A 56,876-nucleotide genomic window follows, 5' to 3' on the forward strand; every position below is an offset into this window, starting at 1 on the left:
TAGCGCAGCCCCATCGCCTGCACCGACTCCGCGACCTTGCGCGGCTCGGTGCGATCCAGCTCCGCAGGCCTGCCCGTGTCGATCTGACAGAAATCGCAACGCCGGGTGCACTGATCCCCACCGATCAGGAACGTGGCCTCACGGTCTTCCCAGCACTCGTAGATGTTGGGACACCCGGCCTCCTCACAGACCGTGTGCAAACCCTCACGACGGACAAGACCCTTGAGTTCAGTGAACTCCGGCCCCATCTTCGCCCGCGTCTTGATCCACGAAGGCTTCTTCTCAATCGGCGTCTGGCTATTGCGGACCTCCAGCCGCAACAGCTTCCGACCCTCCGGCGCCGCGGTCATCGCGCGAGGTCGGCGTAGAGGGGGTGCTTCTTGGCGAGCAGCTCGACACGGGCACGCAGCGTCTGCCGCACGTCGTCGTCGAAGTCCGGTTTGAGTGCCTCGGCGATGATGTCGGCGACCTCGGTGAAGTCCTCGGCGCCGAAGCCGCGGGTGGCCAGCGCCGGGGTGCCGATGCGCAGCCCCGAGGTCACCATCGGCGGGCGCGGGTCGAACGGGACCGCGTTGCGGTTGACCGTGATCCCGACCGAGTGCAGCCGGTCCTCGGCCTGCTGACCGTCCAAAGCGGACTGGACGAGGTCGACGAGCACGAGGTGCACGTCGGTACCGCCGGTGAGCACCCGGACGCCCGCCTCCGCGGTGTCCGAACGCGACAGCCGGTCGGCGAGGATCTTCGCGCCTTCCAGCACACGCTGCTGACGCTCGCGGAACTCCTCGCTCGCGGCGATCTTCAGCGCGACGGCCTTGGCGGCGATGACGTGCTCCAGCGGCCCGCCCTGCTGACCGGGGAACACCGCCGAGTTGATCTTCTTCGCCAGCTCCTGACGGCACAGGATCAAGCCGCCGCGCGGGCCGCCGAGGGTCTTGTGCGTGGTCGTGGTGACGATGTCGGCGTGCGGCACCGGCGAGGGGTGCAGCCCGGCCGCGACCAGGCCGGCGAAGTGGGCCATGTCGACCATGAGCTTGGCGTCCACCGCGTCGGCGATGCGCCGGAACTCGGCGAAGTCGAGCTGACGCGGATAGGCGGACCAGCCGGCGATGATCAGCTTCGGCTTGTGCTCGACGGCCAGGCGTTCGATCTCGGCGAGGTCGACGATGCCGGTCTCTTTGTCGACATGGTAGGCGACGACGTTGTAGAGCTTGCCGGAGAAGTTGATCTTCATCCCGTGCGTCAGGTGGCCGCCATGCGCCAGGTCGAGGCCGAGAATGGTGTCGCCCGGCTTCAACACGGCGAACATCGCGGCCGCGTTGGCCTGCGCGCCCGAATGCGGCTGGACGTTGACGTGCTCTGCGCCGAAGAGCGCCTTCGCGCGCTCGATCGCGAGCTGCTCGACGACGTCGACGTGCTCGCAGCCGCCGTAGTAGCGGCGGCCGGGGTACCCCTCGGCGTACTTGTTGGTCAGCACCGAACCCTGCGCCTCGAGTACGCCCTGCGGGGCGAAGTTCTCCGAGGCGATCATCTCCAGGGTGGTCTGCTGGCGGGTCAGCTCGTCGGCGACCGCGGCGGCGACCTCCGGGTCCACTTCGGACAGCGGCGCGTCGAACGTGGTCATGGGTCAGGCCTCCTGGGTCAAAACCGCGTAGGCGGCGGCGTCGAGCAACTCCGGCAGGTCACCGCTGGTGCGTACCCGCAGCAGCCAACCCTGGCCGAACGCGTCGTCGTTGATGACCTCGGGGGTGTCCGAAGTGGCCTCGTTCACCTCGACGACCTCACCGCTGACCGGCGAGTACAGCTCGCTGACCGACTTGGTCGACTCGACCTCGCCGAACACCTCGCCCGCGGTGACCTTGTCGCCGACCGACGGGAGCTGGACGAAGACGATGTCGCCGAGCGACTCGGCGGCGAAGGCGGTGATCCCGACCGTGGCGACGCCGTCGGCGACGCTCAGCCACTCGTGATCCTTGGTGTAGGACAGGTCCTGGGGAATGCTGGTCATGAGAAAGCCTTTCGATGTGCCCGGCTGGTCAGGGCGGTCAGGAACGCTTGTAGAACGGGAGGGCGACGACCTCGACGGGCTCGATCCGCCCGCGGATGTCGACGGAAAGCCCGGTGCCGGGCTCGCTGTGTTCCCGGTCGACGTAGGCCATGGCGATCGGGTAACCCAGCGTCGGCGACAGCGCACCACTGGTGACCTCGCCGATCTCGGTCTCGCCCGCCAGCACTCGGTACCCGTGCCGCGGCGCGCGGCGCCCGGTGCCCTTGAGGCCGACGCGCACGCGCGGGACGTCGGCCTTGGCCAGCTCTTCGAGTGCGGCCTTCCCGACGAAGTCGCCGGGCTTCTCGAACTTCACGACCCGGCCCAGCCCGGCCGCGAACGGGTTCAGCGCACGGGTGAGTTCGTTGCCGTACAACGGCATTCCCGCTTCGAGCCGCAGTGTGTCGCGGCAGGCGAGGCCGGCCGGGAGCAGCCCGTGCTCCTGTCCCGCCTCGGTCAGCAGGCGCCACAACGCCGGTGCCTCGGCGGCGGGGACGAACAACTCGAAGCCGTCCTCGCCGGTGTAACCGGTGCGGGCGAGAAGGACCTCATGCCCCTTCACCGTGGCCGGGACGCTCGCGTAGTACTTCAGCGAGTCCAGATCCGCGTCGGTGACGGAGCGGAGGATCGCCACCGCGTTCGGGCCCTGGACGGCGATCAGTGCGACGCTCTCGGAGCGGTTGTCGACCACGGCGTCGAACCCGGCGACCCGCTCGGCCAGCGCCTCGGCGACGACGTCCGCGTTGCCCGCGTTCGCCACCACCAGGAACTTCTCGTCGGCGAGCCGGTAGACGACCAGGTCGTCGAGCACGCCGCCGTCGGCGTCGCAGATCATCGTGTAGCGGGCGCGGCCCGGCTTGACCCCGGACAGGTTGCCCACCAGCGCGTAGTCCAGCGTCGCCGCGGCCTGCGGGCCGGTGACCTCGATCTCCGCCATGTGCGAGAGGTCGAACAGCCCGGCCGCGGTGCGCACGGCTTTATGCTCGGCCAGTTCGCTGCTGTACCGGACCGGCATCGACCAGCCCGCGAAATCGGTGAACAGCGCACCGAGTCCTTTGTGGACTTCGTGCAGGGAGGTTTCCTTCGACACGGGTTCAGCCTTCGTAAGCGTTGAGGGGCGGGCAGGAGCAGACGAGGTTGCGGTCGCCGTGGGCACCGTCGATCCGGCGCACCGGCGGCCAGTACTTCGTCTTGCGCGAAACCCCGGCGGGGAACACGGCGAGCTCGCGGTCGTACGGTTTGTCCCACTCGCCGACCAGCGCGCCGGCGGTGTGCGGGGCGTTGCGCAGCGGACTGTTCTCCGCGGTCCAGCGGCCCTGCGCCACGCCATCGATCTCCTCGCGGATGGCGATCATCGCGTCGCAGAACCGGTCGATCTCGGTGAGGTCCTCGCTCTCGGTCGGCTCGACCATGAGCGTGCCTGCCACCGGGAACGACATCGTCGGCGCGTGGAAACCGTAGTCGATCAGGCGCTTCGCGACGTCGTCGACGGTGACGCCGGTTTCCTTCGTGATACCGCGAAGATCGAGGATGCACTCGTGGGCGACGAGGCCGTCCTGCCCGGTGTAGAGAACCGGGTAGTGCGGGCCGAGCCGCGAGGCGACGTAGTTCGCGGCGAGCACCGCGACCTCGGTGGCCGCGGTGAGGCCGGGCGCGCCCATCATCCGGACGTAGGCCCACGAGATCGGCAGGATCGAGGCCGAGCCGTAGGGCGCGGCGCTGATCGGGCCGACGCCGGTGTCCGGCCCCGCGACGTCCAGCAGCGGGTGGTTGGGCAGGTACGGCGCGAGGTGCGCGCGCACCGCGACCGGGCCGACGCCGGGGCCACCGCCGCCGTGCGGGATGCAGAACGTCTTGTGCAGGTTCAGATGCGAGACGTCGCCGCCGAACTCGCCCGGCTTGGCCAGCCCCAGCAGAGCGTTGAGGTTCGCACCGTCCACATAGACCTGTCCGCCGCCGTCGTGCACGATCTTGGCGAGCCGCTCGATGCCGTGCTCGTAGACCCCATGCGTGGACGGGTAGGTGACCATGATCGCGGCCAGCGTGTCCTTGTGCGCGTCCACTTTGGACTGGAGGTCGTCGAGGTCGACGTTGCCCTCGGCGGTGCACTTGACCACGACCACGCGCATCCCGGCGAGCACCGCCGAGGCGGCGTTGGTGCCGTGCGCGGACGACGGGATCAGGCACACGTCGCGGGCGTCGTCGCCGTTGGCGCGGTGGTAGGCGCGGATGGCCAGTAGCCCGGCGAGTTCGCCCTGGCTGCCCGCGTTCGGCTGGAGCGACACCTTGTCGTAGCCGGTGACCTCGGCCAGCCAGCCCGACAGCTGCTCGACGAGCACGTGGTAGCCCTCGGCGTCGCCGGCGGGCGCGAACGGGTGGATACCCGCGAACTCGCGCCAGCTGATCGGCTCCATCTCGGTGGTGGCGTTGAGCTTCATGGTGCACGAGCCAAGCGGGATCATGCCGCGGTCGAGCGCGTAGTCCTGATCGGACAGACGACGCAGGTACCGCAGCATCGCCGTCTCGGACCGGTGCGAGCCGAAGACCTCGTGGCTCAGGTAGCCGCTCTCGCGGGCAAGCCCGTTCGGCAGCGCCTTCTTGCTCTCCTCCGGCGCGGCTTCGACGCCGAACGCACGCAGCACCTTCGCGAGGACGTCCGGGCGGGTGACCTCGTCGCAGGCGACGCGGACGTGGTCGGCGTCGACGTGGCCGAGGTTGATGCCGCTTTCCCTCGCCGCGGCGTGGATTTCGGCCGCCTTGCCGGGCACGCGCGCGACGACGGTGTCGAAGAAGCCCTCGTGCACGACCTCGACGCCGCCCTGCCGCAACGCCTCGGCGAACCCGGCGGCCAGGCCGTGCACCCGGGCGGCGATGCGCTGCAGGCCGTCCGGACCGTGGTAGACCGCGTACATCGCGGCGAGCACGGCGGGCAGCACCTGCGCGGTACAGATGTTGGACGTCGCCTTCTCGCGGCGGATGTGCTGCTCGCGGGTCTGCAACGCGAGGCGGTACGCCGGATTGCCGTCCGTGTCGACGGAGACCCCGACGAGACGGCCGGGCAGCGAACGCTCCAGTCCACTTCGGACGGACATGTACCCGGCGTGCGGGCCGCCGTAGCCGAGCGGGACACCGAAGCGCTGCGTCGAGCCGGCCGCGACGTCGGCGCCGAACTCACCCGGCGAGGTGATGAGGGTCAGGGCCAGCAGGTCGGCGGCGACGGTGAACAGCGCGCCCGCGGCCTTCGCCGAACCGGAGATCGCGTGGTAGAAGCCGGGACCGCGCAGCACTCCGGACGCGCCGGGATACTGGACGACGACGCCGAAGAACTCCTCGGGCAGCCCGGTCAGCAGGTCGCGGACCTGGACCTCGATGCCCAGCGCCTCGGCGCGGGTGCGGACCACGGCGATGGTCTGCGGCAGGCATTCGGCGTCGAGGACGACGACGTTCGACTTGGACTTCGAGGCGCGCCGCATGAGCGTGACCGCCTCGGCGACGGCGGTGGCCTCGTCGAGCAGGGAGGCGTTCGCGGTGGCCAGGCCGGTGAGGTCGGCGACCATGGTCTGGAAGTTGAGCAGGGCTTCGAGACGGCCCTGCGAGATCTCCGGCTGGTAGGGCGTGTACGCGGTGTACCAGGCCGGGTTCTCCAGCACGTTGCGGCGGATCACCGGCGGGGTCACGGTGTCGTGGTAGCCGAGGCCGATCATCTGCGTCATCGGACGGTTACGCGCGGCGAGCGCGCGCAGTTCGGCGGTGGCGTCCTCTTCGGACGCGGCGGCGGGGAGATCGAGGCCGTGAGCACTGCGGATGGCGGACGGGACCGCGGCGGCGACGAGCGCGTCGAGGCTGCCGTAACCGCATTCGGCCAGCATCTTGGCCTGTTCGGCCACCGATGGGCCGATATGCCGGGTGTCGAACGGTGTCGATGTGATGGGGAGCTCCTCGGGCCGGGCACTGGGTAGACCGGTGCGCTGGAACTCCCCCTCTGTCATGGCACCTGAGAGTTTCACCGTGCGTTCCTGATCGAACACAGCACGGCTTTCACCTTGGGTGAGGCGTGGGTACGCCTGCTTTCCAGAGTGGCCTCGCACGAAGCGGTAGTGGATACCTGAGAGATTCCGGGGAGTTTGCTCCTTCGGTGCCCCACCACGTTCGTGAGGACTCTCCCGCTCCGGCTCGACGGCCCGATCTGTAGTTGTCGCGCATACCGTACCCGGCGGCTTCACCCCCCGTCCACTTCTCCCCGCCCACACCACACCGGCGATCTCACGTGATTGAACGGCGACCTCACGTGACTGAACGGAGATCTCGCGTGTTTGGCCGGGGTCCCCGTCCGATCACGCGAGATCTCCGTCTGATCACGCCAGGTCGCCGTCGGATCACGCGAGATTGCCGTTACAGCGGGGTCACGTAGGCGCCGGAGATGCCGCCGTCCACGAGGAACTGGGAGGCGGTGATGAAGCTGGCGTCGTCGCTGGCGAGGAAGGCGACGGCGGCGGCGATCTCCTCCGGCTCGGCGAACCGGCCGACCGGGACGTGCACGAGGCGCCGCGCGGCCCGTTCGGGGTCCTTCGCGAACAGCTCCTTGAGCAGCGGGGTGTTCACCGGCCCGGGGCACAGCGCGTTGACCCGGATGTTCTCGCGGGCGAACTGGACGCCCAGTTCGCGGCTCATCGCGAGCACGCCGCCCTTGGACGCGGTGTAGGAGATCTGCGAGGTCGCCGCGCCCAGCACCGCCACGAACGACGCCGTGTTGATGATCGAGCCCTTCCCCTGCCGCTGCATATGCGGCAGGACGGCCTTGCAGCACAGGTACACCGAGGTCAGGTTGACCTGCTGGACCTTCTGCCACGCGTCGATGCCGGTGGTGAGGATCGAGTCGTCGTCCGGCGGCGAGATCCCGGCGTTGTTGAACGCGACGTCGACCGAGCCGAACTGGTCCACTGTGGACTGGAACAGGGCCTCGACCTGCTCGGCGTCGGTGACGTCGGTCTGCACGAACACGCCGCCGACCTCGTCCGCCGCGGCCTTGCCCGGCTCCGGCGCGACGTCGGCGATGACGATCTTCGCGCCTTCGCTCGCCAGGCGCCGCGCGGACGCCAGACCGATCCCGCTGGCCCCGCCGGTGATCACCGCGACGCGGCCCTCGAAACGCTGCACCATCCCTATTCCTCCGTGCTCAGAAAGACGTTCTTGGTCTCGGTGAACGCCGTCGCGGCGTCCGGCCCGAGCTCACGGCCGAGACCGGACTGCTTGAACCCGCCGAACGGGGTCCAGTACCGCACCGACGAATGCGAGTTGACCGAGAGGTTCCCCGACTCGACGCCGCGGGAGACCCGGAACGCTCGGCCGACGTCGCGGGTCCAGATCGACCCGGACAGTCCGTACTCGGTGTAGTTGGCCATGTCGACCGCGTCGGCCTCCTCTGCGAACGGGACGACGGCGACGACCGGGCCGAAGATCTCGTCCGTGGCCAGGGGGTCTTGGAGATTCGGCGGGGTGACGACGGTCGGCGCGAACCAGAACCCCGGCCCGTCCGGCGCGCTCCCCCGGAAGGCCACCGGCGTCCCGGCACCGACGTAGGACGCCACCTTCGCGTGATGCGCGGCCGAGATGAGCGGTCCCATCTCGGTCTTCTCCGACCCCGGATCGCCGACGACCACGCCACGCACGGCGGGTTCGAGCAGCTCCATGAACCGGTCGTACACGCTCGACTGCACGAGGATCAGCGAACGCGCGCAGCAGTCCTGACCCGCGTTGTCGAAGACCCCGTACGGCGCGGTCGCGGCAGCTTTTTCGACGTCGGCGTCGGCGAAGACGATGTTCGCGTTCTTCCCGCCCAGCTCCAGCGTCACGCGCTTCACCCGCGCCGCGCAGCCCGCCATGATCCGCTTGCCGACCTCGGTCGACCCGGTGAAGACGACCTTGCGTACTGCCGGATGCTCGACGAACCGTTGTCCCACAACGGATCCCTTGCCCGGCAGTACCTGGAAGACGTCCTCGGGGATACCCGCCTCGCGCGCCAGTTCGGCGAGCCGGATCGCGGTCAACGGCGTCAGCTCGGCGGGCTTGAGGACCACGGTGTTCCCGGCCGCGAGAGCGGGCGCGAAACCCCAGCCCGCGATCGGCATCGGGAAGTTCCACGGCACGATGACGCCGACGACGCCGAGCGGCTCGTGGAACGTGACGTTCACCCCGCCTGGCACCGGGATCTGCTGGCCGATCAGGCGTTCCGGCGCGGCGGCGTAGTAGTTCAGGACGTCACGGACGTTGCCTGCCTCCCAGCGCGCGTTGCCGATCGTGTGCCCGGAGTTCGTGACCTCCAACCGCGCGAGGTTCTCGATGTCGTTCTCGACGGCGTCGGCGAAACGACGCAGGATCCGGGCACGGTCGCCCGGAGCGACGTCACGCCAGGCGGGGAACGCGGCCTGCGCGCGGGCGATCGCCGCGTCGGTCTCCTCGGCGCTGGTCAGCGCGACCGACCGCACCACCTCTTCGGTGGCGGGGTTGATGACATCGAACGTCATTCGTTCTCCTTACCGGCGGCCGCCACGAGGGCCGCGAAGAGCCGGAGGTCGTCGGTGTCCTGTTCGGGATGCCATTGCACCCCGAGGACGAAGTTCCCGCCGGGCAGCTCGGCGGCCTCGACGGTGCCGTCGGCGGCCCAGCCGACCGGGACCAGCCCGTCGCCGAGCCGGTCGATGGCCTGGTGGTGGTAACACATCGCCTTGGTTTCCGCGCCGAGGATCGCCGCCGCGCGGGACCCCTCGGCCAAGGTGATCGTGCTGGTCCCGAACGTGGCGGGCGCGGGCTGGTGCTCGCGGCTCCCGGTCGCCTCCGGCATGTCCTGGGTCAGCGTGCCGCCGAGCGCGACGCTGATCACCTGGAGGCCGCGGCAGACGCCGAGCACCGGAACCCCGGCCTCGATCGCCGCGCCGAGCAGGCCGAACTCGAAGGCGTCGCGATCGGGCCTGGTGTAGGTCTTCTCGTGCGGCTCCTGGCCGTACCGCGCCGGATCGACGTCGGCGCCGCCGACAAGCACGATCCCGTCCACAGTGGACACCAGCCGATCGTAGGCGTCGGTCACCGGTGGCAGGAGCACGGGAATCCCGCCCGCAGCGGCCACGCAGTCGACGTAGACCCGGTGCAGGAGCGCGGCTTCGGTGTCCCAGACGCCGAATTTCGCGGGCTCGATGTAGGTCGTCAGGCCGATGACCGGCTTCCGCCGACGTACTTCCTCCCGCGGAGGCGGCGAAGAATCAGAGGCGCTCGAAACCACGAATGCGCTCCCAATCGGTGACGGCCTTCTCGAAGGCCTCGCGTTCGATCTTCGCCGCGTTGAGGTAGTGCCGGTGGACGTCGTCACCGAACGCCCGCTCGGCGAGTTCGCTCGCCGCGAACTCGCCGATGGCCTCGCCGATCGTGGCGGGCACCCTCGGCAGCACGGAGGAATCGTAGGCGTTGCCGGTGAACTCCTCCTCCAGCGGCAACTCGTTCTCGATGCCGTGCAGCCCGGCGGCGATGAGCGCGGCGACGGCGAGGTACGGGTTGACGTCGCCGCCGGGCACGCGGTTCTCCACCCGCAGCGAATCACCGTGGCCGACCACACGCAGCGCGCACGTGCGGTTGTCCGTGCCCCAGGCGATACCGGTCGGCGCGAAGCTGCCGCGCACGAACCGCTTGTAGGAGTTGACGTTCGGCGCGAAGAAGTAGGTCAGCTCGCGTAGCCCGGCGAGCTGACCGGCGAGGAAGTGCTCCATCAGCTTGGAAAACCCGCCCGGCCGGTCACCGGCGAGCACCGTGCCGCCTTCGGCCGAGCGCAGGCTGACGTGGATATGGCAGGAGTTGCCCTCGCGCTCGTCGTACTTCGCCATGAAGGTGAGGCTCTTGCCCTCCTGCGCGGCGATCTCCTTGGCCCCGGTCTTGTAGATGCTGTGGTTGTCGCAGGTGGTCAGCGCGTCGGCGTAGCGGAAGGCGATCTCCTGCTGGCCGGGATTGCACTCTCCCTTGGCCGACTCGACGTACATGCCGGCGCCGCCCATCTCGCGGCGGATGCGGCGCAGCAGCGGCTCGATCCGCGCGGTGCCGAGCATCGAGTAGTCCACATTGTACTGATTGGCGGGCTTCAGCCCCTGGTAGCGCTTGTCCCACGCGGCTTCGTAACTGTCGTCGAAGACGATGAACTCCAGCTCGGTGCCGACGTACGCGGCGAGCCCGCGTTCGGCGAGCCGGTCGAGCTGGGCACGCAGGATCTGCCGCGGCGACACCGTGACCGGCCCGCCCTGCACCCGTTCCACGTCGGCGAGCACCAGCGCCGTGCCCGGCTGCCAGGGGATCAGCCGCAGCGTGTCGAAGTCGGGCCGCAGCACGAAGTCGCCGTAGCCGGTGTCCCACGACGAGATGTCGTAGCCGTCGACGGTGTTCATCTCGACGTCGACGGCTAGGAGGTAGTTGCACGCTTCGGTGGCGTGCGGCACCACCTCTTCGAGGAAGTACTCCGCGGCGCAGCGCTTGCCCTGCAACCGGCCCTGCATGTCGGTCATCGCGACGAGCACCGTGTCGATCGTCCCGTCGGCGACCAGCGTGCGCAGCTGATCGAGGGTGAGCATGCCTTGTCTCCGCGCCATCGGCCACCCCAAAGGTTTGAATCGAATCCTTTGCGGGTTCTTCCTACCGGGTGGCCGCGCACGGGTCAACCGGAACAAAGGTATGAAGCTGAACCTTTGAATCCTGCCGCGGCAACCCTCGGACATACCGGCCGGAATGTCCGTGATGTCCGGCTGAGAAGAGTCTGTGAATCCCGCCCGCGTGGGACCATTTGGGGAGCGTCGCACGTTGTACGGGGCAGGAGAGGTGAGATCGATGACCACAGCATTCACGCAGAGCTCGGTGAACCCGCAGCAGGCACGTCCGCAGCTGCCCACGATGCCCACCGGCTGGCCGATCGGTTCCTACGAGTCGTACGAGCAGGCCCAGCGGGCGGTCGACCACCTCGCGGGCACCGACTTCCCGGTGACCGACGTGACCATCGTCGGCGTCGAACCGGTGCTCGTCGAGCGCATCGCGGGCCGGATGAACTGGCGCAGGCTGCTCGGCAACGCGGCGATGTCCGGCGCGCTGTTCGGCCTGTTCCTCGGCCTGGTGCTGAGCATGCTGAACCCCGGCGCCGGGCTCATCCCGATCGGGATCGGCCTCGTCGCCGGTATCGGGTTCAACCTGCTGTTCGGCGCGCTGGGCTACGCGGCCAGCCCGAACAAGCGGGGGTTCGTCTCGCAGAGCCAGCTGGTCGCGCGCCGGTACGACGTGCTGAGCCAGCCGCGCAACGCCGAGAAGGGCCGCGAGCTGCTCGCCGACCTCGCCGCACGTAGCGCCTTCGGCCACTGACGCGCCCGCCGGATCACCGTGCTGGGGAGCGGCCCCGACCGCCGCTCCCCAGCACGTCCGCTACCGGGTCGGCGGAGCGGAGCTGGACGGCGGTGTCGCCGGCGCCGAGGAGGACGGAGCCGCCGGGGCGCTGGAGGTCGGCGCGCCCGGGCTCGGGCTCGGCGTCGTGCCCTTCGGGATCGCGGCGCTGAACGGGATGTCGGTCCGTTCCCGGCAGACACCGCGGTAGCCGTTGTAGCCGTTGACGCGCCCCCTGTTGTCGGTGACGCCCTGGTCGAGCCACGGCCGCGGGAACTTGTTGTCCGCGCCGACCCGCATCTTGCTGCCTGTCCCCGGTTCGCAGGCGAAACGGCTCATCGTGAGCGGCCGTCCCTCCTCGTCGTAGAGGTAGACCTCGGTCAGCGGCTTGCCCTGCGCGTCGAACGCGTAGACGTTGTCGACCGACTCGTTGCCGTACTGCAACTGCTTGCTGCCGTACGAGTCGCTCGTGGTGGTCGTGGGATACGAACTCGGGCTCGAGCCCCATGAGGTCCGACCGGCGACCAGATCGACCGCGGCACCGAACCCGCCGAGCATGCCCCCGACGACGAACGCCGAGATCGGCACGGCCACCCACAGCAGCCGCCGGTCCTTGCCCAGCTTCGCACCCGTCCAGATCGCCGCGATCGCGGCGGCCAGCAGGAACGGCAGCAGCAGCGCCGCGTACCGGTGCCGCAGCATGAGCAACAACCCGAAGCCGACCAGCACGGCCGCGCACACCAGCCACCACGCCGGGCGCAGCGAACGCAGATAGCCCAGCACCTTTCCGCGGTCCCGATTGTCCTCAGTGGACACGAGCCGCTCCTTGGCCCAGACGACCTCCGGGAGCGCCAGCACGGCGGCGAGACCACGCTTGAGCAGGAAATACACGCTCAGCACGAAAACCGGCGCCAGGAAGGCCAGGCCGAGCAGCGCGTCCGGATCGACCCGCACCGCGGCGGCGAACGCGAACATCGCGAGCCCAGCCGCGCAGAACACCAAGCCCCACAAGGCGAAGCGCGGCCCGAACAGGCTCGGCGCCTTCGCTCCCGGCGTCGGCAGCACGGTCGTCGCCGCTTCGGACGGCGGCGGATACCCGCCCGCCGACCGCAGCTCCGCCGCGTAGCTCTCCGGCGTGCCGAGCCGTTCGATCAGTGCCTCGACCTTGGCGTCGGCGCCCAGCTCGGCCTCCATCTCGGCGAGATGCGGCCGGACGTCCTCCAGGATTTCCTCGATCTCACCGGCGGGCAGGTCAGCGAGCGCCGTCCGGACCCTCGCCAAATACACCCGCACGGCGGTCGGCCGCTCACTCATGCTGCCTCTCCCTGTCCCAGCAAAATGTCCATTGTGGACGCGAACCCCTGCCATACCTTCATGGACTCGGCGAGCCGGGTCCGTCCCGGTTCGTTCAGGCTGTAGTACTTGCGGTGCGGCCCTTCCTCGCTCGGAACCACGTACGACGTCAGCAGCCCCGCCTTGTACAAGCGGCGCAGCGTGCCGTACACCGACGCGTCCCCCACGTCCTCCAGGCCGGCGATTCTGAGTCTTCGCAGGACGTCGTAGCCGTATCCGTCGTCCTCGCGCAGCACCGCGAGCACGGCGAGATCGAGCACGCCCTTGAGTAGCTGACTGATCTCCACCCGATCCCTCCAGTCTTACGCGTCAGAAGGTACCACGCATTGCGCAGTAGTGTGCACAGCAGTGCGCCGATCGGCACGAGAGCGTATCTCTCAGACCGGAAGGCCCAGGTCAGCACAGGTCTTGCGGCGGATCTGCTCGACGACCCCGGAGTGTCGCCAAGCATGCGTCACCTGGACGAGCCAGGCGGCCTCGGCGGCGACATCGGCCTCCGGCGACTGCCTTGCGGGGGTGTCCTCGGTTTGGTAGCGCCGATCCGCCTCGTTCGCGAGCAGCGCGGCGGCAAGCGCGGCCGCCTCGACCGTGGCGGCGATCAACCGTTCTGGCAAGCCCTCGCGACGTGCCCGCGCTTCGGCCAGCGCCGGGATCCCCGGGTCGAAGTACGGCCGCAGCGCGAGGTGTCCGTCCCGGATTTCGATGACTCGCCGGTACAACGCGAACTCGACACCACCGGGCAGGCCACGTCCGGAATCGAGGGCGATCCCCGGAACGGCGTCGCGCAGCGCGGCCCACAACGGTTCGATGCGGCGATAAGCGTGATACGCGCGAAGCCAGCGAAGCGGCGCGCTCAGCGATGGCCCCCAGACGCTGAGCGTCGCGCCGGCGACCGCGAAGCCGACACAGCCCGCGGCGAGGATCGCCGAGTAGACGTCCTCGCTGGCGTTCACCTTTCCGGTGGCGATCAGCCTGCCGATGTCGTCGATGCCCCAGAACGTCCACGCCAGCGCGGACACCGCGCCGCCGACGATGAGCCACAGCCCGGTCCGCAGCGGCCCCGGCTCGGCGAGACGCGCGAAGCGGCCGAACACGACGATGAACGTCGAGAGGCTGACGACACCGTAGACGATGAAGAGCATCAGGTACGCGACGAGATACCAGAGCCTGCCGGGACCCGCGACGGTGTCCTCACCCGCCCGATGCGTCCGCGCGAGGAAGAACAACACCACTTCCCCGGCGATCACGACGCAGGTGAGCAGCACGTGCCAGCCAGGCCTGGCGTGCACGCCCAGCCGCATCGAGCGGGCGAACGCCACCGCGAAGGCCATCGCGCCGATCTTGAACAGGTCCGAGGCGAGATTCACCAGGCTGGCGAACGGCTCCCGCCCCGCCACCACCGACTCCATCGCGGGCGTGAGCACGAGGATTCCCGCCGCGATGCAGATCCCGAAGCCGGACAGGCACCACATCCGCCGCGCGGGCTGGGTACGCCGCGCTTCGACGAGCTTGAAGCTGAAACCGGCGAAGCCGAGCACGCAGCAGTAGTAGGCCAGTGTTTCGATCACGAGGACCCGCGACGGGGCTTGCTCCCGAACAGGGTGTCCAGGCGGGCCATCCCACCGGCGAGGTCGCTGTCGCGTTCGTCGGACCTCGCCGGTGCGGGGGCACTTTCGCCGCGGGCCACCCGGTGCGCGATGAGCGAGGCCAGCAGTTCGGCCTCCTGCTCCTCGACGGCGGTGTACGTGGTCCTGCCGAGGACACGGCGGACGAGTTCCGGTGACAGGTTCGGCATGAGCGCCCGGCTGGCGGCGGCGTCGATCGCCGCGCCGGCGGCGCCACCACCGGGCGCGGTGGAACCGACGTGCCCGCACAGCAGATGCCCGACCTCGTGCAGCAGGATGTGCCGCCGGTGCAGGGCGGTCGTGTTGGTCGGATAGAGGATGTAGTCGGCACGCTCGGTGCTCATCAGCAGACCGCAGGGCCCGCCGGACGGCGCGTTCACCGGCATCAGCTCGATCGGGCGCCCGCGCCGGGCCGCGATCGCGGCCACGAACCGTTCGGCGTCGAACGGTTCGGGCAGGGTCAGCGTGCCGGCCAGCCTGCGGCACCGCCGCCAGAGCTGCTTGCGCTGCCGGTCCCGCACGGCTCAGGCCTCCTTGTGCTGGCCGCCGCGGCCGGCCTCCCTGCGGGCGATCGCGTCGATCATGTCGCTGATCGTGTCCAGCCCGTCGGCCGAGAGGGTCACCGCGCGCAGCGCGACGTCGCGGACGCCGGCGTCGCGCAGCGCACCCAGCAGGGCCAGCTCCTCGGCGATCTTGGTGCTCTGCTCGTCGTCGAAGAAGTATGCCGGAGGAACACCGAAGAACTGCGCGAGCGCTTCGAGATGCCGTTTGGTCGGGTTGTCGCGGCGGCCGGTGCGCAGCTGCCAGAGGTAGGTGGTGGAGAAGCTCTCCCCCGTCGCCTCGCGGCAGGCCTTGGCGACCTCCTCGTGGCTGTAGGACTCACGATCCGGCCTGCGCACGACGTCGAACAGTCTGTCGATCTTGTCGGCGAGCGTCGACTTGCCGGGTTCGGTGGCCACCATCACTCCCTCAACGGCGCTGTAGTGCGCGTTTTCATCCTAGTTGATGAAGACGCTGGTCGCATCAACGCGAGTTACCACGCGGCCGCGGCTGGCATCGCGGGCAGGAGAACGACGACCGGTTCATGAACGGCTCGCGGCGGATCGCCGTGCCGCATCGGCCACACGGCAGGCCTTCCTGTCCGTAGGCGTCCAGCGACCGGTCGAAGTAGCCGGACTGGCCGTTTACGTTGACGTACAAGGCATCGAAGGACGTCCCGCCCGCGCCGAGCGCCTCGGCCATGACGTCCGAAGCCGCCGTCAGCAGCGCCCTGGTCCGGGCCGCGGTGAGCTTGTCCGTCGGCCGCGCCCAGTGCAGTTTCGAACGCCAGAGCGCCTCGTCGGCGTAGATGTTGCCGACGCCGGACACCAGCGTCTGATCCAGCAGCGCGCGTTTGACCTCGGTGCGGCGCGAACGCAGCGCCTTCACCGCGACGTCGAGATCGAACGCCGGATCCATCGGATCCCGCGCGATGTGCGCGATCGCCGAGGGCAGCCGCGTCCCGTCGACCTCGACCAGATCGTCCAGCGCGAGACCGCCGAAGGTGCGTTGATCGACGAACCGCAGCTCCGGGCCGTCGTCGGCGAAACGGATCCGGACCCGCAGATGCTTTTCGTCCGGCGCGCCCTCGGGCTGGACGAGCATCTGCCCGCTCATCCCGAGGTGCGCGAGGACGGCCTCTTCCGCACCGAGCTCCAGCCACAGGTACTTGCCGCGGCGGCGCACCGCGTCGATCCGGACGCCCGCGAGACGGCCGGTGAAATCCTCCGCGCCGAGCGCGTGACGACGGATCGCCCGCTCGTGGAGTACCTCGACCTTGCTGATCGTGCGACGCTCGACATGCGCCTCGAGGCCGGCGCGAACCACCTCGACCTCGGGAAGTTCAGGCATACGCCCATTCTGGCGCAAGGCTCAGGACGAGGAGCCTTCGCCGTCGCTCTCTTCGGCCTGCTTCGCGGCCGCGATCTCGTCCGTGAGCGCCCGCCACGCCATCTCGGCGGCCTTCTGCTCGGCTTCCTTCTTGGTGGAACCCGTGCCACGCCCGTAGTCCCGGCCGCCGACGAGCACCGTGGCGGTGAACTCCTTGCGGTGGTCCGGACCGGTGTCCTCGACCCGGTACTCGGGCACGCCGAAACCGGCCGACGCGGTCAGCTCCTGCAGGCTGGTCTTCCAGTCCAGCCCGGCGCCCCGCCTCGGCGCCTCGGCGAGCAGGCCGTCGAAGAGGTGGTGCACCAGCTTCCGGGCGACCTCGATGCCGTGCTGCAGGTAGACAGCACCGATGACGGCCTCGAGACCGTCGGCGAGGATGCTCGCCTTGTCCCTGCCACCGGTGAGCTCCTCGCCCTTGCCCAGCAGCAGGTGTGCCCCGAGGCCACCCTCGCCGAGCCCGCGCGCCACTCCCGCCAGTGCGTGCATGTTGACCACACTGGCGCGCAGCTTCGCGAGCTGACCCTCGGGCAGCTCGGGGTGAGTGGTGTAGAGGTGGTCGGTGACCACGAGGCCGAGCACCGCGTCGCCGAGGAACTCCAGCCGCTCGTTGGGCGGGAGGCCGCCGTTCTCGTAAGCGTAGGAACGGTGGGTCAGCGACAGCCTCAGCAGCTCGGGGTCGAGAGTGACCCCGAGCGCCTCGAGCAGTGAGATGGGATCGACCGCGGGTCCGTTGGGTGTCTTACCCCCCATGACCGGCTACCCGGATCAGGCGGGCTCGACGACCTGGCGGCCGTTGTGCTGGCCGCACGACGGGCACGCGACGTGCTGGAGCTTCGGCTGCTTGCAGGCGCGGTTGGAGCAGGGCACCAGCTGAACCGGAGCCGCCTTCCACTGGCTGCGGCGCGCGCGCGTGTTGGATCGCGACATCTTCCGCTTCGGGACGGCCACGAGTAGATCTCCTTAAGACGGTCTGCCCGCGGTCAGGCGAGCGAAACTAGGCTTGCTGTCCGGGGCCGTCCACGGGCTTTTCACCCGCGTTCTCGTCGAAACGCTCGACCAGTGCGGCCCACCGAGGGTCTATCTTCTCATGCCCGTGTCCGGGCTCGAGATCGGCCCACTTGACGCCGCATTCGGTGCAGAGTCCGGCGCAGTCCTCGGTGCACAGCGGGGCCAGCGGCAGGGCCAGCACGATCGCGTCGCGGACGATCGGCTCCAGGTCGATCCGGTCGTCGACCAGGCGGGGAATCTCTTCCTCCTCCGTGGTCTCCTCGGTCGACGAGCCGGGGTAGGCGAAGAGCTCGGTGAGCTCGACCTCGACGTCCTCGGTGATCGGGTCGAGGCAGCGCGAGCAGGCGCCGCTCGCCGTCGCCGTGGCGGTGCCGGTGACCAGCACGCCCTCGACGACCGACTCGAGCAGCAGATCCAGCTCCAGCTCGGCCCCGGCCGCGATGGTGATCACCTCGGGCACGCCGAGCTCGGTGTCCAGCGGCACGGTGCGCCGGACGGCGCGGCTGAGACCGGCGTGCCGGCCCAGCTCACGGGTGTCGAGCACCCACGGGCTGCGGTCGTCGAGCGACGCGGGCCGGGAGTGCGAAGTCTTGTTCTCGGACATCCTCACCAGGGTACGCAGCGCCCGCCACCCCTTTCGAGCTGGGCGGGCCTGGTCTGAAGGGCGCCTTCGGTGCGCTGGGCGCGCTGAAGGGCGCTTTCAGTGCGCTGGGCGCGCTGAAGGGCGCTTTCAGTGCGCTGGTTGCACTGAAAGCGCCCTTCAGCACATCGTGACCCCGGGGGAATCAGACCTGGTAGTCGTACAGGGTCGGGCGGCCACCGCCGGAGACGTTGGACGGCGTGCGCAGGTGGTTGCGGCCGGAGTCGACCGTCCGCAGCGTCGTGGCCAGCAGCTCGGAGAACTCGGCGAGCTTGCCGTCGACGTAGGCGTCGCATTCGCCGCGCTGCCGGTCGGCCTCGGCGTGGGCCTCGTCCACGATCCGCGCCGACTCCGCGTGCGCGGCCTGCACGACCTCGGTCTGCGCGACGAGCCGGGCCTGTTCGGCGCGGCCGTCCTCGATCGCGCGGTCGTAGGCGTCGCGGCCGGCCTGGATCATCCGCTCGGACTCGGCACGGGACCGCTCGGTCAGGTTCTGGAACTCCGCCTGCCCCGCCGCGACCATCCGTTCGGACTCGGCGTGCGCGTCGGCCATCATCTGCTCGGCGCGGGCGCGGGCGTCGGCAAGGATGCGCTCGGCCTCGGCGGACGCGTCCGCCACGGTGCGTTCCGCCTCGCCGTTGGCACCGGCGACGGTGTCGGACGCCTCCTTGCGCGCGGCCAGGAGCAGGTCGTCACGCTTGTCCAGGACGTCCTGCGCGTCGTCGACCTCGGCAGGGAGCGCGTCCCGCACGTCGTCGAGCAGCTCGAGGACGTCGCCACGGGGCACGACACAACTGGAGGTCATCGGCACGCCGCGTGCCTCCTCGACGATCGTGACGAGCTCGTCGAGCGCCTCGAATACCCGGTACACGGCAACTCCCTCTGCAGAGCATCCCCGTTCGCTGACCTCAAGTCTGCCCGCTGGCTCGCCTGAACCGGTGAAAGCACGCGGTACCGGGCGTGTCCTGCGTCCGAGAACACACCCGGCACCCGCGGCTCAGACGTCGATGACCTGGAACGTCTTGTAGTGGTCGCCGGTGTAGAAGTACTCGTGCTTGCTGCCGGTCACGATGCGCCGGGTGCCGCGCGTCGGGGCGCCCGGGGTGATCACCGTGTACTCGTGGTAGTAGCTCGACGCGCAGGCCGGGAGGACCTTCTCCTTGTTGGTGAACACCGAACCGTCCTTGCCCGGGTACGGGAACGGGCCGTTGGACTGGATCAGCTTGTAGGTGTCGTCGGCCTCCTTGGGCAGCGAGGCCAGCTTGACGTGCTGGTAGCCACTGAGGTCACCGCACTTGTTCTGCAGGGCGCCGAACGAGGCGGGGGCCGAAGCCGCCTCCGCGGCGGTGACCCCGCCGAACAGCCCGAGCACCAGTGCGAACAGGACAGCGAAGATGCGCGATCGGTTGTTGGTCATTTTCGGACCGTAACCCGATCGTGTGACGTACAGAACATGTCAAGGTGAACTCTCGCGGATCGCCCCGAGATTCCCTACGAACGTCGTCCGCCGATCAGGGCCGATTCGCGAATTTCTCGGACAGCCGCTCGAAGACTATGGGCGGGACCAGCGCCTCGACGTCGCCGCCGAGCCCGGCCACCTCCTTGACCAGCGAACTGGACACGAAGCCGTACGCCGGGTTGTTCGCCATCAGCAACGTCTCGAGCCCGGTCAGCTCGCGGTTCATCTGCGCCATCTGCAGCTCGTAGTCGAAGTCGCTGACCGAGCGCAGCCCCTTGGCGACCGCGGCGATGTCGTTGTCGCGGCAGTAGTCCACCAGCAGCCCCTGCCACGAGTCGACCCGCACGTTCGGCAGCTTCGCGGTGATCTCGCGCAGGATGTCCATGCGCTCCTCGACGGAGAACAGGCCCTTCTTGTTCTTGTTCACCCCCACCGCAACGACCACTTCGTCGAACAGCAGGGCAGCTCGCTCGATGATGTCGAGGTGCCCGTTGGTGGCCGGGTCGTAGGACCCGGGACAGACCGCACGCCGCATGCGCGGACGCTATCAAGCCGGACGGCGCCGCGCGCGTCTGTGACGACTGCGTCACACAGGACGGCACACAGGACGTCACACCGCGCCCTCACACCGCCGCGAACTCGGCCCAATACAAGGCGGTGTCGCCGTAGCGCTTCGTCCGCGTCGCGGCGTATCCCGGCGGCCAGGCGGGTTCGCCGTCCCGGGCTGCCCGCTCGATCACCACGAGCGCGCCGTCACCGACCCAGCCGCCATCGGCCAGGGAAGCCAGCACGGTGCCGAGCCCGGCGGCGTCGACCGCGTACGGCGGATCGGCCAGCACGACGTCGAACGCCTCTGGCGCCGGAGCGGACACGACCGTCTCGACCTGTCCCGCCCGGACAGTGCCGCCGAGACCCAGCGCGGCGACGTTGCCGCGCAGCACGTCCACCGCACGACGGTCCGCCTCGACGAACAGCGCGTCCGCCGCGCCACGGGAAAGCGCTTCGAGGCCGAGCGCGCCCGAGCCCGCGTAGAGGTCGAGCACGCGAACGCCGTCGAGCTCGCCCGCCACCTCAAGCGCGTTGAACAGGGCTTCCCTGACCCGCTCCGACGTCGGCCGCGTCCCCTTCGGCGGCACCTTCAGCCGCCTGCCGCCCGCCTTCCCGGCCACGATCCTGGTCACCGTCCCATTGTCGCCCGGACACCGAATGTGGCGTTGGGCAGGACTTGCTGACCCTCCGGAGGTCAACGCGTAGAGTCGTCCTTCGCCCTCGTGAGGCGATCGAGTTGTCAAGGAGCATGCGTGTCCGAACCCCGGATCAGACGGGCAGAGATCGCCAGCGAGCAGGCCCACGTCGACAGGGTGTACACCCGCCTCGCGGAATTGCGGTCCCAGGCCGAGGCGATGCGCTCGAAGGGCTACGAGATCGGGCAGGGCGCGCAGCGCGAGGCGATCTTCGAGCAGGCGTCGATGCTGTTCGAGCGCGACATGATGGTCTACCACGCCAACCAGACCCTGCAGACGCTCGACGCCGAGTACGAGGGCCTGGTGTTCGGGCGGCTCGACCACCTCGACCGCGAGCACATCTACGTCGGCCGCCTCGGCATCCGCGACGCCGAGTTCGACAACCTTGTCACCGACTGGCGCGCCCCGGCCGCCGCGGCGTTCTACCAGGCCACCGCCGAGGAACCGATGGACGTCGTGCGGCGGCGCGTGATCCGCTGCTCCGGCCAGAACGTGCTCGACGTCGACGACGACGTCCTCATCGCCGACGCCGTCCCCGAGGACATGCCGATCGTCGGCGAAGGCGCGCTCATGGCCGCGCTGGGCCGTTCGCGTGGCGAGAAGATGCGCGACATCGTCGCGACCATCCAGAAGGAACAGGACGAGGTCATCCGCGCGCCGTGGCGCGGCGTCACCGAGATCACCGGCGGCCCCGGCACCGGCAAGACCGCGGTCGCGCTGCACCGCGCGGCGTACCTGCTCTACCGCCACCGCCGTCAGCTCGGCGGCGCCGGCGTGCTGGTGATCGGCCCGTCCGGGGTGTTCACCAGCTACATCTCGCGGGTGCTGCCGTCGATGGGCGAGACGAACGTCGAACTGCGCGCGCTCGGCGAAGTCCTCGACGGGCTCGAAGCGACGCGTCAGGACGCGGCCCCGCTCGCGGCGATCAAGGGATCGCTGCGGATGCGGAAGGTGCTGCTGCGCGGGCTGCGCGACACCCCGCCGGACGCTCCCGGCGAGATGCGCATCGTCTACCGCGGCGAGGTGCTGAAGCTCACGCACCGCGAGCTGGAGAAGGTGCGCCGCAAGGCACACACGCACGGCGCGCCGCCGAACCGGTCGCGGGTGCGCACCGCGGAGCTGCTGCTGGAGGCGCTTGCCACGAAGGCCGAGGAGCACGCGAAGGCCGACGGGCGGCAGATCGACAGGGCGGAGCTGATCACCGACCTCGGCGAGCGCATCGAGTTCCACCGGTTCCTCGTGGAGTGGTGGCCGATCCTCTACCCCGCCCAGATCCTCAGGTGGCTCGGCGACGAGAAGCGCCTCGCGTCGGCGGCCAAGGGCATCCTGTCCCGTAACGACATCACGATGCTCGCCGCGGATTTCGCGGACCGCTCGCGGGGCTGGTCGGTGGCCGACATCGCACTGCTCGACGAGCTGCGTGTCCTCATCGGACAGCCGCCGAAACGCCGTCGCAGGAACCAGCCGGTGGTCGAGGTCGAACCGCAGCGGGGTGGTGCGCCGCACCGTCCCGAGCACTACGACGAGTACTCGCACGTGGTCGTCGACGAATCGCAGGACCTGTCCCCCATGCAGTGGCGGATGGTCGGGCGGCGCGGGAAGTACGCGAGCTGGACGGTCGTCGGCGACCCGGTGCAGAGCTCGTGGCCGGACCCGGCCGAAGCGGCGCAGGCGCGCGATCAGGCGTTCGGGCTCAAGACCACGCGACGGCGGTTCACGCTGCGGACGAACTACCGGAACTCGGCGGAGATCTTCGAACTCGCGGCGCGCGTCGTCGTGGGACACGCGGAGGCGGACGAACTGCCGATCGCCGTGCGGAAGACGGGGATCACCCCGGAGGTCCGCGCCGTCGGGAAGGCCGCCCTCGAAGGGGCCACGCAGGACGCGGTGAAGGAGCTGCTCGGCGCCGTCGAGGGCACGGTCGGCGTGATCACCGCGATGGACAGGGTGCCCGAGGTGTCCGGCTGGCTGGCCGGGTACGCCGACGACCGGCTCAAGGTCGTCGGCAGCCTCGACTCGAAGGGCCTGGAGTACGACGCCGTCGTGCTCGTCGAGCCCATCGACCTGGTCACCGAGTCGACCACCGGCCGCCGCGTCCTCTACGTCGCGCTGACCCGGGCCACCCAGCACCTGACGGTCCTCGCCTCCGACCCCGACTGGCTCCCCGCCTGAGCACGCGAGATCTCCGCCTGATCACGCGAGATCTCTCGCCACGCACGCGAGACCTCCGGCTCGGTACCGGGGCGGGACTGGAGACTTCGCGTGCATGCGGGGAGAACTCGTGTGATTGAGTGGAGATCTCGCGTGATCGGGAAGAGATCACGCGTGATGGGCGTTGGTCCGGGGCGTGAGTTCCGTATCAGGGGTGCCGCTGTCCGTGCTCGATCTGTCTCCCGTGGTGAGCGGGGGTGACGTCGGCACGGCGCTGCGCAACAGCATCGACCTCGCGAAGGTCGCCGAAGGGCTGGGCTTCCGGCGCTACTGGCTCGCCGAGCACCACAACATGCCGGGCATCGCCAGCTCCGCGACCGTGGTGCTGATGAGCCACGTCGCCACCGCCACCGAACGCATCCGCGTCGGGTCCGGCGGGATCATGCTGCCCAACCACGCCCCGCTGATCGTCGCGGAGCAGTTCGGGACCCTGGAAGCCTTCCACCCCGGCCGGATCGACCTCGGCATCGGCCGCGCGCCCGGTACCGACCAGCGCACCGCGCTCGCGCTGCGCGGCCCCGGCGGCCTGAGCGCCGAGAACTTCCCCCAGCAGCTGGGCGAGCTGCTCGCCTACTTCGAGCACTCGGACACCCGCGGGGTCAACGCCGTCACCGCCGAGGGCAACCGGCCCCCGGTCTGGCTGCTCGGGTCGAGCGGGTTCAGCGCCCAGCTCGCCGGGCGCCTCGGCCTGCCCTTCTCGTTCGCACACCACTTCGCCGCCGAGAACACCATCCCCGCGGTCAGGCTCTACCGCGAGAACTTCCAGCCGTCCGAGGTGCTCGACAAGCCGTACGTCATGCTCGGCGCGTCCGTCTTCGCCGCCGACACCGACGAGCGGGCGCGGTTCATCGCCGGCCCCAGCGGCCTGACCTTCCTCAGCCTGCGCCGCGGCCGCCCGATCCCGCTGCCGACGCCGGAAGAGGCCGCCGAGTACCCGTACACCGAGATCGACCGCGTCTTTCTCGAAGACCGGTTCTCCTCCAGCATCATCGGCTCGCCCGAGACCGTCCGAAAAGGACTGGAGCAGCTGCTCGCGGACACCGATGCCGACGAGCTGATGATCACGACCATGACGCACGCGCACGAAGACCGCGTCCGGTCGTACGAGATCGTGGCCGACCTCGCTCGCTGAGCAGAATTGCGGAATTCTTTTCCGGTGGGGACAACAACCGAATAGGCGTTTATCAGGAACCAACAAGAATTTCGGGGTTACCGGGCCGTGACCACGTGATCATGCCCAAGTTCTTGTCACCGCACCGCGCGCGAAGTTAGCGTACCGACCAGTAACGAACCGCACGGTAACACCCGGCACAGCAACTCCCCGCGAAATGGCTCCACCATTCGGAGCAACCGGGAATTGCCGTACCAGGGTGTATTCGCCGTGCCGCGCGAAAAGAGGTGGCATGGTCGGGCGGACGACGGCGTCGTTTCCCGGTGCGGCCGCGCTCCGGCAGACCGGGCGGCTCTACGCGCTGGGCCTCGACGTCGTGCGGCTGGCCTTCCGCCGCCCGTTCCAGGCCCGCGAACTGATCCAGCAGTTCTGGTTCATCGCCAGCGTTTCCATCCTGCCGACGGCGCTGGTCTCGATCCCGTTCGGCGCGGTCATCGCGCTGCACATCGGCTCGCTGACCACGCAGATCGGCGCGCAGTCGTTCACCGGCGCGGCCAGCGTGCTCGCGATCATCCAGCAGGCCAGCCCGATCGTGACGGCCCTGCTCATCGCTGGCGCGGGCGGCAGCGCGATGTGCGCGGACCTCGGTTCGCGGACCATCCGCGAGGAGATCGACGCGATGGAGGTCCTCGGCGTCTCGCCGATCCAGCGCCTGATCGTGCCGCGCGTGCTCGCCGCGATGGGCGTCGCGGCCTTCCTCAACGGCATGGTGAGCGTCGTCGGCGTACTCGGCGGCTACTTCTTCAACGTCATCATGCAGAACGGGACGCCGGGCGCGTACCTGGCCAGTTTCTCCGCGCTGGCCCAGCTTCCCGACCTGTGGATCAGCGAGATCAAGGCGGTCGTCTTCGGTTTCGTCGCGGCGGTCGTGGCCTCCTATCGCGGGCTCAACCCGAAAGGCGGGCCGAAAGGCGTCGGCGACGCGGTCAACCAGTCCGTGGTCATCACGTTCCTGCTGCTGTTCGTGCTGAACCTGGTGCTCACCGCGGTCTACCTGCAACTCGTCCCGCCGAAGGGGAGCTGAGCGATGGTCACCACCAGCCCGGCCACCCGCGCCGCCCGCCTGCGCGACGCCGTCGACCGCCGGTTCGGCTTCCTCGACACCCTCGGCGACCAGATCCTGTTCTTCCTGCGCGCACTGGCCTGGGTACCGCGCGCGGTGCACCGCTACCTCCGGGAAATCGTGCGGCTGCTGGCCGAAGTCAGCTTCGGTTCCGGTGCGCTCGCGGTCATCGGCGGCACGATCGGCGTGATGATCGGGATGACCGTCGCCACCGGCATGGTCGTCGGCATGCAGGGCTATTCGGCGCTGAACCAGGTCGGGACGTCCGCGTTCGCCGGGTTCGTCTCGGCCTACTTCAACACCCGCGAGATCGCCCCGCTGGTTTCCGGTCTCGCGCTGTCGGCGACCGTCGGCTGCGGGTTCACCGCGCAGCTCGGCGCGATGCGGATCTCCGAGGAGATCGACGCGCTGGAGGTCATGGGCATCCCGAGCGTGCCGTACCTGGTCACCACCCGGGTCATCGCCGGTTTCCTCGCGGTGATCCCGCTCTACGCCATCGGGCTGCTCAGCTCGTACATCGCCTCGCGCCAGGTCACGGTGTGGCTGTTCGGCCAGTCCGCGGGCACCTACGACCACTACTTCCTGCTGTTCCTGCCGCCCGGCGACGTGCTGTGGTCCTTCGGGAAGGTGCTGGTGTTCAGCGTCGTCGTCGTGCTGGCGCACTGCTACTACGGGTTCCGCGCCAGCGGCGGGCCCGCCGGTGTCGGCGTCGCGGTCGGCCGAGGGGTCCGTACCGCGATCGTCGCCATCAGCGTGCTCGACTTCTTCCTCAGCCTCGCGATCTGGGGCGCGACAACCACTGTGCAGGTCGCGGGATGAGCGAAGCTTGCGAGCGAATCATGGATGTCATTCGCCAAAAGGGATTCGACACTGTCTCGCGGAGCGAGGCGATCGCATGAGCAGGCACACGGGGCTGCGCAAGGCCGGGGTCCGGGCCGCCGGGGCGATGTTCCTCGTCGTGATGGTCGGGCTTGCCTGGCTCTCGGTCATGGTCTACGACAAGGACTTCGTGACGTCGGTGCCGGTGACGCTCAGGGCCGACCGCATCGGCAACCAGCTCAAGGCGGGCGGGCAGGTCAAGGCCCGCGGCGTGGTCGTCGGCGAGATCCGCGGGGTCCGCGCGACGCCGTCGGGCGCGGAGATCGCCCTCGCACTGGAACCCTCCAAAGTGGACATGCTGCCCGGCAACGTCTCCGCGTTGCTGGTCCCGAAGACGCTCTTCGGCGAGCGCTACGTCCAACTGTCCATTCCGGACGGTCCGAGGACGCCGCACCTGAAGGCGGACGACGTCATCACCCAGGACCGCTCGGCCAACGCGATCGAGCTGGAGCGCGTCTTCGACAACCTCCTGCCGGTGCTCAAAGCCGTGCAGCCGCAGAAACTCGCGACCACCCTCACCGCCGTCGCGACCGCGCTGGACGGCCGGGGCGAACAGCTCGGGAAGACGCTGAGCACCGCGTCGGACTACCTCACCCGGTTCAACCCGAACCTTCCGCGCCTCGACCAGAACGTCCGCGATCTCGCGGCCGTGACCACGCTCTACGGCGACATCGCGCCCGATCTGCTCGACGCGCTCACCAGCTCGGCGGTCACGCTCGGCACCGTCAAGGACAAGGGCGCCGACCTCGCCGACGTCTACCAGCGCGTCACCGATTCGTCGGAGGAGATCACCACGTTCCTGAACAACAACAAGAACAACATCATCCGGCTGGCCACCGGCAGCAAGGCCCCGCTGGAGATCGGCGCGAAGTACTCCCCCAGCTTCAAGTGCACGCTCGACCGGATGGTGGAACTGAAAGGCTGGATGGACACAGTGCTGGGCGCGGGCACGAGCCAGCCGGGGCTGCACGCCGACATCACGATCACCGGGACACGCGGGAAATACGTGCCGGGCAAGGACGATCCGGCCTACCGCGCCGACAGCGGCCCGCGCTGCTATCCCAACGGCGTCCTGCCGGTCGCCGGGACGCCCGCGCTCGCGCCGGGCACCGCGCACACGCCGCTGGTCCCCGGCGGCGCCGGTGACCTCGGCCTCGCGAACTCCCCGCAGGAGCAAGGATTGCTGACCACCCTCGTCGCGCCGCAGCTCGGGGTACCGCCGTCGGACGTCCCCGCGTGGGGCAGCGTGCTCGTCGGCCCGCTCTATCGCGGCACGGAGGTGACGCTGCGATGAGGAAGTTCGTCCCCGCCCTGCTCAAGAGCCTCGTCTTCATCCTGGTCACCGGGCTGGCCACGGCGCTGCTGGCCATCTCCATCACCAACACCGGAGTCGGCGACACGCATCTCTACGGGGCCACGTTCACCGACGCGACCGCGCTGAACGTCGGCGACGACGTCCGTATCTCCGGCGTCCGGGTCGGCCAGGTCGAGAAGCTGGAGATCGCGGACCGGAACCTCGCGCACGTCCGGTTCTCCCTCGACTCCGAGCGCGTCCTGCCCGCCGACGTCGGCGCGGTGATCAAGTACCGCAACATGGTCGGCCAGCGCTACATCGCGCTGGAGCGCGGTAAAAGCGGCGCGGGCGAACTCCCGAAGGGCGGCGAGATCCCGATCCAGCGCACCACCGCCGCGCTCGATCTGACCGATCTCTTCAACGGCTTCAAACCGCTGTTCCAGGCCCTTTCGCCGAACGACGTCAACCAGCTCTCCGGCGAGATCGTGCAGGTGCTTCAGGGCGAGGGCGGGACCGTCGAAAGCCTGCTCGCGCACACCGGCTCGCTCACCAGCACGCTCGCCGGGCGGGACAAGGTGATCGGCGAGGTGATCGGCAATCTCAACGCCGTGCTGACGACCGTCAACGGCAAGGGGGACGCGCTGGCGGACCTGATCTCCACGCTGCGCAAGCTGGTCTCCGGGCTGGCCGGGGACCGGGCCGCGATCGGCGACGCGATCAGCGGGCTGGCCGACCTCTCGGACGCCACCGCCGGCCTGTTCGAGCAGGCCCGCCCGGGCCTGAAGGACAGCATCGCCGGGCTGAACGCGTTGTCCGAGCAGCTGGTGAAGGGGAAGTCCGATGTGGACAAAGCGCTGACCACCCTGCCGGAGAAGTACAACGCGCTCGGCAGGACGGCCTCGTACGCGTCGTGGGTGAACTTCTACCTGTGCAGCGCGACCCTGCTGACCGATCCCCCGCGCGGCGTGCGCCAGACGGCGGCGAGGTGCGGATCGTGAAGTCGTTCAAGGAACGCAACCCGCTCACCATCGGCATCCTCGGCAGCCTCGGCCTCGCCGCGGTGCTGACCGTGACACTGAACTGGGACAACCTGCCGGTCGTCGGCGGGGGCACCACCTACGCCGCCGAGTTCTCCGAGGCCGCCGGGTTGCAGCCCGACGACGAGGTCCGCGTCGCGGGGATCAAGGTCGGCGAGGTCACCGGCGTCGCGCTCGCCGACGACCACGTGAACGTGACGTTCCGGGTCAAGGGCGCGTGGGTCGGTGACCGGACCTCGGCCGAAATCAAGATCAAGACGTTGCTGGGCCGCAAGTTCCTCGCGCTGCACCCGACCGGCGCCGGCGTGCAGGACCCGGACCGGCCGATCGGGCGGGACCGCACGGTCACGCCGTTCGACGTCACCGACGCCTTCAACGGGCTCGCCGACACCGTGGGCCAGATCGACACGAAACAGCTCGCGGACAGTTTCGGGTCGATCAGCGACACCTTCCGCAACTCGCCGGAGCACATCCGCACCGCGCTCGACGGGCTGAGCGCGTTGTCGAAGACGGTTTCCTCGCGGGACAACCAGATCGCCGAGCTGCTGGCCAACGCCCGGCGCCTGACCACGACACTGGCGAACTCCAACGACGACTTCGAGGCGCTGGTCAAGGACGGGAACCTGTTGCTGACCGAGCTCAACAGCCGCCGCGACGCCATTCACGAACTGCTCACCGGAGCACAGAAGCTGGCCGAAGAGCTGTCCGGGTTCGTCAAGGACAACAAGGACCAGCTCGGCCCGGCGCTGAGCCAGCTCGGCCAGGTCACCGACCTGCTCCAGAAACAGAACGACAACCTCTCCAAGAGCCTCGAACTGGCGGGCCCGTACTTCCGGGTCGTCAACAACGCCGCGGGGAACGGGCACTGGGTCGACGGCTACCTGTGCGGGCTCATCCCGGAGAACCGCGATCCGTGCGATCCGAACAAGGTGATCGGGGGCGGCAGATGACCACGACCCGGATGGGGGTACGGCTCAACCGGTTCATCCTGTTCGCCGTGCTGCTCGCGCTCGTCGTCGTGGCCGGGCTGTGGTGGCTCTTCTCCGGCAACGGGAACCATCACGTCACGGCGTACTTCTCCCGTGCCGTCGGCGTCTACGCCGGCTCGGACGTCCGGGTGCTCGGCGTGCGGATCGGCCAGGTGGACTCGGTGATTCCGCGCGGCGAGCAGGTCGAGGTCGGCATGACCGTCGACGGCTCGGTGGGTATCGCGGCCGACACGACGGTGCTTGTCATCGCGCCCAGCGTCGTCGCCGACCGGTACGTGCAGTTCGCGAAGCTCGCGCGCGGCGGGCCCCGGCTGGCGGACAACGCCGTCATCAGCAGGAACCGCACCGGGACCCCGGTGGAACTCGACCAGCTCTACGGCAGCCTCGACACGCTTGCCAAGGCTCTCGGGCCGAAAGGGGCGAACAAGGACGGCGCGCTCTCGGACCTGCTGCACACCGGCGCGCGGAATCTGGGCGGCAACGGCAAGTCGTTCAACGAGTCCGTGCGCAACTTCGCGGAACTGGCCCGCACGCTGGCCGGGAACTCGAGCGATCTGTTCGGCACCGTCGACGAGTTGCAGAAGTTCACCACCATGCTCGCCACCAACGACCGGCAGGTCTCCGACGTCAACCGCCAGCTCGCGCAGATCTCGGACACCCTGGCGAAGAACAAGGGCGAGCTGACCGGCGCGCTCAAGGGGCTCGGCGGCGCGCTCGGCGACATCCAGGCGTTCATCAGGGACAACCGGGCGCAGATCAAGTCCAATGTGGACAAGCTGGCGGTGACGACGAAGACGCTGGTGGACAAGCGCGCGTCGCTGGCCGAGGTGCTCGACGTCGCACCGCTGGCGGCGAGCAACGTGATCAACGCCGTCGACCCGGCCACCGGGACACTGCAGGGCCGCGGCAATCTGAACGAGTACTTCGGGCTGCCGCTCACCGGCCCCGTCTACAGTGGACAGGCGGGCGGGCGATGACCGGGACGCGGCGGATCCGGCGGGTACTGACCACGATGGCCGTGTGCTGCCTGGTGGCCACGGGCTGCTCTTCCGGGGAGTTCAAGGGTGTCTACGACCTCCCGCTGCCGGGCGGCGCCGACCTCGGGCAGCGTCCGTACCGCGTGACCGTGCAGTTCGCCGACGTGCTCGACCTGGTCCCACAGGCCGCGGTCAAGGTGGGCGACGTCCCGGTCGGGCGGGTCGAGTCGATCAGGCTGGGCAAGGACGGCTGGACCGCCGAAGCGGTGGTGGCGGTCAACGGCGACGTCGTGCTTCCCGCGAACGCGATCGCGCGGCTGCGGCAGTCGAGCCTGCTCGGCGAGAAGTTCGTCGAACTCGCGGCCGCCGATGGCGTGGGCGGCGGTGCCGCGGCGGGCAGGCCGTCCGAGCGCCTCGCCGACGGCGCCACGATCACCGCGGACCGGACCAACCGAAACCCGGAGTTCGAGGAGATCTTCGGCGCGTTGTCGCTGCTGCTCAACGGCGGCGGGATCGGGCAGCTGCAGACGATCAACCGCGAGCTGTCGAAGGTGATGACCGGCAACGAGACGCAGATCCGGGACTTCCTGTCCGGAGTGGACAAACTGATGTCCAATTTGGACGCGCACCGGTCCGACATCACCGCGGCCATCGACGGGCTCAACCGGCTGTCGGCGACGCTGGCCCACCGGGACAAGCAGGTCGCGGGCGCGCTCACCGACCTCACCCCCGGCCTGAAGACGCTGTCGGACCAGCGCGCCCAGCTGGTCACGATGCTCCAGTCGCTCGACCGGCTTTCCGGGGTGGCCACCGACGTGATCCACCGGAGCCGCGACGACCTCGTCGCGGACCTGCGGGCGCTCGCCCCCATCCTGCGGAGCCTGGCCGCCGCGGAGGAGAACCTGCCGAAGTCGCTGGAGATCCTGCCGACCTTCCCGTTCACCGATCGTGTGCTCGACGCGGTCAAGGGCGACTACCTCAACGTGTACGCCGCCTTGCTGCCCGCACCGGGTGTCCCCCTCCCGCCGCCGGGTGAGGGCGTCCCGCCCGGCCTGCCGACGTTCCCGTTGCCGACGACGTCCCCGGCACCGCCCACGACCGGGACGGGAGGCCGCTGATGCTCACCACCCGTGCCCGCGTCCAGGTCCTCGCGTTCGTCGTCATCGCGCTCGCGACGACGGCGTTCGTCGGCGCGAACTACGCCGGCCTCGGCAGGCTGTTCGGCGGCGGCGGGTACACCGTGCGGCTGCAGCTGGCCGAGGGCGGCGGCCTGTTCACCAACGGCGAGGTGACCTACCGCGGTGTCGCCGTCGGCCGCGTCGGCGAGCTGCGGCTCACCACCGCCGGGATGGAGGCCGATCTGCTCATCGACTCCTCGGCACCGCCGATCCCGGCGAACTCCCGTGCCGTGGTGGCGAACCGGTCGGCCGTCGGCGAGCAGTACGTCGACCTCCAGCCGCGCACCGGGGACAAGCCCTACCTCACCGACGGGGCGACGATCCCGCGTGAGGAGGCCAGCCTGCCGCTCCCGGTACCGAACCTGCTGTCCGATTTGGACTCGTTGACCGCGTCCGTGCCGACCCAGGACCTGCGCACGGTCGTCGACGAACTCGACAAGGCGCTCCAAGGCGCCGGACCCGACCTGCGGCTGCTGACCGACACCGCGATGTCGTTCACCCAGTCCGCCGCCCAGCACCTGCCGGAGACGACCCAGCTGATCGACGACGGCGCGACCGTGCTGCGCACACAGCTGGACTCCTCGCAGGCGTGGCGCCAGTTCAGCGCGAACGCCAAGGAGTTCGCCGGGCAACTGGCCGGGGCCGACGGTGACCTGCGCAGGCTGATCGCGTCGGCTCCCCCGGCCGCCACCGAACTCGGCAAGCTGATCAAGGAGACCAATCCCGGCCTGCCGATCCTGCTGGCGAACCTGCTCACCACGGCGCAGGTCTTCGACGCGCGGACCGAAGGACTGCGCGAGCTGCTGGTCAACGTCCCGAAGGCCGTCGCGGCCACGTCGATGGCGATCACCAAGGACGGCGGACGGCTCTCGCTGGCGCTGACCTTCAACGACCCGCCGCCGTGCAAACAGGGCTACGAAAGCACTCCGCGCCGCCCCAGTACCGATCTCTCGCCGCTGCCGTTCACCACCGCCGCCGCGTGCACCCTGCCGCACGGGGACGCGAGTTCGGTGCGTGGCTCGCAGAACGCACCGCACGCCGGTGTCCCACCCGCCGCCGTCCCCGGCGTGCTGGGCGGGCTGCCGACCGCCAAGGACCTCCCGGAGATGTTATGGCTACGGAACTAGTGCCCAGGAAAGCGCTGAAGGCGCTGACGACCCGGCCGCTGCTCGCGATCGCCACGGCGCTGGTGGCCGTGGCCGCGGTGTTCGCGGGCTGGTCGGGCTATGCGTGGTTCAGCGCGGCGAACGACCCCGCCGTGGCGTACGGCGCCACCCGGGACGAGGTGCTGCGCACCGGCCGCGAACTCGTCGCCGTCCTGAACACGCTCGACTCCCACCGGATCGACCAGGATCTGACCCGCTGGCGGGACTCCTCGACCGGTCCGCTGCACGAGCAGCTCTCCCGGACCGACGACGCGACGAAGAAGACGCTCGCGCAGAACGCCGCGGTGTCGACCGGCAAGGTGCTCGACGCCGCGGTGAGCGAACTGGACACGCACGCGGGCACGGCGAAGATGCTGGTCTCGGTGGAGATCAGCGTGACGAAGGCCGGGGCGGCCCCGGCGGCCAAACGCAACCGGTTCGCGGCCGCGCTGGCCAGGACCGAAGCGGGCTGGAAACTCAGCGCGCTCGACCAGCTTCCGGTGGGGGCACGATGAGCGACGCTTGCGAGCGAATCATGGATATCATGCGCCAAAAACGATCAGACACTGCCTCGCGAAGCGAGTCGATCGCATGAGCACCAAAACCGTCCCTGCCACGGACGAGGTCCCGGAGGAAATCCGCGAAGAACTCCCTGAAGAAGAGACCGAGGAGACCTCGCAGGCACCTCGGAAGCGGTTCCGGCTGCCGGTGATCCTGCTGGCCGTCGCGGTGCTGCTGGCGGGCGCGGGCGTGTGGTTCACCCTCGAAGCCCGCGCGCGCACCTCGAGCACGGCCACCGCCAACCACGCGCTGACCGACGTCGGCGCGACCGCGGACGTCACCTCGGTGGTGACCCTCGCGCTGAACAAGATCTTCTCGTACTCCTACGACAAGACCGACATCACCGAAAAGGCGGCCGCCGCGGTGCTGCGCGGCCCCGCCCGCGATTCCTACGACAAGCTGTTCGCCCAGGTCAGGGAAAAGGCACCTCAGCAGAAACTGATCCTCACCTCGCGGGTTTCCTCCGCCGCGGTGCAATTCTTGGACAAGGATCGCGCCACGTTGCTCGTCTTTCTCGATCAATCCGCCGTCCGCGCCGACAACAACGCGGCCGATTCGGCGGCGGCCCAGCTTTCGGTGACCGCGGAACGGTCCGGCGGAACCTGGGTCGTCACCGATCTTTCCCCGCGCTGAAGACCATTTACCTGCCGGTTCCGTTCCGAACCCGGCCCGGTGAAGGAAACCGTAAGGAGAACAGGTATGTCCGCTGTTGCACGTACCAGAAGAACCGGTCTGCGCAGGCTCGCCGTCCTCACCGCCGCGACAGCGCTGGGCCTTTCCACGATCGCCGTCGCCCCCGCGTCGGCCGACGAAGTCGAGTTCCCGGTCTCCTACCAGGTGAGCGGCAGCACGACGGTCAAGAAGACCGGCAGCACCATGCGGCTCGGCCCCGGCTCGCTCGACGGCGCGCTGATCGTCAACACCGACACCAACGCCGTCTCGCTCAAGGCGAACCTGAAACTGCCCGACTCGCAGGCCGACATCTCCCTGCTGGCCGGGCTGTTCCGGGTGAAGGCCAAGGTCAGGATCACGCCGACCGGCCCGGTCACCGGCACCCTCACCGACGGCACGCTGACCACGCACGCCACGGCGAACATGGAGATCAGCGACATCTGGGCGGGGCCGATCGTGCCGATCTTCCCACTGCCCACGGTGCCTGGCAGCTGCAGGACGGTCAAACCGATCGAGATGAACCTGACCGCGAAGAACGTGGACATCTTCAACCCGCCCATCAAGGTGAGCGGCAGCTACACGATCCCCGAGTTCACCAACTGCTTCATCGCCGACGTCGCGCTCGGCGCGATGGTGTCCGGACCGGACAACGCCCTGACACTGGAGATGAACGCCGCGAGCTGAAATCCGCCGTGGGGTCCCGGCCGGGCCGGGACCCCACCGGCGTTCAGCACAGCTTGGCGGACACCGCGTTGCTGGTCCGGTCACCCGCTGAGATCGCCAGCACCGGGCCGCAGAAGACCGGCACCCCACTGGTTTCCCCGCTCAGGTCGGAACCCCACGCCACGACCTCCCCGGTCGACTTCAGCGCCAGGTTGTGACTCCAGCCCGCCTCGATCGCCACGACGCCGGAAAGCGCGGCGGCGGGCACCTCGGTCTGATGCTCGTCGTTGGCGCCCCACGCGAGCACGCCACCGTCCTTCAACGCCAGGCTGTGGTTGTACCCGGCGGAAATCATGGTGACCCCCGCGGTGGCCGCGGCGGGAACGGTGGACTGCCCGTAGGTGTTGGCACCCCAGGCGAGCACCCCGCCGTTCTTCAGCACCAGGTTGTGATCCCCGCCCGCCGCGATCGCGGAAACCCCGGACTGCGCCGCCGGGGGCACGTCGGAGCGGGTGCCCCAGCTGATCACCTGACCGCCCTGTCTGAGGGCCAGGCTGTGCTGCGCGGTGGTCGCGATGTCCACCACACCACTGGCCGCGGCGGCCGGGACGGCCGTCTGGCCGTACCAGTCGTTGCCCCAGGCGAGCACTTTGCCGTTCTTCAGCGCGAGTTCGTGCGCCCAGCCCGAGGCGATCCGGCTCACGCCCGACGTCGCCTCGGCCGGCACCTCGGTCTGGCCGAAGTTGTTGTCGCCCCAGGCGAAAACGCCGCCGTTCCGGATGGCCAGGGTGTCCAGCGAACCCGCCGACACGGCGGTCACGCCCGCACCCGTCTCCGGTGGCGCGGGCACGGCCCCGTAGTCCGTGGCGCCCCAGGCCACCACACCGCCGTCGGCCGGGGCGGCCAGCGCCCCGGTCGCGGTGAGGACCGGCGCGCACAACACCGCCACCGCCGCGAACACCACACCCCGCCGGGACACCTTTCGACAACCGCAAGTACGCGTCATGGCAGTCTCTTTCTCGCTTCGAATATTCTCGCGTTCTCCCGCCAAGATCGAAGAATGATATCCCGCCACAACCGATCCCCCGCGTCCCGAACCGTCTTTGTCACCACCCGAGCAGGCAGCGCGGATAATTACTCGGCCGATGACAAGAAAACCGGCTCCGAAACACCACGTCACCCCGGTACCGGTACAAGTCTTGTTCGCTACGAAACCCACGAGTAACCTCGATACCGGCAGGTAAGCTGGGAGGCACGGCCGTACATCAGCCTTACATATCACCACAGTGCTCTGCGGCCCGACGAATGTACCGGAATCCGGTTGTCCACCACCGAAGCCCGACACGAACGGCGCGGAAGCAGCGGTCTGCCGAGGGGTCGAACTGGATCAAAGGAGATAGCAGTCATGTCCCGACTCAGGAAGTTGTCCGCCCGCGCGGTGACGACGGGCGCCGCCGTCGGCGCGGCGATCGTCCTCACCGCCGGCACCGCGATGGCCGCCACGGTCACCTACAAGGTCGGGGACCCGACCACGAACCCGCCCACCGGCGTCACGTATCTCTGCACGTTCCCCGGGATCCAGCCGCAGCCGGTGGTGGTGACCGCACAGCTCGACGCGCCGGACTCCATCCCGTCGGGCGGCACGGCGACACCGTCCAATGTGGGCGGTACGGCCACGATCACCGGAGCGGTCCACTCCCTGCTCACCGCCGTGGGCTACGACGGCATCCGCGGCACGGCCAGTGTCCCGGTCACTCTCGCCAACGGGACCCTGTCGCAGCCCGCCGCGACCGGCCTGGAGGTCCCGGAGAAGATCTATCCAGCCGACGGCAAGCCGATCACCGTCGTCATCTCGCAGGTGGCGACCTCCAGCATCCCGACCGCCACCGCGGGGAGCCCGGGCACCGCGACGCTGTCGCTGGGCCAGCAGCTCACCGCGCAGCTGCAGTTCCACCGCGGTTCGACCAACACCTGGACGTCGTACAACATGACGTGCAACCTGAAGGCCACGACGCCGCCGCAGAACACGGCGTTCACCCCGTCGATCACCATCACCTAGCCCACGACGGCCGGGGTGGCCGGCGCCTTCGGGCACCGGCCACCCCGCTCCGTACCCGATCACCACCGGAGCCGGGACATCCATGACAAGCCAAGCCCGCAGGCGGAGAACGACAGCGAGCGCGCTCACGGCCGTCGGACTCGCGTCCGTCATCACCGGCGGGCTGACCGGCGTGGGGTCGGCGGCGACCGGCCCGGAATCCCCGTCGGCACAGGAACTCCGCGCCGTCACGCGCGCCGTCACGAGCACGTGCGCGTTCGCCGCCCCGATCGGCCCCCGGGGGGTGTCGGCCGAGATCACCGCGAAACTCCCGGTTTCGGCGCCGAAGAGCAAGCCCATCACGCTCGGCGAGTTGTCGATGAAGCTCGTCCTGCCGCGTGACGCGGCGCAGTCCCTGGTCACCCCTGGCACTCCTGGTCACGGGTCTGTCCAAGGTGGACTCAGCGTCGTCCTCACCGCTGTCCAGGACACGAAGCACGACACCATCACCGTCCCGATGGACGTCGCGCCGACTCCGGTGCCGGACACCGGTGACCTCACCCTGACCGCGACCGGGAAGCCACCGGAGTTCGCCCTCGAATCCGCCGGACCCGTCGTCCTCGGGCTCGCCGCGCCCACCCTCGCGCTGCAGTCACCCCTGCCCGACGGCACCCCCGCGACGGCGCCGGCGAAGCAGGTCACCTGCACGCTGGATCCGGAGCAGAACACGACACTCGGCTCCATCATGGTGACGCCCCCGGCGACTCCCCAGACGGCATCCCCGGCTCCGGCGACACCGGGAGGAGCACCCGGCGAGCGGCGCGGCGAGCCGGGAACGGTGACCGCGCAGGACGAAGAACCGCCGCCCTACATCCAGGCCCTCGGCCTGGTGCGGGTCACCTCGACGGCCACGGTGGAACGCCTGGGCGTCAAGGTGGCCACCGGCCCGACCGGGCTGGTCAAGGGCCGGTTGATCATGCGTTTCCCACCGGACTCGCCACCCGTGGTGACGGCACAGGGTTTCGTCTCCTTCAAGCCGGTCTCGGTGCCCTTCCTGGGTTTCGGCTTCGTCCCGGTCAGCGGGACCGTCGAGTTCCTGCCGCTCGACTACAAGAACGGCAAGGACATCGAGATCGTCGGATCGCTGGACAACGGGATCCTCACCACGCACCTCGAAGTCATGGCCAGGATGAGTGACGCGAAGGTCAACGGCACCCCGCTGGACCTCGGCCCGGACTGCGTGACCGCCCGGCCGGTGGCCCTCGACATCCGCGGTGACTACGACCCGTTCGGGATCGGCGTCATCGGCACCGATCCGAACTCGCCGGATCCGAAGTTCCGCGGGTTCACGCTGCCGCCCTTCAAGGGCTGCGGCGTCGCGGAACCCCTCGACGCGCTGCTGACCGGGATGACGTCCGGGCCGGGGAACCAGGCCAAGGTGATCACCCAGAACCTCCTGCCCTGCCACGAACCCGACCACCGGAACTGCCCCAAACCGCCCTCCTGACACGCGAACGCAAGGGGCACTGAAGTCCATAAAGGACTCCCGAACGAGGACAGCCCGTAGACGATCCGGTTACCTCGCATTTTGCGCCCGGGGAGGCCCCCACGGACATCCCGCCTCAGCACCACGCGCCAGCGCGCGCGACGGGTGACTCGCGGGGCGAGTGGGGCTGACGGGAGCAGATGGTTCCGCTGAACGTCCCGAACGCGTCGTTCGCGACAGGCTCAGCACATCACACGTTCGCGTCATCCGAGCGTCCGTGGATCCAGGCTCAGCGGCTCAGCGTGTCGCCTGTTTGGGCGTCCACTGTGGACCGCTCCGCCGCGGCGCGGGAAGCAGTTCACTGACGGGGAAACGATTTCCCGGCGGCGCTTGGCACGTCCCCGCCCGCAGGGCGAGTTCCATTTCGAAGCGGGCGGCGGGATCACGCAGGTTCTCGCCGAAGGTCGACTGAAGCTGGCGCATCCGGTAGCGGACGGTCTGCGGGTGCACGCCGAGGCGCTCGGCGATCTCGACGACGTTGCCCTGGCTGTCCAGCCAGGCCCGCAGCGTCTCCAGCAGCCGTTCCCGCTGTTTGTCGGTCATGCTCACCAGCGGCGCGAACAGCCGGTTCCGCAACGCACCGACCAGGCCGAGATCGGAATTGACCAGCAGGGTCGCCAGATGGTCCTCGGCACGGACCACGCGACGCGGCACGATGACGCCGCGTTCGGCGAGCAGCAGTGCGCGCCGGGCCCAGCGCAACGAATCGGCGAGAGTGTCGAGTGCGACGCGCGGGCCGAGGGCGAGGCGGCAGTCCGGGAGCGCGGCCTGCAGCGAGGCCAGTCGTGCGGCGCTGATCTCGCCGGGGACGACGAGTTTCGGCTCCACGCCGTCGAGTTCGGCGAGTACGTCGGAGTCCAGCGCCGCCATGCGGCGCGGCGGAAGCGCCTCGCCCTGGGGGTGGAGGGCAACCGGCGTCGCCTGCGCGGGGACCGTCCAGCCGATGAGCTGCGCCAGTTCGGTGATCGCCTTCGCCGGTGCGGGCGGGCTTTCGAGCACGAGCTGGAGCAGCTTGCGTCTCCAGCTGTCCAGCGCGCCCGCGGTTCTCGCCTTGGCCTCGAGGTAGCCGTCGAGCGCCACCGAGGCGAGTTCGTCCATGAACCCCAGCATCGCGTCGGCCAGCTGGGACATCACCGCCGAGGACAGGCCGCTGCGCCTGCCGACACGCATGATCCGCCGCCACGAAACCCGCGCGCCGACGCGGTAGGCGGACTGCAGCGAGTCCAGGCTGCGGCCCTCGCGCATCTCGTTCTGCCCGAGCCGGTGGTGCACCTCGTGGGACTGCTCCTTCGACACCGACGGATCCGCGATCTGCGCGACGAACAACGTGATCGCGTATTCGACGCCGGCACGGATCGACTTGCCGTACGGGCCGTCGAGCGGACGCGCGTAGGCCGGGATGGTCGCGCGGATCTCCTCGACGATCTCGGTGGCGAGGCTGCCGAGTTCGGGGCGGAGGATGTCGGCGAGTTTCCGCGGCAGTGCCGCCGGGGGCGCAGCGTGCTCGAATCCGCGCTCCAGCGACATCGCAGCTCCTTCGCTCCACCCAGCGTCCGGCCGCGCCGAGGCACGGCCACACCTCCCCGCGCCGCTGCGGGGGTGACACCGGACACATCGAAAAACTAGCCCCCGATGTGTCACCTGTTCCGCAGAAAACCGAGTTCTTGTCATGTTCGTGACAAGATCTCCGGCACCACCTCGTAGTGGAGGAAAACCCGTCCACCGGGTGCCCGGGAAAATACGTACGAACGGACGAACGCCGGGCTTCGCGAGTTACCCCGTGGAGATCCGAGGGACGCCCTGGGTGCGTTGAGCGCGACGAGGGCGTCCCTCGGTGCATCGAACGCACCGAAGGCGTCCCTCGGTGCCCGCGCGGCCAACCGGGCTAACCCCGGCTGAGCAGCCCGCCGATCGCGGCCAGCACGGGTTCCAGCACTTCCAGCCCTTCGGTGCCGACGCCTTCGGTGATCCCGGCGCCGACGACATCGAAGGCGGACAGGGACTCGATGGCCGCGACCAGCTCGGCGATCGTCACCCCGCCGGGCTCGGGGAAATTGAGCCCGCCGAACTCATCGGGGTCGAGGATGTCGAGGTCGAGATGCACGTAGACGTGCTCCGCACCGGACAACGCGGCGATGAGGGCGCCGTCCTCGGTGATGTCGGGGACCCGCGCGACGAGGCCGCTCTCGGCCGCCTCCCGCTCGGCGTCGTCGAAGACCCTTGTCCCGGCGAGCACCGCCCTCCCCCGCTCCAGAGCGGGATTCGCCACGAAGTCCGGGTCGCCGTCGCCGAGCAGTGACCGCAGCACCATCCCGTGGTAGGCACCGGACGTCGAGGATTCCGCGGTGTTGAGATCGGGATGCGCGTCGAACCAGACAATGCCGAGACCCGGTCCGTACCGGAACCGCGCGACGCCGACGGGGACCAGTTCGGTCCCGCAGTCCCCGCCGATGGTCAGCACCGGGCCGCCGGGCGCCTCCAGCGCGGCCAGCTGCGCCGGGCGGTTCGCGAGCAGGACCTCCCGGTTGGCGATACCGCCGACCACCGGCGACGTCGCCCTGCTCTGCTGGATGTGGTGCACCGGCTGGCCGAGCACGTGCCCGGCCAGCTCGGCGAGCGCCACACACCCGTCGGGAAGCTCCGGCGCGCGCGGGCTGAGCGCGCCCTGCCACTGGGGAACCGCGTTGATGAGCATGTCCGCGACGTTAGCTGAAGGGGACGTTGCTCGCGTAAGACGAGCTGAAGGGGACTTTCCCCGCATGGCATGCGGGAAAGTCCCCTTCAGCTCACTCCAGGACGAGCAGGAGGTCGCCGCCTTCGACCTGCTGGACGGCGTTGATCGCCAGCCGCGCGACCTTGCCGCCGCCCGCCGCGGTGATCGAGGCCTCCATCTTCATCGCCTCGATGGTCGCGACCGTGGCACCGGCCTCGACGACGTCACCCTCGGCGACCTGCAGCGTGACCACCCCGGCGAACGGCGCGGCGACCTGCTTCGGGTTGCCCTTCTCCGCCTTCTCGGTCGCCGGGATGTCGGCGGCCACCGAGGCGTCGCGGACCGAGATCGGCCGGAGCTGGCCGTTGAGCGAGGCCATTACCGTGCGCATCCCGCGCTCGTCCGCCTCGCCGATCGCCTCCAGCTCGATGAGCAGCCGGACGCCCTGCTCCAGGTCGACCGAGTACTCCTCGCCCGGCCGCAGCCCGTAGAAGAAGTCCTTGCTGGGCAGCACACTCGTGTCGCCGTACTGCTCGCGGTGCGCCTCGAACTCCTTGGTCGGCGCCGGGAACAGCAGCCGGTTGAGTGTCCGGCGGCGATCGCCTGCCAGCCCTTCACGGTCCTCTTCGGACAGTCCGACCACCGGCTTGGCCTCGGCCCGGCCCGCCAGCGCCTTGGTGCGGAACGGTTCCGGCCAGCCGCCCGGCGGATCGCCGAGCTCGCCGCGCAGGAAGCCGATCACCGAGTCCGGGATGTCGAACTTGTTCGGCTCCGCTTCGAAGTCCTCGGGTGAGACACCCGCGCCGACCAGGTGCAGCGCGAGGTCACCGACCACTTTGGACGACGGAGTGACCTTGACCAGATGGCCGAGGATGCGGTCGGCCGCGGCGTACATCGCTTCGATGTCCTCGAACCGGTCGCCGAGACCGAGCGCGATGGCCTGGGTCCGCAGGTTCGACAGCTGACCGCCGGGGATCTCGTGGTGGTAGACCCGGCCGGTCGGCGAGGCGAGCCCCGCCTCGAACGGCGCGTAGATCTTGCGCACGCTTTCCCAGTACGGCTCCAGCTCGCCGATCGCCTGCAGATCGAGCCCGGTGACACGGTCGGAGTGGTCCGTACCGGCCACAATGGACGAAAGCGAGGGCTGCGACGTCGTGCCCGCCATCGACGACACCGCGCCGTCCACCGCGTCCGCCCCCGCGCCGATCGCGGCGAGGTAGGTGGCCAGCTGACCACCGGCGGTGTCGTGCGTGTGGATGTGCACCGGGAGGTCGAACTCCTTGCGCAGCGCGGAAACCAGCCGGACCGCGGCGGGCGCGCGCAGCAGGCCCGCCATGTCCTTGACCGCCAGCACGTGAGCGCCCGCGCCGACGATCTGCTCGGCCAGCTTCAGGTAGTAGTCCAATGTGTACAGTTTCTCGGCCGGGTCGGACAGGTCCGAGGTGTAGCAGAGCGCCACCTCGGCCACGGCCGTCCCGGTCTCCCGCACCGCCTCGATCGCGGGCCGCATCTGCTCGACGTCGTTGAGCGCGTCGAAGATGCGGAAGATGTCGATCCCGGTCGCGGTCGCCTCCTCGACGAAGGCGGAGGTCACCTCGGTCGGATAAGGCGTGTAGCCGACGGTGTTGCGGCCGCGCAACAGCATCTGCAGGCAGATGTTCGGCACCGCCGCGCGCAGCCTCGCCAGCCGCTCCCACGGATCCTCGGCGAGGAAGCGCAGCGCGACGTCGTAGGTGGCGCCGCCCCAGCATTCCAGCGAAAGCAGCTGCGGCAGGGTGTTCGCGACCACCGGCGCGACCGCGAGGAGATCCTTGGTGCGCACCCGGGTGGCGAGCAGCGACTGGTGCGCGTCGCGGAACGTCGTGTCGGTGACGCCGACGAGCGGCGATTCCCGCAGCCAGCTCGCGAACCCGGCTGGCCCGAGCTCGGCCAGCTTCTGCTTCGACCCGGCGGGTGGTACCGCTTCCTTGGCCAGTTTCGGCAGCTTCACCTGCGGGTCGAGAGTGCGGGGCCGTTCGCCGTGCGGTTTGTTGACCGTCCGGTCGGCGAGGTAGGTGAGCAGCTTCGTGCCCCGGTCGGCGGAGTGGCGCGCGGTGAGCAGATGCGGCCGTTCCTCGATGAACGACGTCGTCACGCGGCCCTCGCGGAAGTCCGGATCGTCGAGCACCGCCTGCAGGAACGGGATGTTCGTGGCGACACCGCGGATCCGGAACTCGGCGACCGCGCGGCGCGCCCGGCCGACCGCGGTGCGGAAGTCACGGCCGCGGCAGCTCAGCTTGACCAGCAGCGAGTCGAAGTGCGCGCTGATCTCCGTGCCGGAGAAGGCCGTCCCGCCGTCGAGCCGGATGCCGGAGCCACCGGGCGAACGGTAGGCGCTGATCATCCCGGTGTCCGGGCGGAAGCCGTTGGCGGGGTCCTCGGTGGTGATCCGGCACTGCAGCGCCGCGCCACGAAGGTAGACGCTGTCCTGCGAAAGACCGAGGTCCTCCAGCGTCTCGCCGGAGGCGATGCGCAGCTGCGACTGCACCAGGTCGACGTCGGTGACCTCCTCGGTCACCGTGTGCTCCACCTGGATGCGCGGGTTCATCTCGATGAACACGTGGTTGCCGTCGCGGTCGAGCAGGAACTCGACGGTCCCGGCGTTGCGGTAGCCGATCTGGCGGGCGAACTTCACCGCGTCGGCGCAGATGCGGTCCCGCAGCCCGGGATCGAGGTTCGGCGCGGGGGCCAGCTCGACGACCTTCTGGTGCCGCCGCTGCACCGAGCAGTCGCGCTCGAACAGGTGAATCACGTTGCCCGCGCCGTCGGCGAGGATCTGGACCTCGATGTGCCGCGGTTCGACGACGGCCTTCTCCAGGAACACCGTCGGATCACCGAACGCCGATTCGGCCTCGCGCGCGGCGGCCTCGATGGATTCCCTCAGCAGCGCGGGATCCTCGACACGGCGCATGCCTCGACCGCCGCCACCGGCCACGGCCTTGACGAACACCGGGAAGCCGAGCTCCTCGGCCGCCGCGACGAGCGCGTCGACGTCGGACGACGGCTCCGACGAACCGAGCACCGGCACCCCGGCCTCGCGCGCGGCCTTGACCGCGCGGGCCTTGTTCCCGGTCAGTTCGAGGATTTCGGCGCTGGGCCCGACGAACGTGATGCCCGCTTCCTCGCACGCGCGCGCGAGATCGGGATTCTCGGACAGGAAGCCATAGCCCGGGTACACGGCGTCCGCGCCCGCCTTCTGGGCGGCGCTGACGATCTCGCCCACGGAGAGATAGGCGCGGACCGGGTGTCCCGGCTCGCCGATCTCGTAGGCCTCGTCGGCCTTCAGCCGGTGCAGCGAGTTGCGGTCCTCGTGCGGGAACACGGCGACGGTTCCCGCCCCGAGTTCGTAGCCGGCGCGGAACGCTCGGATGGCGATCTCGCCCCGGTTGGCGACCAGCACCTTGCGGAACATGCCTGGTCCTTCCCGATCTTTGTGGTGGTTCAGCACGGTGGAATCAGGTGACGCACGTTACCGGGGTCTCCCACCGGACGGGAGGCGTTGTCCAGGTGATGGACGTCATGACGCACCGAACGTGGTCTTCCGACCGCATCGGGGTACTCGGCCAGGTCAGGCAGGAGAGGTGTACAGCAGCCGGTTCGGGGTACCGTCCGGCACGCCGGAGAGGGCGTTCTTCGACGCGGCCGCGACCAGTCCGTCGGCGACCTGGGCCGCGGTGGCCTGCGGATGCCGCGAACGGTAGAGCGCGGCGGCGCCCGCGACGAACGCGGCCGACATCGACGTGCCGGTGAGGGGGCTCGCGCCCTGGCCGCCCGCCACCGGGCCGGGGATGTCGACGCCCGGTGCGTAGAGGTCCACGGTCGAGCCGTAGTTCGACCTCGGCGAGGCCTTGTCCTGAATGTCACTGCCCGCCACGGTCAGCGCCTCGGTCACCCGCGCGGGGGAGAAAGCGCTTGCGTCGGACCCGGAACCGCCCGCGGGGACGGCCACCGGGACGGCCCCGGCGAGCGCGCGCACGGCGTCGTCGAGCTTCTCGTTGGGCGCGCCGCCGATACCCAGCACCGCGACCGCGGGCTGGTGGGCGTTCTGCCGGACCCAGTCGATTCCGGCGATGATCTTCTCGGTCGCCCCGCCGCCGTCCTTGTCGATCACCCGGACCGGGACGATCCGGGCCTTCTTGGCCACCCCGAACGTCTTCCCGGCCGCGACCCCGGCCAGCCGCGTGCCGTGGCCGTTCGTGTCGGTGGTGTCGGTTCCCGTGCCGTCACCGAGGAAGTCCTTGCCCGCCGCGACACGGCCCTCGAAGTCGGGGTGCTTCGCGTCGACACCGCTGTCGATCACGTACACCGTGACATCCGCGGCTTCGGTGGCGTAGCGGTAGTTCCGGTCGAGGCCGGTGCGCTGGTCGATCCGGTCGAGTCCCCAGCTCGGCGGGTTCGGCTGGACGCCTTGCGGGCTCGACTGCGCGGGCGCCTGCCCGGCCGCCGTCACCACGAGCGCCACCATCGCCGTTCCGAGCCCACGTCGCAGAGTCATGTCTGCGTGGTATCGCGCGCCGGGCGGCACCGGCAACTCGGCGCTGCCCATGTCGCCCGAACGGTTGACGCCGGTCGGCTCACTCCTTCGGGACGTTCCCACTGACCGACATCCGGGGCAGGTGGACGAGCGCGTCGAAGGCGTGGAGGACGTCGACCGGCGTGAACATGTGCGCGTGCCGGATGCTCGCCGGGCCCGGCTTTCCGGCGGCGCGGCCGGCACGGAGATCGACGAGGCACGGACCGGCGTCGGCGAGTGCTTCCTCGACGCTGCCTTCGGCGGGAGCGTCCAGTTTCTGTTCGTAGCTGCGGAACCCCAGGCGGGTGCCCTCCTGCGGGGCGAGGCCGGTGGTCGTCCCGGTGGTGGCGGTGAGGCCGAGCGCGAAGTAGTCGTCACCGAACTCCTCGGCGAGCCGCATCCCCGCCGGCGGGAAGGCGCTCCCGGGCAGCGGGGCGAACGGCGTCCGCTGCAGATGTCCATTGTGGAGCATCAGGACGATCTTGGCGTCGGAACGCTCGCGCAGCAGCCGCGCGGTGGCCGCCATGTACGTGTCCCTCGAGGAACTCCCCAGTTCGGGCGCGGTGCCGGACATCATCGCCGTCACTTCACGCAGGTGCAGATCGACCCGTAGCGCGCCGATGGCGTGGTGGCGCGCTGTCGCGAAGGCCTCGGCACCGCCGCGCTGCCGGTAAGCCGGGGCGAGCGCGTCGAAGTGCGCGACGAGCACGGACAACGCCGCCGTCGCGGCGTCACGCTGCGGGATGTCCGACTCCTTGTACCGCTCCATCGCGACCGCGTTGCTCGCCCCGATGTAGGGCTTCACTGCCGCCTCCGCGGCGTCCACAAGGGACACCGCGGGCGCATCGACCTCGGCGAAGTAGGCTCGGACGGCGTCGAGCGACGGGACCGGCGAACCACCCGAACTCGGCACGTCCAGCCCGGCGAAGCGGACGCCGCCGTGCTCTCGCAGCCAGGTCAGCATGCCGTGTACCTCGGGCGAATCGCCGAGGCTGAAGGTGAACCCGTCACGGCCGATGTCGGCGACGTCGCCGGGCGCGCCCTGGAGCCAGGCGTCGACGAGGTGTCCCTCCGGGAAGCCGGATTCGAAGCCGAGCACGGTGAAGCCGCGATGCTCCACGAGGTGACGGAGAAGCTTGTCGCGCAGCAGCCCGAACTCGTGGATGTGATGGTTGTTCTCGCCGATCGCGACGATGCTCGCGTCGCCGATGAGATCGGCGATCGGCGTCACGTCGGCCGCCGAAAAGGGAGTGACGAAGTCCAGGGCTGGCATACTGGGCACACTAACGCAACGGGAGTAGCGGTTGGCAACGGAGTTACCCGGCACCCAGCGGCCCGGCGGGCGCACCGAGCGCACCCGGCTCGCCGTCCTGCACGCCACTTTGGACCTGCTCGCCGAGCGGGGCTACAGCGAACTGACCGTGGACGCCGTCGCCGAACGCTCCGGCGTGCACAAGACGACCGTGTACCGCCGGTGGAAATCCGCCGAAGGGCTCGTCGCGGCGGCGTTCCACCTCGGTACCGAAGACGACTGGACCGCACCCGACACCGGCTCGCTCGCCGGCGACCTGTACGAGATGCTGGCCGAGCTCGTCGGGTACTTCACCACCCCCGGTATGCGTGAGCTGCCGACGGCGGCGATCCTCGCGGCGTTCCAGGCGGACCTGGCCGCCGGGGCGCTGCACGACTTCTACGAGGACCGGCACGCGCGCTGCGCCGTGATCACGACCCGCGCGATCGCCCGCGGCGAAGCGCCTTCGGGAACCTCTCCCGACGAGGTGGTGCGCGCCGCGAGCGGGCCGATCTTCTACCGGCTGTTCATCTCGCGCGAATCCCTCGACCTCGACGACGCCCGGCTCGCGGCCCGGAGCGCGGCGGCCGCTGCCGCCGCGGGCGTCTTCGTCGTCTGAGCGGCGCTCGGGCTTGTCCCCATGTAGCTTTCCGGCGGCCCTGGCCATGTCCTTTGTGGATTGATGGGCGCACGGGTGGACGCTCGCCTCGATGTCGCGAACGCTCCGTTCGGGACATCACCCCGGCGCCCCGACGGCACGACTGGACCATTCGCACCGCCCCGAAGCCCCCTACCAAACAGCCTAGGCGAGGGGGCCGACGAAACTGCCGCCGAGCGGCCGGGAACGCCGGGGACAAAAGCGCGTTCGAGAGCATCAGAGGGCGAGACCGCGTCGAGAGCACCGGGGCAAATGCCGTCAAGGACTCCTTACGGGCGTCAGACGCCCGTAAGGTGGCCTTGACGGCAGGTCAGGGCAGGGGGCGGCGGTAGCGGACCGTGGGGAGCACGGCGCCGTGGAGTTCCTCGGTTTTCGTGGCGCCGTCGGGTTTCCAGCCCGCGCGTTCGTAGAAGGTGCGGGCACGGGTGTTCGTGTCCAGAACCCAGAGCACGGCCTCGGCGTGCCCCGCGGAAGCCAGGCGTGTCACGGCCTCGTCGAGGAGGAGACGTCCCCAGCCACGGCCCCACTGCTGCGGATCGACGTACAGCGCGTACAGCTGACCACCGGAGTCCTCGAGAGCAGAACCGAAGGCGGCGAACCCGCCCAGCCAGCCCGCGGATTCGAGAACGACCACGGTCCCGCGCGGCTCGGCGGCGCCGAGGACTTCCTCCCACTGCCGCGCCCTGTCCAAGATGGACAGTCCACTGAGGACGTCGTCGGACACGTGCCCAGCGTAGGCCACCCGCCACGAGGCGACGTGCACCGAGCCGATCGCGGTCGCGTCGGCCGCCACCGCCTCGCGGATCACCGGTTCCGGCAAGACATCAGCTCTTTTCCAGGTATTCGACCCTGTCCTGGTCCACCACGTCGGCGATCAGATGCGCGAGGCCGGGGAAGTTCTTCAGCTCGGGATCCTGTTCGACGAACGCCTGCGAACACGTCCGCGCGTCGGCGATCACCTCTTCGTCCCGCAGCAGCGAAAGCAGCTTGAGCGTGGACCGCTTCCCGGACTGGGCCGCGCCGAGGATGTCGCCCTCCCGCCGCAGCTCCAGATCGAGCCGCGACAGCTCGAAACCGTCCGTTGTGGACTCGACGGCCGCCAGCCGCTCCCGCGTCGACGTGCCGTCCAGCGTCTCGGTCACCAGCAGGCACAACCCCGGCACGCTCCCCCGGCCGACGCGGCCCCGCAGCTGGTGCAGCTGACTGACCCCGAACCGGTCCGCGTCCATGATCACCATCGCGGTCGCGTTCGGCACGTTCACGCCGACCTCGATCACCGTCGTGGCCACCAGCACGTCCAGCTCGGCCGCGGCGAACGCCCGCATCACGGCGTCCTTCTCGTCGGCGGGCATCCGGCCGTGCAGCACCCCGATCCGCAATCCCTTGAGCGACCCGTGTTCCAGCTCGGGCGCGACGTCGAGCACCGCGAGGGGCGGACGTTCCGTCTTGTCCGACGGTGGTTCGTCCCCGATCCGCGGGCACACGACGTAGGCCTGGTGCCCCTTGCCGACCTCTTCGCGGACCCGCTGCCACGCCCGGTCCAGCCAGGCGGGTTTCTCCGCGACCGGCACCACGGACGTCTTGATCGGCGACCGCCCCACCGGCATCTGCCGCAGCGCGGAAGTCTCCAGATCGCCATACACCGTCATCGCGACGGTGCGCGGAATCGGCGTCGCCGTCATGACCAGCACGTGCGGGCTCGTCCCGTCGGCACCCCGCGAACGCAGCGCGTCCCGCTGTTCGACGCCGAAACGGTGCTGCTCGTCGACCACGACCAGGCCCAGATCGGCGAACGCCACGGTGTCCTGGATCAGCGCGTGCGTCCCGACGACGATGCCCGCCTCGCCACTGACCGTCTCCAGCAACGCCTTTTTGCGTTCCTTCGCACCCATCGACCCGGTCAGCAAGGTGACCCGCGTGGCGTTCTCCGCCCCGCCCAGCTCCCCCGCCTGCGCGAGGTCGCCCAGCATGTCGCGCAGCGAACGCGCGTGCTGCGCGGCCAGCACCTCCGTCGGCGCGAGCATCGCGGCCTGCCGCCCCGAGTCCACCGCCTGCAGCATCGCGCGCAGCGCCACCACGGTCTTCCCACTGCCGACCTCGCCCTGCAGCAGCCGGTTCATCGGATGCTCGGTCGCCAGGTCCGCGGCGATCTCGTCGCCGATCTCCCGCTGCCCGTCGGTCAGCTCGAACGGCAGCCGCTTGTCGAAGGCGTCCAGGATTCCACCGTCGGTGTGCGGGGACGCCTTCGCCGGGCGCGACACCGCGGAATGCCTGCGCTGCGCGAAAATCAGCTGCACCGCCATGGCCTCGTCCCATTTGAGGCGCCGCCGCGCGTTCTCCAGCGCCGCCCAGCTTTCGGGCCGGTGGATCCCCCGCAGCGCGGGCTCCAGCTCGCTCAGGTGATACCGCGACAACAGCTCGGCGGGCATCGGGTCCTCGTCGACCTCGAGGACGTCGAGCACCTGCCGCACGCACTTCTCGATCGACCACGACGGCATCCCGGCCGCCGCCGGATACACCGGGATGATCGCGCCGGCGAAGTTGTCGACGGCCTCGGCCTCGTTCTCCGGCTCCAGCAACTGGTACTCGGGGTTCGCCAGCTGCAGGGTGTCGCGGAACGCGGTGACCTTGCCCGAGAACAGCCCCGTCTTCCCCGGCGCCAGCTCCTTTTCCCGCCACGCCTGGTTGAAGAACGCGCACGCGAGACGACGTTTGCCGTCGGTGATCACCATGTCGAGGATCGTGCCGCGCCGCGATTTCATGGTGCGCTTGCCGATCTTCTCGATCCGCGCCAGCACGGTCGCGTACTCACCGAGTTCGAGCCCCGCGATGTCGGTCATCTCGCCGCGCTCCGCGTACCGGCGCGGATAGTGCCGCAGCAGATCGCTGACCGTCTCGATGTCCAACGCCGTCGACAGCGCCTTCGCCGTCTTGGCGCCCAGCAACAGCGGAAGCTTGTCGCGCAGCCCGGCCATGGTCTACTCAACCCCCATCAGCAGCACGGCGCCCGCCTGGCCACTGGCATAACTCGTCAACTCCACCTCGGGATGCTCCACCCGTAACTGCTCGGCCAGCTCGGCGGCAACGCCCGGCGGCACGTCCGCCCCGGTCAGCACGGTCACCAGCTCACCACCGACCGCCAGCATGCGACCCAGCACTTTCATCGCGGCCGCCACGAGGTCGCCGTCGGAAGGCACCACACCACCCGCGGGCTCGATGAGCACCACCTCGTCGTCGACCAGGCCGATCAGATCGCCGGACTGGGCCCGGCCCACCCAGGTTAGCGACTCCTCCAGCGCGATCCGCAGCTCGCCACGCCTGGTCGCCGCGGCCGCTTCGGCCATCGCCACCACGTCGTCGTTCGTGCGCCGCGCCGGATCGTGCACCGCCAGCGCGGCCAGCACCTGCACCGGCGAAGCACACGGGATCACCACGACGTCGCGGTCCGCGGCCATCGCGTGCCCGGCCGCCGCGTCCGCGGCCACCGTCAGCTCGGTGCCGCCCGGCAGCACCGTGACGTGCCGCCCGGCGGCCTCGTTGAGCAGGCCGATCATCTCCTCGACGCTCGGCGTGGTGCCGCTCGGCACGGCCAGCACCGCGACGCCTTCCGCGCGCAGCACCTCGGCGAGCGCGCCGCCGTGGACGACCACCACCACGGTGCGGTCGAGCCCGCCGCCCGGTTCGATCGGGGTCGGCGTGACGAGCGGCTCGACCCGGATGCGGCGCGGCCTGCCCAGTTCGATCCCGGCCTCGATCGCGGCGCCGATGTCCGCGCAGTGCACGTGGACGGCATGGCTGCCCGAGCCGTCCCCCGCCACCGTGACGCTGTCCCCGAGGCCGCTCAGCTCCTTGCGCAACGCGGGCAGCCGGGCCTCGTCGACGCCGTCGAGCAGGTACATGACCTCCCACGCGTAAGCGACCTCACCCGGGGCATGGGAGGTGATCGCCTCCAGAGCGTGTTCGTGCTCGGTGGCCGTACCGGTGACCACCCCGGCCAGCGCGTCCAGAACCGCGACCAGCCCCCGCCCGCCCGCATCGACGACGCCGGCCCTGGCCAGCGCGGGAAGCTGCTTCGGCGTCTCCTCCAGCGCGGCCGCCGCGGCCACGGCGGCCGCCGTCGCGACGTCGGCGAGGTCGCCCGGACAGCCGCGGACGGCCGTCGCGACCGCGTGCAGAACGGTGATCATGGTCCCGGCCACCGGGCGGCTCACCGCCCCGGTCGCGACCTCGTCGGCACGCACCAGCGCCGCGGCCAGCCCCGGCCCGTCCAGTTCCCCGCCGCCGGCCGCCCAGTCCGCCAAACCGCGCACGACCTGGGAGATGATGACCCCGGAGTTCCCGCGCGCGGCCGCGACCGCGCCCTGGGCGAGCACGGCCAGCGACTCGGCCGCGGTGGCGGGCCCGGCGGTGGCGAGCGCGCGGTGGGCGCCGGTCATCGTGTGCAGGAGATTGGACCCCGTGTCGGAGTCCGCCACCGGGTAGACGTTGATGCCGTTGATCGCCGGCCGCAGCCCGTCGAGACTGTGCACACAGGCCGCCGACCAGGCCGACACCGCCGCCACGTCCAGCACCCGCACCCGTAACCTCCTCGCTGGTCCCCGCGAGGGTAGCGACCCGGTGCGACGGTCCCGGAAACCACTAGTTACTATGGTCGAGTTGCCCAGGGGTTATCTGGGCCGTTCTACGTCCCAGATTCAAAGGAGTTCGACGTGGCTGCCGTGTGCGACGTCTGTGGCAAGGGGCCGGGCTTCGGCAAGTCGGTCTCGCACTCCCATCGGCGTACCAACCGCCGCTGGAACCCGAACATCCAGACCGTTCACGCGAAGATCGGTCTGTCCCAGCGCAAGCGCCTCAACGTGTGCACCTCGTGCATCAAGGCGGGCAAGGTCGTGCGCGGGTAGGGTCGCCGAAAGGCTTGGATGGCGAGTGCTCGTGGAGAGCACTCGCCATTTTTTTCGGCTACGTGCCCTTTGGGGGTCGAACCCCAAACCCCCGCCAGGGGGCAAGCCCCTGGACCCCCGGTTGCGGTTACGTTCCGTTGGTGGCTCACTACTCTGCGCGCGTGTGCTGAAGGGCGCTTTCAGTGCGTGTTGCGCGCTGAAGGGCGCCTTTAGTGCGCTGGGTGCGCTGAAGGGGGCCTTCAGCGCAGCGGGGCCGTGCGGGTTCCTGTGGTTACGTGAGAGACGCCGAGGGGCACCCTGGGTGCGTTGAGTGCGACGGGGGCGTCCCTCGGTGCGGCTGACGCACCAAGGGCGTCCCTCGGTTCTCAGGCCCCCAGAGTCGGCGCCACAACGCCGCGAACGCGTCGTTCGGGGCAAGCCGCTCCCGACGGCTGCGATAGTCCGTGAATGCCACATTGAGAGACTCTGATTCTCTCAATGTGGCATTCACGGAACGTCAGCCGTAGAAGTCGGTGAGGAGGGGGAGCAGGGTTTTCGGGTGTTGGAGCACGCCGTGGTCCTGGCCCTCCAGCGTCTGATACACCCCGCCCGGCACGGCCTCGGCGGCGGCGCGGGCGCCCGCGGGCATCCACGCCGGGCTCGCGCCCCCGCCGATGACCAGCGTCGGCACGGTGATCTTCGCCAGGCCCGAAACAGGCAGGTGGTTGCCGGGGCCGCAGATCGTCAGGTCGTACGGCAGCGTGTGCGCCAGCGCGGTGAACCAGCCCCACACCGGGGCGGTCTTCATCCCGGCAACGATCCCGGCAGGCGTGTCGGTGCCTTCGACCAGGAACAACGTCACAGCCTCGTCGCAATCACCCGCGTCCAGCGCGGCACGCACGCGATCCACGAGGTCGTCCCCGGGCCGCGGGCGGCTGCCGTCGACGATGTACGGCGGTTCGTACGCCGCGACGCGGTTGATGGACAGCCCTCGCGAAGCCGCTTCCAGCGCCAGAACCGCGCCCGAGGAATGCCCGAACACGTGCGCCGAACCACCCACGTGCTCGATCAGCGCGGCGAGGTCCTCGACCTCCCGGTCCACGCTGTACGTCTCCGCGTCACCGCTGTCGCCCCGGCCACGCCGGTCATAGGCGATCGTGGTGTAACCGTCGAGAACTTCGGCGAGTCCGGCGACGGTCGTCCGGTCGTTGACGGCGCCGCCGATCAGGATCAACGGCGTTCCGGCGCCCCGGCGTTCGAAAGCGATCTTGGTGCCGTCGGCGGAAACGACGGTCGAAACCTCGGTCATGCGGTCCTCCAGGAAAACAGGGAAGCGGCTCGAACGCCGCCGTTCACCCAGCGGTCGGAACCGACGCCCGCTCCTTGACACACGTTACGGAAGTTTCCATTCGACCGGCGCCGCGCCCTGCTCGGCCAGCAGCTGGTTGGCCCGGCTGAACGGCCGCGAGCCGAAGAAGCCGTTGTGTGCCGAAAGCGGGCTCGGATGCGCCGACTCGATGCACGGGACGTTGCCCAGCATCGGCTTCAGGTTCCGCGCGTTGCGGCCCCACAGGATCGCGACCATCGGCTCCGGGCGCGCCGCGAGGGCCTTGATCGCCTGCTCGGTGACCTGCTCCCAGCCCTTGCCCTGATGCGAGTTCGACTTGCCGGGCTGCACCGTCAGCGCCCTGTTGAGCAGCAGGATGCCCTGATCCGCCCACGGCGTCAGATCGCCGTTGGACGGCGGCGGGTAGCCGAGGTCCTCGCAGTACTCCTTGTAGATGTTGATCAGGCTCTTCGGGATCGGGCGCACGTCCGGCGCCACCGAGAAACTGAGCCCGACCGCGTGCCCCGGCGTCGGATACGGGTCCTGGCCGACGATCAGCACCCGCACGTCGTGGAAGGGCTGTTTGAACGCGCGCAGGACGTGCTCCCCCGCCGGGAGATAGGTCCGCCCGGCGGCGATCTCCGCGCGGAGGAACTCCCCCATGGCGGCGACCTGTGGCGCCACCGGTTCGAGGGCCTCGGCCCAGCCTGCTTCGATGATCTCGTGCAGCGGTCGTCCGGTCACGGGGCGCGAGCTTAGCGCTTCTAGGAGAGGCGCCGAAGCTCGCCCCGGAACCGGATCGCGCGCTCGACGTAGGAATTGACCACCAACGCGATCTGGTCCGGCCCGAAGGACTTGTTCGGCCGCGTCTTCGCGGGCACGCCCAGCGCGATTTCCCCTTGTCCCACATGGGATTCGTACGACAGCACGGCACCGGCGCCGACCATGCCGCCGTCTTCGATCACCGAACCGTTGAGCACCACCGACCCGGACGCGATCAGGCAGCCCGTCCCGATTTTCGCGCCCTCGATGTGCACCGAATGCCCCACCGCCGACGACGGCCCGAGAATCGTCGGATGCCGCCGCGTGCAATGCACGACGCAGCCGTCCTGGATGTTGGAGCGCTCGCCGATCTCGATGTACCCGTGGTCGCCACGCAGCACGGTCTGCGGCCACACCGAGGCGTGCGCGGCGATCCGGACGTCGCCGATGACCGTGGCGTCGGGGTGGACGTAGGCATCGGGGTGGATGGTCGGTTCGAGATCCCCGAGCGCGTAGATCGGCATGCGTTCCTCCGGATACTGCGATTTCACTGACGATGCGATTGGATCATGCGCATCGCCGCGAAGACGAGAAACCAGCGCCGGGGCACGCGGATCGTGCTCACAGTCCTGGTGCTGGCCGCGTTCTTCTGGCCCGTCGGCGCCATGCCCTCGCTCGCGAACGGACTGGCCGTCACGCCGCCGATGGGCTGGAACAGCTGGAACCAGGTCGGCTGCTACGGACTGACCGAGCAGGTCGTCCGCGACGCCGCCGACGCGCTGGTGAAGACCGGGATGCGCGACGCCGGATACCGCTACGTCGTCGTCGACGACTGCTGGCAGGCCCCGACGCGGGCCACGGACGGCTCGCTGCGCCCGGATCCCGCACGGTTCCCCGGCGGGATCGCCGCGCTCGCCGACTACGTCCACGCGCGGGGCCTGCTGTTCGGCATCTACGCCGTGCCGGGCAGCCGGACCTGCGCGATGGCCAGCAACGCTTACCCGGCAAGTGGAATCGGCTCGCTCGGGCACGAACGGCAGGACGCGGAACTGTTCGCACGCTGGAGCGTGGACTACCTCAAGTACGACTGGTGCGATGCGGACACTGTGGACGGTCTCGACCGGAAAGCCGCCTTCACCACGATGCGCGACGAACTCGCGCGGCTCGACCACCCGATCCTCTACGCGATCTCCGAGTACGGCGCGTCCAGCCCGTGGACCTGGGCTCGCCCGGTGGCGAACCTCTGGCGCACGACGAACGACCTCTCGCCGGACTGGGCGTCGGTGCTCTCGGTGCTCGCGCAGCAGGCGGACGTCGCCGGATACACCGGCGTCCCTGGTGGCTGGAACGACCCGGACATGCTTCAAGTCGGCAACGGCTCGCTCACCGAAGACGAGAACCGGGCGCACTTCAGCCTGTGGGCGCTGCTGAACGCGCCGTTGTTCGCCGGAGCGGCCCCGGACAAGCTGACCGCGGCGAACCTGGCGACGCTGGGCAATCGCGAGGTGATCGCGCTCGACCAGGACTTCGCGCACGGCCAGGGACGGCGCTGGTCGTCCTCCGGCGACGCCCAGGTGTGGGGAAAACCGCTCTCCGACGGCGGATTCGCCGTCGCACTGCTGAACACCGGCACCACGCCCACGCCGATCTCGACGACCGTGCCCGGCACCTGGCGGGTCCGCGATCTGTGGCAGCACACCGACACCGGCAGCGCCACCGACGTCGTCTCCGCCACCGTCGCCCCACACTCGGTCACCCTGCTCCGGTTGTGCCGTCAGGCGAAGTCCTTGGCGTAGCAGACGCTGTCGGGTTCGCAGCGGTAGACACCGAACTTCGGGATCTCGTGGTAGCCCGAGGATTCGTACAGCGCCAGCGCTTCGGGCTGTTTGACGCCGGTCTCCAGCACGGCCCGCTTCCGCCCGGCGGCGACCGCCGTGCGTTCCAGCTCGGCCAGCATCGCCCGCGCGAACCCGCGACCCCGTGCCGCCTCGACGACGTACATGCGCTTCAGCTCGAAATCGCCCGGCCGGAAGTACGGAGCGGGCCCGTCATGAGCGCGCCAGCCGCCGCTCGCGACCGGGACGTCGTCGAGATAGCCGACGAGGAACAACCCCTGCGGCGGAGCGAACTCCGCCGGGTCCATCGGCGTCGAGTCCTCGCTGCCATAGCGCTCGACGTAGACCAGCTGGACCTCGTCCATCAGCTTGACGGCGTCGGGATGGTCGTACGGGACCACACGGATGTCCATGCGCCCGAGATTAACCGGTGATCAGCGCCAGTGTTCCCAGCCCGGCTCGTGCTGGTACGGCTTGCCGTCCACGGTGACGCCGGACTCCGCGATGGTGACCGCGCCGATCGCCCGCCAGCCCTCCGGCGGATCACCGAACGGCGGGAACGTCGCCGCCAGCGCGTGATCCTCGCCCCCGGTGAGCACCCAGCGCAGCGGGTCCGCGCCGAGCGCCGTGCCCACTTCGACCAGTCGCGAGGCGACGTCCAGATCTGCGGTGCGGATGTCGATGCCGACACCGGACGCCTCGGCGATATGCCCCAGATCGGCGAGCAGGCCGT

Annotated in this window: 53 protein-coding genes, 2 pseudogenes and 1 riboswitch (1 of these 56 running past the window's edge); of the genes and pseudogenes, 19 read left to right on the plus strand and 36 right to left on the minus strand. The window is 69.7% G+C overall.

Annotation, left to right across the window (positions count from 1 at the left end; all coding sequences use genetic code 11):
• The 9 genes and pseudogenes from ACFW0G_RS30575 to ACFW0G_RS30615 all read right to left on the minus strand — a co-directional run.
• A pseudogene (locus ACFW0G_RS30575) lies at positions 1-350 on the minus strand (lipoyl synthase); the annotation flags it as partial.
• Entirely contained in the window at positions 347-1,621 is a 1,275-nt protein-coding gene (gene glyA / locus ACFW0G_RS30580; RefSeq protein ID WP_378328897.1) for a serine hydroxymethyltransferase, read from the minus strand. The pseudogene ACFW0G_RS30575 and the gene glyA, both read right to left, overlap by 4 nt.
• 3 nt (positions 1,622-1,624) lie before the next feature.
• Entirely contained in the window at positions 1,625-2,005 is a 381-nt protein-coding gene (gene gcvH, locus ACFW0G_RS30585; RefSeq protein WP_378328898.1) for a glycine cleavage system protein GcvH, read from the minus strand.
• A 37-nt stretch (positions 2,006-2,042) separates the two neighbouring features.
• Positions 2,043-3,134 (minus strand): glycine cleavage system aminomethyltransferase GcvT, encoded by a 1,092-nt coding sequence (gcvT, locus tag ACFW0G_RS30590; protein WP_378328899.1) that lies wholly within the window; start codon positions 3,132-3,134, stop codon positions 2,043-2,045.
• Positions 3,135-3,138: 4 nt separating this feature from the next.
• On the minus strand, positions 3,139-5,973 hold the full coding sequence (gene gcvP, locus ACFW0G_RS30595) for an aminomethyl-transferring glycine dehydrogenase (RefSeq protein ID WP_378328981.1): 2,835 nt from the start codon (positions 5,971-5,973) through the stop codon (positions 3,139-3,141).
• A gap of 153 nt (positions 5,974-6,126) precedes the next feature.
• A riboswitch (glycine riboswitch) is annotated at positions 6,127-6,220 on the minus strand.
• A gap of 216 nt (positions 6,221-6,436) precedes the next feature.
• Positions 6,437-7,204 carry a 3-oxoacyl-ACP reductase gene (locus ACFW0G_RS30600; RefSeq protein WP_378328900.1) on the minus strand — a complete coding sequence of 256 codons (768 nt, stop codon included), beginning with the start codon at positions 7,202-7,204 and terminating at the stop codon, positions 6,437-6,439.
• Between the two features lie 2 nt (positions 7,205-7,206).
• Positions 7,207-8,568, minus strand: a complete 1,362-nt coding sequence (locus tag ACFW0G_RS30605; protein ID WP_378328901.1) for an aldehyde dehydrogenase family protein — start codon at positions 8,566-8,568, stop codon at positions 7,207-7,209.
• The gene (locus ACFW0G_RS30610) at positions 8,565-9,320 is read right to left on the minus strand and encodes a gamma-glutamyl-gamma-aminobutyrate hydrolase family protein (protein ID WP_378328902.1); all 756 of its coding nucleotides are present in this window, start codon (positions 9,318-9,320) and stop codon (positions 8,565-8,567) included. The genes ACFW0G_RS30605 and ACFW0G_RS30610 overlap by 4 nt, the downstream gene beginning before the upstream one ends.
• The gene (locus ACFW0G_RS30615; RefSeq protein WP_378328903.1) at positions 9,301-10,650 is read right to left on the minus strand and encodes a glutamine synthetase family protein; all 1,350 of its coding nucleotides are present in this window, start codon (positions 10,648-10,650) and stop codon (positions 9,301-9,303) included. Before ACFW0G_RS30615 ends, ACFW0G_RS30610 begins: the two co-directional genes overlap by 20 nt.
• 253 nt (positions 10,651-10,903) lie before the next feature.
• On the opposite strand from ACFW0G_RS30615, the gene ACFW0G_RS30620 reads away from it, so the two are divergent.
• Positions 10,904-11,425 (plus strand): general stress protein, encoded by a 522-nt coding sequence (locus ACFW0G_RS30620; RefSeq protein WP_378328904.1) that lies wholly within the window; start codon positions 10,904-10,906, stop codon positions 11,423-11,425.
• Between the two features lie 60 nt (positions 11,426-11,485).
• Here the strand turns inward: ACFW0G_RS30620 and ACFW0G_RS30625 are convergent, their stop codons facing one another.
• The 13 genes and pseudogenes from ACFW0G_RS30625 to rsmD all read right to left on the minus strand — a co-directional run bounded on the left by ACFW0G_RS30625 (position 11,486) and on the right by rsmD (position 20,638).
• Positions 11,486-12,757, minus strand: a complete 1,272-nt coding sequence (locus ACFW0G_RS30625) for a DUF1700 domain-containing protein (RefSeq protein WP_378328905.1) — start codon at positions 12,755-12,757, stop codon at positions 11,486-11,488.
• The gene (locus ACFW0G_RS30630) at positions 12,754-13,083 is read right to left on the minus strand and encodes a PadR family transcriptional regulator (RefSeq protein WP_378328906.1); all 330 of its coding nucleotides are present in this window, start codon (positions 13,081-13,083) and stop codon (positions 12,754-12,756) included. Before ACFW0G_RS30630 ends, ACFW0G_RS30625 begins: the two co-directional genes overlap by 4 nt.
• 90 nt (positions 13,084-13,173) lie before the next feature.
• Positions 13,174-14,364 carry an MAB_1171c family putative transporter gene (locus tag ACFW0G_RS30635; RefSeq protein WP_378328907.1) on the minus strand — a complete coding sequence of 397 codons (1,191 nt, stop codon included), beginning with the start codon at positions 14,362-14,364 and terminating at the stop codon, positions 13,174-13,176.
• Positions 14,361-14,942, minus strand: coding sequence for a hypothetical protein (locus tag ACFW0G_RS30640; protein ID WP_378328908.1), 582 nt, complete (start codon positions 14,940-14,942; stop codon positions 14,361-14,363). Before ACFW0G_RS30640 ends, ACFW0G_RS30635 begins: the two co-directional genes overlap by 4 nt.
• Before the next feature lie 3 nt (positions 14,943-14,945).
• Positions 14,946-15,383 (minus strand): helix-turn-helix domain-containing protein, encoded by a 438-nt coding sequence (locus tag ACFW0G_RS30645; RefSeq protein WP_378328909.1) that lies wholly within the window; start codon positions 15,381-15,383, stop codon positions 14,946-14,948.
• Between the two features lie 61 nt (positions 15,384-15,444).
• Positions 15,445-16,311, minus strand: a complete 867-nt coding sequence (gene mutM, locus ACFW0G_RS30650; RefSeq protein ID WP_378328910.1) for a bifunctional DNA-formamidopyrimidine glycosylase/DNA-(apurinic or apyrimidinic site) lyase — start codon at positions 16,309-16,311, stop codon at positions 15,445-15,447.
• Positions 16,312-16,332: 21 nt separating this feature from the next.
• Entirely contained in the window at positions 16,333-17,100 is a 768-nt protein-coding gene (rnc, locus tag ACFW0G_RS30655) for a ribonuclease III (RefSeq protein WP_378328911.1), read from the minus strand.
• Between the two features lie 15 nt (positions 17,101-17,115).
• Positions 17,116-17,298: a 50S ribosomal protein L32 gene (gene rpmF, locus ACFW0G_RS30660; protein WP_345389129.1), complete on the minus strand. Its 183-nt coding sequence runs from the start codon at positions 17,296-17,298 to the stop codon at positions 17,116-17,118.
• Positions 17,299-17,344: 46 nt separating this feature from the next.
• Positions 17,345-17,962 carry a YceD family protein gene (locus ACFW0G_RS30665; RefSeq protein WP_378328912.1) on the minus strand — a complete coding sequence of 206 codons (618 nt, stop codon included), beginning with the start codon at positions 17,960-17,962 and terminating at the stop codon, positions 17,345-17,347.
• A gap of 181 nt (positions 17,963-18,143) precedes the next feature.
• Positions 18,144-18,869, minus strand: coding sequence for a DivIVA domain-containing protein (locus tag ACFW0G_RS30670; protein ID WP_378328913.1), 726 nt, complete (start codon positions 18,867-18,869; stop codon positions 18,144-18,146).
• A 129-nt stretch (positions 18,870-18,998) separates the two neighbouring features.
• A pseudogene (locus tag ACFW0G_RS30675) lies at positions 18,999-19,415 on the minus strand (ribonuclease domain-containing protein); the annotation flags it as partial.
• A 94-nt stretch (positions 19,416-19,509) separates the two neighbouring features.
• On the minus strand, positions 19,510-19,992 hold the full coding sequence (gene coaD / locus ACFW0G_RS30680) for a pantetheine-phosphate adenylyltransferase (protein WP_378328914.1): 483 nt from the start codon (positions 19,990-19,992) through the stop codon (positions 19,510-19,512).
• A gap of 88 nt (positions 19,993-20,080) precedes the next feature.
• Positions 20,081-20,638 (minus strand): 16S rRNA (guanine(966)-N(2))-methyltransferase RsmD, encoded by a 558-nt coding sequence (gene rsmD / locus ACFW0G_RS30685; protein WP_378328915.1) that lies wholly within the window; start codon positions 20,636-20,638, stop codon positions 20,081-20,083.
• 120 nt (positions 20,639-20,758) lie between these two features.
• Here rsmD and ACFW0G_RS30690 point away from each other — a divergent pair, with 120 nt between their 5' ends.
• The 13 genes from ACFW0G_RS30690 (at position 20,759) to ACFW0G_RS30750 (ending at position 34,562) form a co-directional block, all read left to right on the plus strand.
• A complete protein-coding gene (locus tag ACFW0G_RS30690; protein WP_378328916.1) occupies positions 20,759-22,873 on the plus strand; it encodes a HelD family protein in 2,115 nt (704 codons plus the stop codon).
• Between the two features lie 175 nt (positions 22,874-23,048).
• Positions 23,049-24,044, plus strand: coding sequence for an LLM class flavin-dependent oxidoreductase (locus tag ACFW0G_RS30695; RefSeq protein ID WP_378328917.1), 996 nt, complete (start codon positions 23,049-23,051; stop codon positions 24,042-24,044).
• 271 nt (positions 24,045-24,315) lie between these two features.
• Entirely contained in the window at positions 24,316-25,107 is a 792-nt protein-coding gene (locus tag ACFW0G_RS30700; protein WP_378328918.1) for an MlaE family ABC transporter permease, read from the plus strand.
• 3 nt (positions 25,108-25,110) lie between these two features.
• Positions 25,111-25,965 carry an MlaE family ABC transporter permease gene (locus ACFW0G_RS30705; RefSeq protein WP_378328919.1) on the plus strand — a complete coding sequence of 285 codons (855 nt, stop codon included), beginning with the start codon at positions 25,111-25,113 and terminating at the stop codon, positions 25,963-25,965.
• A 76-nt stretch (positions 25,966-26,041) separates the two neighbouring features.
• Complete coding sequence (locus tag ACFW0G_RS30710) at positions 26,042-27,319, plus strand: MCE family protein (protein ID WP_378328920.1); 1,278 nt, start codon at positions 26,042-26,044, stop codon at positions 27,317-27,319.
• On the plus strand, positions 27,316-28,317 hold the full coding sequence (locus ACFW0G_RS30715) for an MCE family protein (protein ID WP_378328921.1): 1,002 nt from the start codon (positions 27,316-27,318) through the stop codon (positions 28,315-28,317). The genes ACFW0G_RS30710 and ACFW0G_RS30715 overlap by 4 nt, the downstream gene beginning before the upstream one ends.
• Complete coding sequence (locus ACFW0G_RS30720) at positions 28,314-29,306, plus strand: MCE family protein (protein WP_378328922.1); 993 nt, start codon at positions 28,314-28,316, stop codon at positions 29,304-29,306. Before ACFW0G_RS30715 ends, ACFW0G_RS30720 begins: the two co-directional genes overlap by 4 nt.
• Entirely contained in the window at positions 29,303-30,322 is a 1,020-nt protein-coding gene (locus ACFW0G_RS30725) for an MCE family protein (protein ID WP_378328923.1), read from the plus strand. The genes ACFW0G_RS30720 and ACFW0G_RS30725 overlap by 4 nt, the downstream gene beginning before the upstream one ends.
• Positions 30,319-31,440, plus strand: coding sequence for an MCE family protein (locus ACFW0G_RS30730; protein WP_378328924.1), 1,122 nt, complete (start codon positions 30,319-30,321; stop codon positions 31,438-31,440). Before ACFW0G_RS30725 ends, ACFW0G_RS30730 begins: the two co-directional genes overlap by 4 nt.
• Positions 31,440-32,627: an MlaD family protein gene (locus ACFW0G_RS30735; RefSeq protein ID WP_378328925.1), complete on the plus strand. Its 1,188-nt coding sequence runs from the start codon at positions 31,440-31,442 to the stop codon at positions 32,625-32,627. Before ACFW0G_RS30730 ends, ACFW0G_RS30735 begins: the two co-directional genes overlap by 1 nt.
• Positions 32,612-33,160: a hypothetical protein gene (locus ACFW0G_RS30740; RefSeq protein WP_378328926.1), complete on the plus strand. Its 549-nt coding sequence runs from the start codon at positions 32,612-32,614 to the stop codon at positions 33,158-33,160. The genes ACFW0G_RS30735 and ACFW0G_RS30740 overlap by 16 nt, the downstream gene beginning before the upstream one ends.
• Before the next feature lie 76 nt (positions 33,161-33,236).
• The gene (locus tag ACFW0G_RS30745) at positions 33,237-33,839 is read left to right on the plus strand and encodes a hypothetical protein (protein WP_378328927.1); all 603 of its coding nucleotides are present in this window, start codon (positions 33,237-33,239) and stop codon (positions 33,837-33,839) included.
• 66 nt (positions 33,840-33,905) lie between these two features.
• On the plus strand, positions 33,906-34,562 hold the full coding sequence (locus ACFW0G_RS30750) for a hypothetical protein (protein ID WP_378328928.1): 657 nt from the start codon (positions 33,906-33,908) through the stop codon (positions 34,560-34,562).
• A 43-nt stretch (positions 34,563-34,605) separates the two neighbouring features.
• On the opposite strand, the gene ACFW0G_RS30755 is transcribed toward ACFW0G_RS30750, so the two are convergent.
• A complete protein-coding gene (locus tag ACFW0G_RS30755; RefSeq protein WP_378328929.1) occupies positions 34,606-35,520 on the minus strand; it encodes an RCC1 domain-containing protein in 915 nt (304 codons plus the stop codon).
• A 426-nt stretch (positions 35,521-35,946) separates the two neighbouring features.
• Here ACFW0G_RS30755 and ACFW0G_RS30760 point away from each other — a divergent pair, with 426 nt between their 5' ends.
• A complete protein-coding gene (locus tag ACFW0G_RS30760) occupies positions 35,947-36,600 on the plus strand; it encodes a DUF6801 domain-containing protein (protein WP_378328930.1) in 654 nt (217 codons plus the stop codon).
• A gap of 82 nt (positions 36,601-36,682) precedes the next feature.
• Positions 36,683-38,086: a DUF6801 domain-containing protein gene (locus tag ACFW0G_RS30765; RefSeq protein WP_378328931.1), complete on the plus strand. Its 1,404-nt coding sequence runs from the start codon at positions 36,683-36,685 to the stop codon at positions 38,084-38,086.
• 276 nt (positions 38,087-38,362) lie between these two features.
• On the opposite strand, the gene ACFW0G_RS30770 is transcribed toward ACFW0G_RS30765, so the two are convergent.
• From ACFW0G_RS30770 to ACFW0G_RS30790, 5 genes are all read right to left on the minus strand, one after another.
• Positions 38,363-39,652, minus strand: a complete 1,290-nt coding sequence (locus ACFW0G_RS30770) for a PucR family transcriptional regulator (protein ID WP_378328932.1) — start codon at positions 39,650-39,652, stop codon at positions 38,363-38,365.
• A gap of 358 nt (positions 39,653-40,010) precedes the next feature.
• Positions 40,011-40,820 carry an arginase family protein gene (locus tag ACFW0G_RS30775; RefSeq protein WP_378328933.1) on the minus strand — a complete coding sequence of 270 codons (810 nt, stop codon included), beginning with the start codon at positions 40,818-40,820 and terminating at the stop codon, positions 40,011-40,013.
• A 91-nt stretch (positions 40,821-40,911) separates the two neighbouring features.
• Positions 40,912-44,289 carry a pyruvate carboxylase gene (locus ACFW0G_RS30780; protein WP_378328934.1) on the minus strand — a complete coding sequence of 1,126 codons (3,378 nt, stop codon included), beginning with the start codon at positions 44,287-44,289 and terminating at the stop codon, positions 40,912-40,914.
• A gap of 156 nt (positions 44,290-44,445) precedes the next feature.
• Positions 44,446-45,372, minus strand: a complete 927-nt coding sequence (locus tag ACFW0G_RS30785) for a S8 family peptidase (RefSeq protein ID WP_378328935.1) — start codon at positions 45,370-45,372, stop codon at positions 44,446-44,448.
• A 79-nt stretch (positions 45,373-45,451) separates the two neighbouring features.
• Complete coding sequence (locus tag ACFW0G_RS30790) at positions 45,452-46,663, minus strand: erythromycin esterase family protein (protein ID WP_378328936.1); 1,212 nt, start codon at positions 46,661-46,663, stop codon at positions 45,452-45,454.
• A gap of 31 nt (positions 46,664-46,694) precedes the next feature.
• Between ACFW0G_RS30790 and ACFW0G_RS30795 the strand changes: the two genes are divergently transcribed.
• The gene (locus ACFW0G_RS30795) at positions 46,695-47,300 is read left to right on the plus strand and encodes a TetR/AcrR family transcriptional regulator (RefSeq protein WP_378328937.1); all 606 of its coding nucleotides are present in this window, start codon (positions 46,695-46,697) and stop codon (positions 47,298-47,300) included.
• A gap of 349 nt (positions 47,301-47,649) precedes the next feature.
• Here the strand turns inward: ACFW0G_RS30795 and ACFW0G_RS30800 are convergent, their stop codons facing one another.
• The 3 genes from ACFW0G_RS30800 to ACFW0G_RS30810 are packed head-to-tail and all read right to left on the minus strand — an operon-like array spanning position 47,650 to position 51,916.
• Positions 47,650-48,159 carry a GNAT family N-acetyltransferase gene (locus tag ACFW0G_RS30800; protein WP_378328938.1) on the minus strand — a complete coding sequence of 170 codons (510 nt, stop codon included), beginning with the start codon at positions 48,157-48,159 and terminating at the stop codon, positions 47,650-47,652.
• 4 nt (positions 48,160-48,163) lie between these two features.
• Positions 48,164-50,314: an ATP-dependent DNA helicase RecG gene (recG, locus tag ACFW0G_RS30805; protein WP_378328939.1), complete on the minus strand. Its 2,151-nt coding sequence runs from the start codon at positions 50,312-50,314 to the stop codon at positions 48,164-48,166.
• 3 nt (positions 50,315-50,317) lie between these two features.
• Entirely contained in the window at positions 50,318-51,916 is a 1,599-nt protein-coding gene (locus ACFW0G_RS30810; RefSeq protein WP_378328940.1) for a DAK2 domain-containing protein, read from the minus strand.
• Between the two features lie 132 nt (positions 51,917-52,048).
• On the opposite strand from ACFW0G_RS30810, the gene rpmB reads away from it, so the two are divergent.
• The gene (rpmB, locus tag ACFW0G_RS30815) at positions 52,049-52,240 is read left to right on the plus strand and encodes a 50S ribosomal protein L28 (RefSeq protein WP_324162777.1); all 192 of its coding nucleotides are present in this window, start codon (positions 52,049-52,051) and stop codon (positions 52,238-52,240) included.
• A gap of 496 nt (positions 52,241-52,736) precedes the next feature.
• Here rpmB and ACFW0G_RS30820 read toward each other — a convergent pair whose 3' ends face one another.
• The 3 genes from ACFW0G_RS30820 to ACFW0G_RS30830 all read right to left on the minus strand — a co-directional run bounded on the left by ACFW0G_RS30820 (position 52,737) and on the right by ACFW0G_RS30830 (position 54,832).
• Entirely contained in the window at positions 52,737-53,528 is a 792-nt protein-coding gene (locus ACFW0G_RS30820) for an alpha/beta fold hydrolase (RefSeq protein WP_378328941.1), read from the minus strand.
• 84 nt (positions 53,529-53,612) lie between these two features.
• Positions 53,613-54,290, minus strand: coding sequence for a uracil-DNA glycosylase (locus ACFW0G_RS30825; RefSeq protein WP_378328942.1), 678 nt, complete (start codon positions 54,288-54,290; stop codon positions 53,613-53,615).
• Between the two features lie 20 nt (positions 54,291-54,310).
• On the minus strand, positions 54,311-54,832 hold the full coding sequence (locus ACFW0G_RS30830) for a gamma carbonic anhydrase family protein (RefSeq protein ID WP_378328943.1): 522 nt from the start codon (positions 54,830-54,832) through the stop codon (positions 54,311-54,313).
• 45 nt (positions 54,833-54,877) lie between these two features.
• Here ACFW0G_RS30830 and ACFW0G_RS30835 point away from each other — a divergent pair, with 45 nt between their 5' ends.
• Positions 54,878-56,104, plus strand: coding sequence for a glycoside hydrolase family 27 protein (locus ACFW0G_RS30835; RefSeq protein WP_378328944.1), 1,227 nt, complete (start codon positions 54,878-54,880; stop codon positions 56,102-56,104).
• On the opposite strand, the gene ACFW0G_RS30840 is transcribed toward ACFW0G_RS30835, so the two are convergent.
• Together ACFW0G_RS30840 and ACFW0G_RS30845 are read right to left on the minus strand one after the other, a co-directional pair.
• Positions 56,083-56,556, minus strand: coding sequence for a GNAT family N-acetyltransferase (locus ACFW0G_RS30840; protein WP_378328945.1), 474 nt, complete (start codon positions 56,554-56,556; stop codon positions 56,083-56,085). The genes ACFW0G_RS30835 and ACFW0G_RS30840 overlap by 22 nt on opposite strands.
• Positions 56,557-56,577: 21 nt before the next feature.
• A protein-coding gene (locus tag ACFW0G_RS30845) for a thiamine-phosphate kinase (protein ID WP_378328946.1) crosses the window boundary here: on the minus strand, positions 56,578-56,876 show its 3' portion. Its footprint extends 658 nt past the window's final position; the window shows 299 of its 957 coding nt (coding positions 659-957); its start codon lies beyond the right edge, outside the window; its stop codon occupies positions 56,578-56,580.

The organism is Amycolatopsis sp. NPDC058986 (genome assembly GCF_042741125.1).
Lineage (GTDB): Bacteria > Actinomycetota > Actinomycetes > Mycobacteriales > Pseudonocardiaceae > Amycolatopsis.

Bases quoted from the DNA above. Each gene is read 5' to 3' on its own strand.
- glyA (WP_378328897.1), bottom strand. From the start codon at position 1,621: ATGACCACGTTCGACGCGCCGCTGTCCGAAGTGGACCCGGAGGTCGCC.
- gcvH (WP_378328898.1), bottom strand. From the start codon at position 2,005: ATGACCAGCATTCCCCAGGACCTGTCCTACACCAAGGATCACGAGTGG.
- ACFW0G_RS30600 (WP_378328900.1), bottom strand. From the start codon at position 7,204: ATGGTGCAGCGTTTCGAGGGCCGCGTCGCGGTGATCACCGGCGGGGCC.
- ACFW0G_RS30605 (WP_378328901.1), bottom strand. From the start codon at position 8,568: ATGACGTTCGATGTCATCAACCCCGCCACCGAAGAGGTGGTGCGGTCG.
- ACFW0G_RS30615 (WP_378328903.1), bottom strand. From the start codon at position 10,650: ATGCTCACCCTCGATCAGCTGCGCACGCTGGTCGCCGACGGGACGATC.
- ACFW0G_RS30620 (WP_378328904.1), top strand. From the start codon at position 10,904: ATGACCACAGCATTCACGCAGAGCTCGGTGAACCCGCAGCAGGCACGT.
- ACFW0G_RS30625 (WP_378328905.1), bottom strand. From the start codon at position 12,757: ATGAGTGAGCGGCCGACCGCCGTGCGGGTGTATTTGGCGAGGGTCCGG.
- ACFW0G_RS30645 (WP_378328909.1), bottom strand. From the start codon at position 15,383: ATGGTGGCCACCGAACCCGGCAAGTCGACGCTCGCCGACAAGATCGAC.
- mutM (WP_378328910.1), bottom strand. From the start codon at position 16,311: ATGCCTGAACTTCCCGAGGTCGAGGTGGTTCGCGCCGGCCTCGAGGCG.
- rnc (WP_378328911.1), bottom strand. From the start codon at position 17,100: ATGGGGGGTAAGACACCCAACGGACCCGCGGTCGATCCCATCTCACTG.
- ACFW0G_RS30665 (WP_378328912.1), bottom strand. From the start codon at position 17,962: ATGTCCGAGAACAAGACTTCGCACTCCCGGCCCGCGTCGCTCGACGAC.
- coaD (WP_378328914.1), bottom strand. From the start codon at position 19,992: ATGCGGCGTGCGGTCTGTCCCGGGTCCTACGACCCGGCCACCAACGGG.
- ACFW0G_RS30700 (WP_378328918.1), top strand. From the start codon at position 24,316: ATGGTCGGGCGGACGACGGCGTCGTTTCCCGGTGCGGCCGCGCTCCGG.
- ACFW0G_RS30705 (WP_378328919.1), top strand. From the start codon at position 25,111: ATGGTCACCACCAGCCCGGCCACCCGCGCCGCCCGCCTGCGCGACGCC.
- ACFW0G_RS30710 (WP_378328920.1), top strand. From the start codon at position 26,042: ATGAGCAGGCACACGGGGCTGCGCAAGGCCGGGGTCCGGGCCGCCGGG.
- ACFW0G_RS30715 (WP_378328921.1), top strand. From the start codon at position 27,316: ATGAGGAAGTTCGTCCCCGCCCTGCTCAAGAGCCTCGTCTTCATCCTG.
- ACFW0G_RS30725 (WP_378328923.1), top strand. From the start codon at position 29,303: ATGACCACGACCCGGATGGGGGTACGGCTCAACCGGTTCATCCTGTTC.
- ACFW0G_RS30730 (WP_378328924.1), top strand. From the start codon at position 30,319: ATGACCGGGACGCGGCGGATCCGGCGGGTACTGACCACGATGGCCGTG.
- ACFW0G_RS30735 (WP_378328925.1), top strand. From the start codon at position 31,440: ATGCTCACCACCCGTGCCCGCGTCCAGGTCCTCGCGTTCGTCGTCATC.
- ACFW0G_RS30740 (WP_378328926.1), top strand. From the start codon at position 32,612: ATGGCTACGGAACTAGTGCCCAGGAAAGCGCTGAAGGCGCTGACGACC.
- ACFW0G_RS30745 (WP_378328927.1), top strand. From the start codon at position 33,237: ATGAGCACCAAAACCGTCCCTGCCACGGACGAGGTCCCGGAGGAAATC.
- ACFW0G_RS30750 (WP_378328928.1), top strand. From the start codon at position 33,906: ATGTCCGCTGTTGCACGTACCAGAAGAACCGGTCTGCGCAGGCTCGCC.
- ACFW0G_RS30760 (WP_378328930.1), top strand. From the start codon at position 35,947: ATGTCCCGACTCAGGAAGTTGTCCGCCCGCGCGGTGACGACGGGCGCC.
- ACFW0G_RS30765 (WP_378328931.1), top strand. From the start codon at position 36,683: ATGACAAGCCAAGCCCGCAGGCGGAGAACGACAGCGAGCGCGCTCACG.
- ACFW0G_RS30770 (WP_378328932.1), bottom strand. From the start codon at position 39,652: ATGTCGCTGGAGCGCGGATTCGAGCACGCTGCGCCCCCGGCGGCACTG.
- ACFW0G_RS30775 (WP_378328933.1), bottom strand. From the start codon at position 40,820: ATGCTCATCAACGCGGTTCCCCAGTGGCAGGGCGCGCTCAGCCCGCGC.
- ACFW0G_RS30780 (WP_378328934.1), bottom strand. From the start codon at position 44,289: ATGTTCCGCAAGGTGCTGGTCGCCAACCGGGGCGAGATCGCCATCCGA.
- ACFW0G_RS30785 (WP_378328935.1), bottom strand. From the start codon at position 45,372: ATGACTCTGCGACGTGGGCTCGGAACGGCGATGGTGGCGCTCGTGGTG.
- ACFW0G_RS30790 (WP_378328936.1), bottom strand. From the start codon at position 46,663: ATGCCAGCCCTGGACTTCGTCACTCCCTTTTCGGCGGCCGACGTGACG.
- recG (WP_378328939.1), bottom strand. From the start codon at position 50,314: ATGGCCGGGCTGCGCGACAAGCTTCCGCTGTTGCTGGGCGCCAAGACG.
- ACFW0G_RS30820 (WP_378328941.1), bottom strand. From the start codon at position 53,528: ATGACCGAGGTTTCGACCGTCGTTTCCGCCGACGGCACCAAGATCGCT.
- ACFW0G_RS30830 (WP_378328943.1), bottom strand. From the start codon at position 54,832: ATGCCGATCTACGCGCTCGGGGATCTCGAACCGACCATCCACCCCGAT.
- ACFW0G_RS30835 (WP_378328944.1), top strand. From the start codon at position 54,878: ATGCGCATCGCCGCGAAGACGAGAAACCAGCGCCGGGGCACGCGGATC.
- ACFW0G_RS30840 (WP_378328945.1), bottom strand. From the start codon at position 56,556: ATGGACATCCGTGTGGTCCCGTACGACCATCCCGACGCCGTCAAGCTG.